49 protein-coding genes and 1 riboswitch (1 of these 50 running past the window's edge) are annotated in these 56,814 nt (G+C 71.8%); of the genes, 21 read left to right on the top strand and 28 right to left on the bottom strand.

The features are described from left to right. The 4 genes from AB0A94_RS00810 to AB0A94_RS00795 all read left to right on the top strand — a co-directional run. Positions 1–1,338, top strand: the 3' portion of a protein-coding gene (locus tag AB0A94_RS00810) for a sensor domain-containing protein (RefSeq protein WP_361736789.1). Its footprint begins 27 nt before the window's first position; the window shows 1,338 of its 1,365 coding nt (coding positions 28–1,365); its start codon lies beyond the left edge, outside the window; its stop codon occupies positions 1,336–1,338. Positions 1,339–1,550: 212 nt separating this feature from the next. Next, positions 1,551–2,210 (top strand): response regulator transcription factor, encoded by a 660-nt coding sequence (locus tag AB0A94_RS00805; protein ID WP_361737528.1) that lies wholly within the window; start codon positions 1,551–1,553, stop codon positions 2,208–2,210. 132 nt (positions 2,211–2,342) lie between these two features. Continuing rightward, entirely contained in the window at positions 2,343–4,271 is a 1,929-nt protein-coding gene (locus AB0A94_RS00800) for a 2-oxoacid:acceptor oxidoreductase subunit alpha (RefSeq protein WP_361736787.1), read from the top strand. Further along, positions 4,264–5,322, top strand: a complete 1,059-nt coding sequence (locus AB0A94_RS00795; protein ID WP_361736784.1) for a 2-oxoacid:ferredoxin oxidoreductase subunit beta — start codon at positions 4,264–4,266, stop codon at positions 5,320–5,322. Before AB0A94_RS00800 ends, AB0A94_RS00795 begins: the two co-directional genes overlap by 8 nt. A gap of 34 nt (positions 5,323–5,356) precedes the next feature. On the opposite strand, the gene AB0A94_RS00790 is transcribed toward AB0A94_RS00795, so the two are convergent. Continuing rightward, positions 5,357–5,737: a helix-turn-helix domain-containing protein gene (locus AB0A94_RS00790; RefSeq protein ID WP_361736781.1), complete on the bottom strand. Its 381-nt coding sequence runs from the start codon at positions 5,735–5,737 to the stop codon at positions 5,357–5,359. A gap of 99 nt (positions 5,738–5,836) precedes the next feature. On the opposite strand from AB0A94_RS00790, the gene AB0A94_RS00785 reads away from it, so the two are divergent. The 3 genes from AB0A94_RS00785 to AB0A94_RS00775 all read left to right on the top strand — a co-directional run bounded on the left by AB0A94_RS00785 (position 5,837) and on the right by AB0A94_RS00775 (position 8,431). After that, complete coding sequence (locus tag AB0A94_RS00785) at positions 5,837–6,691, top strand: SDR family oxidoreductase (protein ID WP_361736779.1); 855 nt, start codon at positions 5,837–5,839, stop codon at positions 6,689–6,691. A gap of 162 nt (positions 6,692–6,853) precedes the next feature. After that, positions 6,854–7,918: an EamA family transporter RarD gene (gene rarD / locus AB0A94_RS00780; protein WP_361736776.1), complete on the top strand. Its 1,065-nt coding sequence runs from the start codon at positions 6,854–6,856 to the stop codon at positions 7,916–7,918. A gap of 39 nt (positions 7,919–7,957) precedes the next feature. After that, positions 7,958–8,431 (top strand): VOC family protein, encoded by a 474-nt coding sequence (locus AB0A94_RS00775; protein WP_361736773.1) that lies wholly within the window; start codon positions 7,958–7,960, stop codon positions 8,429–8,431. A gap of 27 nt (positions 8,432–8,458) precedes the next feature. On the opposite strand, the gene AB0A94_RS00770 is transcribed toward AB0A94_RS00775, so the two are convergent. After that, positions 8,459–9,700 (bottom strand): tetratricopeptide repeat protein, encoded by a 1,242-nt coding sequence (locus tag AB0A94_RS00770; RefSeq protein ID WP_361736770.1) that lies wholly within the window; start codon positions 9,698–9,700, stop codon positions 8,459–8,461. Between the two features lie 180 nt (positions 9,701–9,880). Here AB0A94_RS00770 and AB0A94_RS00765 point away from each other — a divergent pair, with 180 nt between their 5' ends. From AB0A94_RS00765 to AB0A94_RS00755, 3 genes are all read left to right on the top strand, one after another. Continuing rightward, positions 9,881–10,375: a DUF6668 family protein gene (locus AB0A94_RS00765; protein WP_361736768.1), complete on the top strand. Its 495-nt coding sequence runs from the start codon at positions 9,881–9,883 to the stop codon at positions 10,373–10,375. A 95-nt stretch (positions 10,376–10,470) separates the two neighbouring features. Beyond that, positions 10,471–11,583 carry an amidase gene (locus AB0A94_RS00760; RefSeq protein WP_361736765.1) on the top strand — a complete coding sequence of 371 codons (1,113 nt, stop codon included), beginning with the start codon at positions 10,471–10,473 and terminating at the stop codon, positions 11,581–11,583. Between the two features lie 111 nt (positions 11,584–11,694). Further along, complete coding sequence (locus AB0A94_RS00755) at positions 11,695–12,279, top strand: NAD(P)H-dependent oxidoreductase (RefSeq protein ID WP_361737525.1); 585 nt, start codon at positions 11,695–11,697, stop codon at positions 12,277–12,279. Between the two features lie 13 nt (positions 12,280–12,292). Here AB0A94_RS00755 and AB0A94_RS00750 read toward each other — a convergent pair whose 3' ends face one another. The 5 genes from AB0A94_RS00750 to AB0A94_RS00730 form a co-directional block, all read right to left on the bottom strand. Continuing rightward, positions 12,293–12,886, bottom strand: coding sequence for a hypothetical protein (locus AB0A94_RS00750; protein ID WP_361736762.1), 594 nt, complete (start codon positions 12,884–12,886; stop codon positions 12,293–12,295). 45 nt (positions 12,887–12,931) lie between these two features. Further along, on the bottom strand, positions 12,932–13,804 hold the full coding sequence (locus tag AB0A94_RS00745) for an ABC transporter permease (protein ID WP_361736759.1): 873 nt from the start codon (positions 13,802–13,804) through the stop codon (positions 12,932–12,934). After that, positions 13,791–14,771 carry an ABC transporter ATP-binding protein gene (locus AB0A94_RS00740; protein WP_361736756.1) on the bottom strand — a complete coding sequence of 327 codons (981 nt, stop codon included), beginning with the start codon at positions 14,769–14,771 and terminating at the stop codon, positions 13,791–13,793. The genes AB0A94_RS00745 and AB0A94_RS00740 overlap by 14 nt, the downstream gene beginning before the upstream one ends. 49 nt (positions 14,772–14,820) lie before the next feature. Continuing rightward, entirely contained in the window at positions 14,821–16,041 is a 1,221-nt protein-coding gene (locus tag AB0A94_RS00735; protein ID WP_361736753.1) for a DUF2092 domain-containing protein, read from the bottom strand. 242 nt (positions 16,042–16,283) lie between these two features. Then, positions 16,284–17,294, bottom strand: coding sequence for a polyprenyl synthetase family protein (locus tag AB0A94_RS00730; RefSeq protein ID WP_361736750.1), 1,011 nt, complete (start codon positions 17,292–17,294; stop codon positions 16,284–16,286). A 571-nt stretch (positions 17,295–17,865) separates the two neighbouring features. After that, a riboswitch (cyclic di-AMP (ydaO/yuaA leader) is annotated at positions 17,866–18,034 on the top strand. Between the two features lie 5 nt (positions 18,035–18,039). Between AB0A94_RS00730 and AB0A94_RS00725 the strand changes: the two genes are divergently transcribed. Continuing rightward, entirely contained in the window at positions 18,040–18,519 is a 480-nt protein-coding gene (locus AB0A94_RS00725; protein ID WP_361736747.1) for a transglycosylase SLT domain-containing protein, read from the top strand. On the opposite strand, the gene AB0A94_RS00720 is transcribed toward AB0A94_RS00725, so the two are convergent. Further along, on the bottom strand, positions 18,483–19,355 hold the full coding sequence (locus AB0A94_RS00720) for an HAD family hydrolase (protein WP_361736744.1): 873 nt from the start codon (positions 19,353–19,355) through the stop codon (positions 18,483–18,485). The genes AB0A94_RS00725 and AB0A94_RS00720 overlap by 37 nt on opposite strands. A gap of 207 nt (positions 19,356–19,562) precedes the next feature. On the opposite strand from AB0A94_RS00720, the gene AB0A94_RS00715 reads away from it, so the two are divergent. The 6 genes from AB0A94_RS00715 to AB0A94_RS00690 all read left to right on the top strand — a co-directional run bounded on the left by AB0A94_RS00715 (position 19,563) and on the right by AB0A94_RS00690 (position 26,516). Beyond that, positions 19,563–20,648 carry a GNAT family N-acetyltransferase gene (locus AB0A94_RS00715; protein WP_361736741.1) on the top strand — a complete coding sequence of 362 codons (1,086 nt, stop codon included), beginning with the start codon at positions 19,563–19,565 and terminating at the stop codon, positions 20,646–20,648. A 16-nt stretch (positions 20,649–20,664) separates the two neighbouring features. Beyond that, positions 20,665–21,951, top strand: coding sequence for a glycosyltransferase (locus AB0A94_RS00710; RefSeq protein ID WP_361736738.1), 1,287 nt, complete (start codon positions 20,665–20,667; stop codon positions 21,949–21,951). Beyond that, on the top strand, positions 21,948–22,742 hold the full coding sequence (locus tag AB0A94_RS00705; protein WP_361736735.1) for a polysaccharide deacetylase family protein: 795 nt from the start codon (positions 21,948–21,950) through the stop codon (positions 22,740–22,742). The genes AB0A94_RS00710 and AB0A94_RS00705 overlap by 4 nt, the downstream gene beginning before the upstream one ends. Positions 22,743–22,898: 156 nt before the next feature. After that, positions 22,899–24,818: a hypothetical protein gene (locus tag AB0A94_RS00700; RefSeq protein ID WP_361736733.1), complete on the top strand. Its 1,920-nt coding sequence runs from the start codon at positions 22,899–22,901 to the stop codon at positions 24,816–24,818. A gap of 43 nt (positions 24,819–24,861) precedes the next feature. After that, entirely contained in the window at positions 24,862–25,362 is a 501-nt protein-coding gene (locus AB0A94_RS00695; RefSeq protein ID WP_361736730.1) for a hypothetical protein, read from the top strand. Positions 25,363–25,412: 50 nt separating this feature from the next. After that, a complete protein-coding gene (locus tag AB0A94_RS00690; protein WP_361736727.1) occupies positions 25,413–26,516 on the top strand; it encodes a glycosyl hydrolase in 1,104 nt (367 codons plus the stop codon). A gap of 70 nt (positions 26,517–26,586) precedes the next feature. On the opposite strand, the gene AB0A94_RS00685 is transcribed toward AB0A94_RS00690, so the two are convergent. Together AB0A94_RS00685 and AB0A94_RS00680 are read right to left on the bottom strand one after the other, a co-directional pair. Beyond that, complete coding sequence (locus tag AB0A94_RS00685; RefSeq protein WP_361736724.1) at positions 26,587–28,821, bottom strand: lipopolysaccharide biosynthesis protein; 2,235 nt, start codon at positions 28,819–28,821, stop codon at positions 26,587–26,589. After that, a complete protein-coding gene (locus AB0A94_RS00680; RefSeq protein WP_361736721.1) occupies positions 28,814–30,073 on the bottom strand; it encodes a DegT/DnrJ/EryC1/StrS family aminotransferase in 1,260 nt (419 codons plus the stop codon). Before AB0A94_RS00680 ends, AB0A94_RS00685 begins: the two co-directional genes overlap by 8 nt. Before the next feature lie 338 nt (positions 30,074–30,411). Between AB0A94_RS00680 and fahA the strand changes: the two genes are divergently transcribed. Both fahA and AB0A94_RS00670 read left to right on the top strand, forming a co-directional pair. Continuing rightward, a complete protein-coding gene (gene fahA, locus AB0A94_RS00675) occupies positions 30,412–31,626 on the top strand; it encodes a fumarylacetoacetase (protein WP_361736718.1) in 1,215 nt (404 codons plus the stop codon). Between the two features lie 169 nt (positions 31,627–31,795). Further along, the gene (locus AB0A94_RS00670) at positions 31,796–32,734 is read left to right on the top strand and encodes a M56 family metallopeptidase (protein WP_361736715.1); all 939 of its coding nucleotides are present in this window, start codon (positions 31,796–31,798) and stop codon (positions 32,732–32,734) included. 276 nt (positions 32,735–33,010) lie between these two features. Here the strand turns inward: AB0A94_RS00670 and recQ are convergent, their stop codons facing one another. From recQ to AB0A94_RS00590, 16 genes are all read right to left on the bottom strand, one after another. After that, positions 33,011–34,945: a DNA helicase RecQ gene (gene recQ, locus AB0A94_RS00665; RefSeq protein ID WP_361736712.1), complete on the bottom strand. Its 1,935-nt coding sequence runs from the start codon at positions 34,943–34,945 to the stop codon at positions 33,011–33,013. Between the two features lie 172 nt (positions 34,946–35,117). Next, positions 35,118–36,767, bottom strand: a complete 1,650-nt coding sequence (gene nuoN, locus AB0A94_RS00660) for an NADH-quinone oxidoreductase subunit NuoN (protein ID WP_361736709.1) — start codon at positions 36,765–36,767, stop codon at positions 35,118–35,120. Continuing rightward, positions 36,764–38,335, bottom strand: a complete 1,572-nt coding sequence (locus AB0A94_RS00655; protein ID WP_361736706.1) for an NADH-quinone oxidoreductase subunit M — start codon at positions 38,333–38,335, stop codon at positions 36,764–36,766. Before AB0A94_RS00655 ends, nuoN begins: the two co-directional genes overlap by 4 nt. Positions 38,336–38,340: 5 nt before the next feature. Then, the gene (gene nuoL / locus AB0A94_RS00650) at positions 38,341–40,305 is read right to left on the bottom strand and encodes an NADH-quinone oxidoreductase subunit L (protein ID WP_361736703.1); all 1,965 of its coding nucleotides are present in this window, start codon (positions 40,303–40,305) and stop codon (positions 38,341–38,343) included. Between the two features lie 14 nt (positions 40,306–40,319). After that, positions 40,320–40,619, bottom strand: a complete 300-nt coding sequence (gene nuoK / locus AB0A94_RS00645; RefSeq protein WP_004927567.1) for an NADH-quinone oxidoreductase subunit NuoK — start codon at positions 40,617–40,619, stop codon at positions 40,320–40,322. Next, the gene (locus AB0A94_RS00640; RefSeq protein WP_361736700.1) at positions 40,616–41,473 is read right to left on the bottom strand and encodes an NADH-quinone oxidoreductase subunit J; all 858 of its coding nucleotides are present in this window, start codon (positions 41,471–41,473) and stop codon (positions 40,616–40,618) included. The genes nuoK and AB0A94_RS00640 overlap by 4 nt, the downstream gene beginning before the upstream one ends. Next, a complete protein-coding gene (gene nuoI, locus AB0A94_RS00635) occupies positions 41,470–42,111 on the bottom strand; it encodes an NADH-quinone oxidoreductase subunit NuoI (RefSeq protein ID WP_361736697.1) in 642 nt (213 codons plus the stop codon). The genes AB0A94_RS00640 and nuoI overlap by 4 nt, the downstream gene beginning before the upstream one ends. Beyond that, positions 42,104–43,480 (bottom strand): NADH-quinone oxidoreductase subunit NuoH, encoded by a 1,377-nt coding sequence (gene nuoH / locus AB0A94_RS00630; protein WP_361736694.1) that lies wholly within the window; start codon positions 43,478–43,480, stop codon positions 42,104–42,106. Before nuoH ends, nuoI begins: the two co-directional genes overlap by 8 nt. Then, positions 43,477–46,005, bottom strand: coding sequence for an NADH-quinone oxidoreductase subunit G (locus AB0A94_RS00625; protein ID WP_361736691.1), 2,529 nt, complete (start codon positions 46,003–46,005; stop codon positions 43,477–43,479). The genes nuoH and AB0A94_RS00625 overlap by 4 nt, the downstream gene beginning before the upstream one ends. Next, positions 46,002–47,354: an NADH-quinone oxidoreductase subunit NuoF gene (nuoF, locus tag AB0A94_RS00620; RefSeq protein WP_361736688.1), complete on the bottom strand. Its 1,353-nt coding sequence runs from the start codon at positions 47,352–47,354 to the stop codon at positions 46,002–46,004. Before nuoF ends, AB0A94_RS00625 begins: the two co-directional genes overlap by 4 nt. Next, entirely contained in the window at positions 47,351–48,271 is a 921-nt protein-coding gene (gene nuoE / locus AB0A94_RS00615) for an NADH-quinone oxidoreductase subunit NuoE (RefSeq protein WP_361736684.1), read from the bottom strand. Before nuoE ends, nuoF begins: the two co-directional genes overlap by 4 nt. Continuing rightward, the gene (locus AB0A94_RS00610; protein WP_361736681.1) at positions 48,268–49,644 is read right to left on the bottom strand and encodes an NADH-quinone oxidoreductase subunit D; all 1,377 of its coding nucleotides are present in this window, start codon (positions 49,642–49,644) and stop codon (positions 48,268–48,270) included. Before AB0A94_RS00610 ends, nuoE begins: the two co-directional genes overlap by 4 nt. Continuing rightward, the gene (locus AB0A94_RS00605; RefSeq protein WP_361736678.1) at positions 49,641–50,393 is read right to left on the bottom strand and encodes an NADH-quinone oxidoreductase subunit C; all 753 of its coding nucleotides are present in this window, start codon (positions 50,391–50,393) and stop codon (positions 49,641–49,643) included. The genes AB0A94_RS00610 and AB0A94_RS00605 overlap by 4 nt, the downstream gene beginning before the upstream one ends. Then, positions 50,390–50,944, bottom strand: a complete 555-nt coding sequence (locus AB0A94_RS00600) for an NADH-quinone oxidoreductase subunit B (RefSeq protein WP_005313804.1) — start codon at positions 50,942–50,944, stop codon at positions 50,390–50,392. The genes AB0A94_RS00605 and AB0A94_RS00600 overlap by 4 nt, the downstream gene beginning before the upstream one ends. Positions 50,945–50,957: 13 nt before the next feature. Further along, positions 50,958–51,317 (bottom strand): NADH-quinone oxidoreductase subunit A, encoded by a 360-nt coding sequence (locus AB0A94_RS00595; protein WP_003974383.1) that lies wholly within the window; start codon positions 51,315–51,317, stop codon positions 50,958–50,960. Between the two features lie 397 nt (positions 51,318–51,714). After that, positions 51,715–51,981 (bottom strand): hypothetical protein, encoded by a 267-nt coding sequence (locus AB0A94_RS00590; protein ID WP_361736674.1) that lies wholly within the window; start codon positions 51,979–51,981, stop codon positions 51,715–51,717. 203 nt (positions 51,982–52,184) lie between these two features. Here AB0A94_RS00590 and AB0A94_RS00585 point away from each other — a divergent pair, with 203 nt between their 5' ends. Then, positions 52,185–53,027, top strand: a complete 843-nt coding sequence (locus tag AB0A94_RS00585) for a C40 family peptidase (protein ID WP_361736671.1) — start codon at positions 52,185–52,187, stop codon at positions 53,025–53,027. 270 nt (positions 53,028–53,297) lie between these two features. Here the strand turns inward: AB0A94_RS00585 and AB0A94_RS00580 are convergent, their stop codons facing one another. Beyond that, positions 53,298–54,581: a geranylgeranyl reductase family protein gene (locus tag AB0A94_RS00580; RefSeq protein WP_361736668.1), complete on the bottom strand. Its 1,284-nt coding sequence runs from the start codon at positions 54,579–54,581 to the stop codon at positions 53,298–53,300. 97 nt (positions 54,582–54,678) lie between these two features. Here AB0A94_RS00580 and AB0A94_RS00575 point away from each other — a divergent pair, with 97 nt between their 5' ends. Then, positions 54,679–55,185 (top strand): GNAT family N-acetyltransferase, encoded by a 507-nt coding sequence (locus AB0A94_RS00575; protein WP_361736665.1) that lies wholly within the window; start codon positions 54,679–54,681, stop codon positions 55,183–55,185. Between the two features lie 34 nt (positions 55,186–55,219). Here AB0A94_RS00575 and AB0A94_RS00570 read toward each other — a convergent pair whose 3' ends face one another. Then, entirely contained in the window at positions 55,220–56,419 is a 1,200-nt protein-coding gene (locus AB0A94_RS00570) for a transposase (protein WP_361736662.1), read from the bottom strand. Between the last annotated feature and the right edge of the window lie 395 nt (positions 56,420–56,814).

Here is a 56,814-nt window from a genome sequence, read left to right as displayed (position 1 = left end):
GGGCTCCCCGCGGAGCCCGGACATTCCGGATACGCCGGGGGACGGCGGCACCGGCTGCCGGCCGCGCTGCGGGCGCCGGTCGAGGGGCGCACCTGGCGCGAGCTGGGGTACGTGCTGCTGAGCCTGCCGATCAGCATTCTGCTGTTCACCTACGCGATCACGATGGTGTCGCTGGGGGCGGGCCTGCTGGTGACCTTCCTCGGCGTCCCGGTGCTGGCGGCGGCGCTCGCCGGCTGCCGCGGGTTCGGGGCGGTGGAGCGGGCTCGGGCACGGGGGCTGCTGGGCCTGGAGGTGGCCGAGCCGGAGCCGCTGCGGATGAGGCGGCGGGGGTTCATGGCGTGGATCGGGGCCGTGCTCAAGAGCGGCACCTCCTGGCGGGCCCTGCTGTACGCGGTGCTGCAGCTGCCGTGGGCGGTGCTCTCCTTCTCCGTCAGCGCGGTCGTCTGGCCGATGGGCTGGTCGCTGCTGACGTATCCGCTGTGGTTCTGGGCCTTGCCGGCGTACGGCGATCAGCCCGGCATGCAGCTGTACGGCGACGAGCACCACCGGATCTACCTGGACAACCCGTTCGAGATAGCGGTGACCTCGGGAGTGGGTCTGCTGTTCACCCTCGCCACGCCGTGGATCGTGCGGGCGCTGACGATGGTGGACCGGGTGATGGTGCACGGGCTGCTCGGGCCGTCGCGGCTGGCCACGCGGGTGGTGGAGCTGGAGTCGGACCGCGGGGTCGTGGTGGACACGGCGGCGGCGGACCTGCGGCGCATCGAGCGCGATCTGCACGACGGGGCGCAGGCCCGGCTGGTGGCCCTGGCCATGGATCTGGGGCTGGCGAAGGAGAAGCTGCGGGAGGACCCGCAGGTCGCGGCGCGGATGGTGGACGAGGCGCACGGCGAGGTGAAGACGGCCCTGCAGGAGCTGCGGGATCTCGCCCGCGGCATCCATCCGGCGGTGCTGACCGACCGGGGTCTGGACGCGGCGCTGTCCTCGGTCGCCTCGCGCTGCACGGTGCCGGTGCAGGTGGAGGTGGATCTGACGGAGCGGCCCGCGCCGGCCATCGAGGGCATCGCCTACTTCACCGTCTCGGAGCTGCTGCAGAACATCAGCAAGCACTCACGGGCGACCTGGGCGGCCGTGGAGGTGTGGCGGACGGAGAACCGGCTGATGCTCCAGGTCGTGGACAACGGCGTGGGCGGTGCCGATGTGTCCGAGGGTTCCGGGCTGGCCGGGCTGGCGGAGCGGCTGGACGCGGTGGACGGGATCCTGGTGGTGGACTCCCCGGCCGGCGGCCCGACGCGGGTGACCGCCGAGCTGCCGTGGCGGGCGCAGCGGACACGATGAGGGCGGACCGGCTTCACTGACGGAACCGGTGGGTGGGTGCGGGCCACGGCCCCGCCTGCCCGCCTGCCCGCCTGCCCGCCACGACGACACCCCAATCTCGTCGCCCCGCCGCATCCCCCACCGGATGCTGGAATGCTGGACCTGACGACCGGGTCCGCCACGGGGGCGGGCGCGGATCAGGGGCATGGGGGCCGAGGAACGTGGAGGACAGGGTGCGGGTGGTCATCGCCGAGGATTCGGTGCTGCTGCGGGAGGGCCTGACCCGGCTGCTGACCGACCGTGGGCACGAGGTCGTGGCCGGTGTCGGTGACGGTGACGCGCTGATCAAGACCATCACCGAGCTGGACGGGGAGAACCTGCTCCCGGACGTCGTGGTGGCCGACGTACGGATGCCGCCGACGCACACGGACGAGGGGGTGCGGGCCGCGGTGCAGCTGCGGAAGACGCATCCGGGCATCGGCGTGCTGGTGCTGTCGCAGTACGTGGAGGAGCGCTACGCCACGGAGCTGCTCGCCGGTTCCAGCCGTGGCGTCGGTTATCTGCTCAAGGACCGGGTGGCCGAGGTCCGTGAGTTCGTGGACGCGGTGGTGCGGGTGGCCGAGGGCGGTACGGCGCTGGACCCGGAGGTCGTCGCACAGCTGCTGGGGCGCAGCCGTAAGCAGGACGTGCTCGCGGGACTCACCCCGCGTGAGCGGGAGGTCCTGGGGCTGATGGCGGAGGGCCGGACGAACTCGGCGATCGCCAGGCAGCTGGTGGTCAGCGACGGTGCCGTGGAGAAGCACGTCAGCAATATCTTCCTGAAGCTGGGGCTGTCCCCGAGCGACGGCGATCACCGGCGGGTACTGGCCGTTCTCACCTACCTCAACTCCTGAGCGGGGACGTCTCGAAGTCGTGTCCACCATGCGAATGAGCCGAGGAAGGCGACCCTTACGGACGTAGGGTTTATGCGGGGAAGGCCTACGGGAAGGCCGTCCCGGACAGCCGCCTCGAGGAGGTCCAGTTCAGTGACCAGTCAGGTCAGCAGTCCAGCGGAACAGGCCGACGGAGCAGTCGTAGGGGAGCAGCGCACGGCGGCGGGTGCGAAGGGCGTCCGCCGGCTCGACCGGGTGATCATCAGGTTCGCGGGGGACTCGGGTGACGGTATGCAGCTCACCGGTGACCGTTTCACCTCGGAGACCGCGTCGTTCGGCAACGACCTCTCCACGCTGCCGAACTTCCCGGCCGAGATCCGCGCGCCCGCCGGCACGCTGCCCGGTGTGTCGTCCTTCCAGCTCCATTTCGCCGATCACGACATCCTCACCCCCGGTGACGCGCCGAACGTGCTGGTGGCGATGAACCCGGCGGCGCTGAAGGCCAACATCGGGGACCTGCCGCGCGGTGCGGAGATCATCGTCAACACGGACGAGTTCACCAAGCGGGCGATGCAGAAGGTCGGCTACGACAGCAGCCCGCTGGAGGACGGCTCGCTGGACGGCTACAGCCTGCACCCGGTGCCGCTGACCACGCTGACCGTGGAGGCGCTCAAGGAGTTCGACCTCACCCGCAAGGAGGCCGAGCGCAGCAAGAACATGTTCGCGCTCGGGCTGCTGAGCTGGATGTACCACCGGCCCACCGAGGGCACGGAGAAGTTCCTGCGGTCGAAGTTCGCCGGGAAGCCCGACATCGCGGCGGCCAACATCGCGGCCTACCGGGCGGGGTGGAACTTCGGCGAGACGACGGAGGACTTCGCGGTCTCCTACGAGGTGGCCCCGGCGGCGAAGGCGTTCCCGCCCGGCGTCTACCGCAACATCTCCGGGAACCTGGCCCTGTCCTACGGGCTGATCGCCGCGTCCCGCCAGGCGGACCTGCCGCTCTACCTCGGCTCCTACCCGATCACCCCGGCCTCGGACATCCTGCACGAGCTGAGCCGGCACAAGAACTTCGGTGTGCGGACCTTCCAGGCCGAGGACGAGATCGCCGGCATCGGGGCGGCGCTGGGGGCGGCGTTCGGCGGTTCGCTCGCGGTCACCACCACCTCCGGCCCCGGCGTGGCGCTGAAGTCGGAGACCATCGGCCTGGCGGTGTCGCTGGAGCTGCCGCTTTTGGTCGTGGACATCCAGCGCGGCGGCCCGTCCACCGGCCTGCCGACCAAGACCGAGCAGGCGGACCTGCTCCAGGCCATGTACGGCCGCAACGGCGAGGCGCCGGTCCCGGTGGTCGCGCCCCGCACCCCGGCCGACTGCTTCGACGCCGCCCTGGAGGCGGCCCGCATCGCCCTGACCTACCGCACACCCGTCTTCCTGCTCTCCGACGGCTACCTCGCCAACGGCAGCGAGCCCTGGCGGATCCCGGACCTCCAGGAGCTGCCGGACCTGACCGTGCAATTCGCGCAGGGCCCGAACCACGCGCTGGACGACGGCACCGAGGTGTTCTGGCCCTACAAGCGGGACCCGCAGACCCTGGCCCGCCCCTGGGCCGTCCCCGGCACCCCGGGTCTGGAGCACCGCATCGGCGGCATCGAGAAGCAGGACGGCACGGGCAACATCTCCTACGACCCCGCCAACCACGACTTCATGGTCCGCACCCGGCAGGCGAAGATCGACGGCATCGACGTGCCCGACGTCGAGGTCGACGACCCGGACGGAGCGAAGGCCCTGGTGCTGGGCTGGGGGTCGACCTACGGGCCGATCACGGCCGCCGTGCGCCGCATCCGCAAGGAGGGCGGCCGGATCGCGCAGGCCCACCTGCGCCACCTCAACCCCTTCCCGCACAACCTCGGCGCGGTCCTCGAGAGGTACGACAAGGTGGTGGTCCCCGAGATGAACCTCGGGCAGCTCGCCACGCTCATCCGGGCGAAGTACCTCATCGACGCCCGCTCCTACAACCAGGTCAACGGCATGCCGTTCAAGGCGGAGCAGCTCGCCACGGCGCTGAAGGAGGCCATCGATGACTGACACCAACGCCCTTCTCCAGCTGGTGCCCAAGGCCGAGGGCCGGCAGTCCATGAAGGACTTCAAGTCCGACCAGGAGGTGCGCTGGTGCCCCGGCTGCGGCGACTACGCCGTCCTGGCCGCCGTGCAGGGCTTCATGCCCCAGCTCGGCCTGGCGAGGGAGAACATCGTCTTCGTCTCCGGCATCGGCTGCTCCTCCCGCTTCCCGTACTACATGAACACCTACGGGATGCACTCCATCCACGGCCGCGCCCCCGCCATCGCCACCGGCCTGGCCACCTCACGCCGCGACCTGTCCGTCTGGGTGGTCACCGGCGACGGCGACGCCCTCTCCATCGGCGGCAACCACCTCATCCACGCCCTGCGCCGCAACGTCAACCTCAAGATCCTGCTGTTCAACAACCGGATCTACGGCCTGACCAAGGGCCAGTACTCCCCGACCTCCGAGGTCGGCAAGATCACCAAATCGACACCGATGGGATCGCTGGACGCGCCCTTCAACCCGGTGTCGCTGGCCATCGGCGCGGAGGCGTCCTTCGTCGCCCGCACCGTCGACTCCGACCGCAAACACCTCACCGAGGTGCTGCGCCAGGCCGCCGACCACCCCGGCACCGCCCTGGTGGAGATCTACCAGAACTGCAACATCTTCAACGACGGCGCCTTCGAGGTCCTCAAGGACCGGCAGCAGGCCCAGGAAGCGGTGATCCGCCTGGAGCACGGGCAGCCGATCCGCTTCGGCACCGACCACGCCAAGGGCGTCGTGCGCGACCGCACCACCGGCGACCTGGAGGTCGTCACCGTGACACCGGAGAACGAGGCCGACGTCCTCGTCCACGACGCCCACGCCGCCTCACCCACCACGGCGTTCGCGCTGTCCCGGCTCGCGGACCCCAGCACCCTGCACAACACCCCGATCGGCGTCTTCCGCTCCGTCGACCGGCCCGTCTACGACACCCTCATGGCCGACCAGCTCGACACCGCCGTCGAACAGCGGGGCAAGGGCGACCTCGCCACCCTGCTCACCGGCGGCGACACCTGGACGGTCGTGGGCTGACCCCCGCCGACGACCGAACCGGGACCCGGGTGCGCTACGGCACCCGGGTCCCGTCGTACGCCTGCCGGGCGGCGAGGACGTCGGCCATGCGCTTCTCGGTCCACAGCGCCAGGTCGCGCACCTGCTCGGCCGCCTCGCGGCCCAGGCCGGTGAGGGAGTAGTCGACGCGGGGCGGGATGACCGGCTTGGCGTCGCGGTGGACCAGGCCGTCGCGCTCCAGGGTCTGGAGGGTCTGGGTGAGCATCTTCTCGCTGACCCTGCCGATCGCCCGGCGCAGTTCGCTGAAGCGGTACGAGCGCTCCAGCAGCTGGATCAGCACGAGCACGCCCCAGCGGCTGGTCACGTGTTCCAGGACCAGCCGGTGCGGGCACATCGCCTCGCCGTCGTTCCGCCCGGCACCATCGCTTACCGCCATGCCAGTACCTTACTTCAAGGTGGGCACTTTCCAATAGTTAGCGCAGCTCCTAGGGTGAGTGACATACCCGCACACACATCCCCACAGGAGTTCCGCACCATGAGCATCGTCGTCACCGGCGCCACCGGACACCTCGGCCGTCACGTCGTGGAGCAGTTGCTGGAGAAGGTTCCGGCCGAGCAGGTCACCGCCGTCGTCCGCAGCGCGGAGAAGGCGGCGGACCTCGCCGGGCGCGGCGTCCGGATCGCGGTCGCCGACTACAACACCCCCGAGACCTTCGACGGGCTGTTCGCGTCCGGCGACAAGGTCCTGCTGATCTCCGGCAACGAGTTCGACAAGGGCCGGGTGGGCCAGCACCGGATCGTCATCGACGCCGCGAAGGCCGCGGGTGTCGCCCTGCTCGCGTACACCAGCGCCCCCGGCCCCCTGACCGCCGCGCTCGCCGACGACCACCGCGGCACCGAGGAGGCGCTGCTGGACTCGGGCGTGCCGTACGCGCTGCTGCGCAACGGCTGGTACCACGAGAACTACACCGAGAACCTCGCTCCGGTGCTCGCCCACGACGCGGTCGTCGCCGCCGCCGGCCAGGGCCGGATCTCCTCCGCCTCGCGGGCCGACTACGCGGCCGCCGCCGTCGCCGTGCTGACCGGCGAGGGGCACGAGAACAAGACGTACGAGCTGGGCGGCGACGAGGCGTGGAGCTTCGCCGAGTACGCGGCCGAGCTGAGCCGGCAGACCGGCAGGGAGATCGTCTACAACCCGGTCACGCCCGAGACGCTCACCGGCATCCTGGCCGGCGCCGGGGTACCCGAGCCGCTGGCCGCGGTGCTCGCGGGCGTGGACGTCTCGATCGAGAAGGGGGAGCTGGTCGTCGACAGCGGCGACCTGTCCCGGCTGATCGGACGCCCGACCACCCCGCTCGCCGAGGCCGTCGCCGTCGCCCTCAAGGGCTGATCCGGAGGGCCGCCGGGACCGCCACCCCCGCGCGTCATGACCGTATGCCGGTACGGACATGACACGCGGGGGTGTCCGGCGTTACCGTCGTCCGGCGAGCACCGCGCGCGTGGGCGGGCATCGCGGGAGACAGGGCACGCGTCGGACACGGAGGAGTGGCCCATGACCGGGAAGCCGGCCGCAGAGCGGCGCACAGGACTGCTGAACGGCTTCGCGGCGTACGGGATGTGGGGGCTCGTCCCGCTGTTCTGGCCCCTGCTCAAGCCCGCCGGAGCGGTGGAGATCCTGGCCCACCGGATGGTCTGGTCACTGTTCTTCGTGGCCGCCGCCCTGCTCCTCATACGCCGCTGGGCCTGGCTCGGGGAGCTGCTGCGGCAGCCGCGCAAACTGGCGCTGATCACGGTCGCCGCGGCGGTCATCACCGTCAACTGGGGCGTCTACATCTGGGCCGTGAACTCCGGGCACGTCGTCGAGGCCTCCCTCGGCTACTTCATCAACCCGCTGGTCACGATCGCGATGGGCGTGCTGCTGCTGAAGGAGCGCCTGCGACCCGTGCAGTGGGCGGCGGTCGGGGTGGGCGCCGCGGCGGTGCTCGTCCTCACCGTCGGCTACGGCCGGCCGCCGTGGATCTCGCTCTGTCTCGCCTTCTCCTTCGCCACGTACGGACTGGTGAAGAAGAAGGTCAACCTCGGCGGCGTCGAGTCGCTGGCCGCCGAGACCGCGATCCAGTTCCTGCCCGCCCTCGGCTACCTGCTGTGGCTGGGCGCCCGGGGCGATTCCACGTTCGCCGCCGAAGGGGCCGGGCACGCCGCGCTGCTCGCCGCGACCGGCATCGTCACCGCGCTCCCCCTGGTCTGCTTCGGCGCCGCCGCGATCCGCGTGCCGCTGTCCACGCTGGGCCTGCTGCAGTACCTGGCGCCGGTCTTCCAGTTCCTGCTCGGCGTCCTCTACTTCAAGGAGGCCATGCCGCCCGAGCGCTGGGCCGGTTTCGCCCTGGTGTGGCTGGCGCTCGTCCTCCTCACCTGGGACGCCCTGCGCACCGCCCGCCGGGCCGCCCGCGCGCTCGCCGGGGCGACCGGGGCGACCGGGGCGACCGGGGCGACCGGGGCGACCGGGGCGACCGGGGACAGCGTGCCGACCGGGGACAGCGTGCCGGCCGCCAGCACGGTGCGCGCCGGGAGCGTGCCCGCCGCGACCCGGACGGACCGGCTGGAGGCCAGGCCGTAGAGCCGGGCGTTGTCAGAGCGACGCCCTATAACTGGTCGCATGACGCAGACACCGACACCGCCCACGCCCGTGCACTGGAAGGTCGTCATCGACGCGGCCGACCCGCACGCGCAGGCCGACTTCTGGGCCGCCGCCCTGCACTACGTGGTCGAGGACAACAGCGCGCTCATCGGGAGACTGCTGGATGCGGGCGCCGTCCCGGCCGAACTGACCGTCGAGTCCCACGGCCGCCGGGCCTGGCGCGACCTGGCGGCGGTACGGCACCCCGACGACCCGTACGAGGAGGAGAGCGGCACCGGCCGTGGACGGCGGCTGCTCTTCCAGCGCGTACCGGAGGAGAAGACGGTCAAGAACCGGCTCCACCTCGACCTGCACCCCGGTGCGGGGCGCCGCGAGGAGGAGCTCGCCCGGCTGGAGGGGCTCGGCGCGCGGGTGCTGCGGCGGGTGGCGGAGCCTTCCGGAGGGTGGCTGCTGATGGCCGATCCGGAAGGCAACGAGTTCTGCCTGCACTAGGGGAACCCCCGGGTGCGGCGAGGCCGCTCAGGTCTGCCGCGTGCGGGCGCGTTCGGTCAGCCGGCCCATGCGGGCGCGGGCGGACTCCAGTTCCTCGATCTCGTCGGCGGCGGGGCCGTTCTCGGCGGTGAGCTCGGTCCACAGGGCGATCAGCTCGTGCCCGAGTTCCAGTCCGAGCAGCGGGTCACGCACCGCGCGCCATGCGGTCGCCGCGCTGCGGACGTTGCCGTAGGCGGCCTCCGCGTCCCCCGCGCGGCGGCAGATCACGGCCAGGTCGAGGGAGACGCGGAAGGCGCGCAGCGGCTCACCGGCCAGGTAGGCGATGTACGCGGCGAGTTCGCGCAGCCGCAGCACCTCCGGGTGCTCGGGGCCCAGGCTTCCCGAGGCCTCCGTGACGGTCTCCTCGGCCAGCCGGGCCGCCGCGTCGATCCTGCCCTCCCGGACGGCGTCGTTGATCCGGGCCATGGGTTCGGCGAGGTGGCTCTCGCCGACGGCGAGGGGTTCGTCACCGAGCACCGCCTCCGCCACGGCGTCGAAACCCCGGGGCGGGGTGGGCTTGGGATCGGGATCGAGCACGGGCTCGGGCTCGGGGGGCGGTGCGGTCTCGTGCGTCCGGGGCCGGTCCGTCCCGGGGAAGGGGTGCGGCCTCGCGTCCATGGCCGGGGGCGGACCGAACTCGCCCCTCGGGGGTGCGACCGTGCCGGGCGGCGTGATCTCCGCCGACTCGGGCACGGCGCGCAGCCGGAACGTCGGTACGGCGTCCCGGGGAGCCCTCGGCTCGGGGACGGGGCGCAGTGCGAAGGTGGGGGCGGCGTCCCGTACGGGGTCCGGCCGCGCGGCCGTCTCCGCCGGTGCCTGCGCCTGCGCCTGCGGTTGCGCCACGGGGCGCGGGAAGTGCGCCGGCCGTTCCGTACCGGGCTCCCGCATCTGCTCCCGGTCCTGCGCCGGTGCCGTCGGGGCGGGCCGCGCCGTGAAGTGGCTGGAGCCGTCCGGGTCGACCTGGAGCGGAATGACGTAGCCGAGGCGCTCGTCGTGCACGGTGGCGAGGACGGCGTGACCGGAGGCGACGGCGATGCGGTGGAGACGGTTCAGCACCGCCTGCTGGATCTCCTCGCCGGGCCCCGCGATCACCGTCACCCCGCCGACCGACGCCCGGCCCGCGTCCGCCCCGCCCACGGGGACACGGACGTCGATCGGCACTGCCGCAAGGTTCGCCGCACGGGCGGCCTGCTGCTGTTCCCGCTTCTTCTCGCGGCTGAGTCGAGACATCGTTCCCTCATTCGGGTCGTACACCTGTCGTCGAGTCTGTCCGCTCGCCCGCGCTTCTCACGTCACCGCGTTGTCACAGGCTCGTCCCAACGGCCGTCCGCGCCGGCTCCCCGCCCGTCCGGCGGCATGAGGACCGAGGTGGGGAGCAGGAGAATCGAGGCGACGAGCGGGAGAGGGGACATGGAACAGGGACCGGAGATCTGGATCCGAGGACCGGTGGCGATGCCGGAGGCGGCCCCGCCGGAGCCCGCCCCCGCGCGGGCGGCGGCCCGCCGCTTCTCCTGGGTCGGCCTGCACGGCGGCGCGGGCGTCTCCACGCTCGCCGCGGTCTACGGCGGTCATGACAGCGGACGCGCCTGGCCCGGTCCCGCCGGTCCGCCGTCGGTGCTGCTCGTCGCCCGGACCCATGCCGCCGGTCTGGACGCCGTGGTCCCGGCCGTGGACATGGTCCGGCGCGGCGAGGCGCCGCAGGGGCTGCGGCTGGACGCCGTCGTCCTGGTGGCGGACGCGCCGGGACGGTTGCCGCGTCCCCTCGCCCACCGGCTCCGGAGCGTCGAGTCGGTGATCGACGTGTACCGCGTGCCCTGGGTGAACGAGTGGCGCCTGGGCGACCTGAGCGGCCGGCCGCCCCGCGGGACGGAGCCGCTGGCCCGCCTGACGGGCGCGCTGCCCTGAGCGGGGAACCGCGGCCGGTCCCGGGGGTCCGTGCGCCGGACGGCCGGGGACACGGCTCTCGTGCGTCCGCCTCGGTCGAGGAGATCGCCTCCGCGGTGCGCGGGAGGCGGCTGCGGGCCGTGGAGGTGGTCGCGGAGGCGCTGGAGCGGATCGAGCGGGCCGATCCGGTGCTGTGCGCGTTCCTCGAGGTGTGGGGCGAGGAGGCGCTGCGGCGGGCGGCCGAGGTGGACGCGCGGGTCGCCGCCGGGGAGCGGCTGCCGCTGGCCGGGGTGCCGGTCGCGGTCAAGGGGCGGCATGGGCTGCGTGCGGCGGGGCCGCTGCTCGCGGCCGGCGGTGTCGCCGTGGGGGCCACGTCGGTGCCCGGCCCGGGAACGCCCTGGCAGACCTGGGGGCTCGGGGCGCACGGCCGTACCGTCAACCCGTGGCGGGCGGACCGTACGCCGGGCGGCTCCTCGGCCGGGGCGGCCGTGGCGGTGGCGGCCGGGCTGGTGCCCCTGGCGACGGGCAGCGACGGCGCGGGCTCGGTGCGGATCCCGGCGGCGTGGTGCGGGGTGGTCGGGCTGAAGGTCACGGGCGGCCGTCTTCCCTCGGCCGACCGTACGGGCCTCGCCGCGCCCGGAGTCCTCGCCCGCACGGCCTCGGACGCGGCGGCCTGGTGGCGGGTGGTGTCGGGGCGGCCCGCCGCCGACGAGGACCCGACACCCTTTCCCGTCTCCGCCCGCTGGTCCCCCGGCCTCGGCTTCGCCGGCCCCGACGCGGAACCCGTCGCCCTGGCCCGGGCGGCGGTCGGCCGGCTGGTCGACGCCGGTGTCGTACGGCTCGTACGGCCCTCGTCGCCGCCGGAGCTCCTCGACCCCGCCCCGGCCTGGCTCGCCCTGCGCACCCCCGGTGCCGATCTCGCCGACGCCCACCGCGTCCGGGCGGAGAACGACCGGCGCCTGGACCGCCTGTTCGCCGGGGCCGGGCTGCTGCTCACCCCCACGGCGCCCACCGCACCGCACGGCCACGACGGTCCGGGCGAGGTCTACTCGACCGCGCTCACCTGGGCGTTCAACGTCAGCGGGCACCCCGCGCTGAGCCTCCCGGCCGGGTTCGGCGCCGACGGCTGCCCGGCGGGGCTCCAGTTGGTCGCGCCGCGCGGGCGGGAGGACCTGCTGCTCGCGGTGGCGCGGGAGGCGGAACGGCACGGGGCGACCGACACCGGCTGAGCGACCGGCTCCCCCACGCCCGGAACCGCGCCACCCCTTTGACATATAGATGCACACGCATATGATGCAGATGCCTGTAATTGACGTACGCCGAGCATCTGGGGGATGACCATGGCCCGCCGTTTCCTCTTCGTCCTGGGCAGCGCCCGCCCTGACGGAAACACCGAGCTGCTGGCCCGCCGGGCCGCCGAACAACTGCCCCCGGACGTGGAGCAGCGGTGGATCGACCTCACCGCCCACCCCCTGCCCGACTTCGAGGACCTGCGCCACGACAGCGACCACGTCCGCCCCACGGAGGGCGACGTCGCCCTGCTCCTCGACGCCACCCTCGCGGCGACGGACGTGGTGATCGCCTCGCCGCTGTACTGGTACTCGGTGTCCGCGCAGACCAAGCGCTACCTGGACCACTGGTCGGGCTGGCTGCGCACCCCCGGCCTGGACTTCAAGGCGGCCATGGCGGGGCGCACCCTGTGGGGCGTCACCGCGCTCGCGCACGAGGAGCCGGAGGTCGCCGACCCGCTGGTCGGCACGCTGAACAACTCGGCCGCGTACCTGGGGATGCGCTTCGGCGGGGTGCTGCTCGGCAACGGCAGCAAGCCGGGTGACGTGCTGAAGGACGCGGAGGCGCTGGCGCGGGCCAAGACGTTCTTCGCGCAGGACGCGCCCCTCGCCCGCTTCCCGTACGAGGCCGGCTGACACCGGCGCCGCCTCACCAGCCGAGCTGTTCCTCGCCCAGGACCTCGCTGCCGATGTGGGCGGCGAGCTTCTGAGCACGTTCGAGGTCACCGTGCTTGGTCACGTGGACGAAGACGGTGTGGCCCTCGGTCCACTTGTCGCCGTACTGCGCCTCGTCGCCGTGGAACACGATCTGGACCCCGTCGTAGTTCCAGTGCCCGTGGGAGTCGATCTCCGGGTCGTCCGGCCAGCGGCCGTTCCATTCGATGGCCGCCGTGCTCTCGCCCAGAGCGGCCAGGAATCGCTCCTCGACGTCCCCGCGCCCGACGTCCTCCAGAAAGCTCAGCGGCAGATGCTCCCGGAGTCCGGCGTCGTCCAGTTGCGTCACGTCGAGGTCGAAGGAAAGGAAGTCACCGGTCGCCGGATCGGTGCGCGCGTCCACGTAGTCAAAATCGGCCCCGGGGACGATCTCGGCCATCCGGCGCGCTTCCCCGGGCGTCCGCATCTCGGAGAAGAGCCAGACCCTGTCGTCGATGTGCTCCAGCAGCGCGCACAGCCGCCTGGCCTGCCGGTACGCCTCGGCCGCGTCGGTGGTCCGCAGGACGGGGTACGCCCGTGAATTGCCCATGGACCGAACCGTCACACGCCCCGGCCCGCCCGGGCCAGCGCATTTCTACGCGGTGATGTCCTTCGCCGTGAACCGCGCCCACGCCGCCGAGCCGAACACGGCCGCGTAGAGGACCTGGAGGCCGAGGTTCTTCGTCAGGTCGTCCCAGTAGACCGGTTCGCGCATCAGGTCGGCGAAGGACAGCCAGTAGTGGGAGAAGAGATAGGGGTGCAGGGCGTGCAGCTGCGGGATCTGGTCGAGGATCTGGACCGTGATCAGCAGCCCGACCGTGGTCGCCATCGCCGCGATGCCGCTGTTGGTCAGCGTGGAGACGAACAGGCCGAGCGCCGCCACCCCGATCAGTGACACGGCGACGACCAGGGCGATGAGCAGGGCTCTGGCCAGTCCCTCGCCGAAGCCGATCCGGGTGCCCGAAATGGTCGTGAGGTCACCCAGCGGGAACAGCAGCGCGCCGGTGATCAGCGCCGATACGGCGACCACGAGGGTGGCGACCAGGCAGAAGACCATGACCGTCGCGTACTTGGTGAGCAGCAGGCGGCTCCGCCCGGCGGGGGCGACCAGGAGGTAGCGCAGGGTGCCGGCGTTCGCCTCGCCGGCGATCGCGTCGCCCGCGACGACCCCGATCGCCATGGGCAGGAAGAACGGCAGCGTGGCGGCGAGCGCGGTGAAGACCAGGAACAGGCCGTTGTTGGTGATCTGCGAGATGAACGCCGGTCCTCCCCCGCCGCCCCCGCCACCGGCCGACGAGCCGTCACCGGTCTCGATCCGTACGGCGATGCCGACCAGGACCGGTACGGCCGCCAGCACCCCGAGCAGGGCGAGGGTGCGCCAGCGCCGGAAGGTGGTGAGCAGCTCGCTGCGCAGCAGCCCGAGGGTCCACAACGGGCTCACCCTCCGCACCGTTTCAGCCTGCGACATCGAAGCCCTCCCCGGTCAGCGCCACGAACGCGTCCTCCAGCGAGGCCCGCTCGACCCCGAAACCGCGCACCCGGACACCGGCGGCGACAAGTGCGGCGTTCACCTCGGCGAGGTCGCGCCCGGGCGGCTCGCCGGTCACCCGCTCCCCGTCCACGACGACATCGGCGACCCCCTGTTCCTTGAGCACCCTGGCCGCGTCCGCCGGGTCCGGTGTGGTCACCACCAGCCGGCCCCGGGCGCCCGCGGCCAGGTCGGCGACCGGGCCCTGGGTGATCAGCCGGCCCCGGGCCATCACGGCGGCGTGCGTGCACACCTGCTCGATCTCGTCGAGCAGGTGTGAGGAGAGGAAGACGGTGGTGCCGTCCGAGGCCAACTCGCGGACGAGCGTGCGGATCTCCCGCATGCCCTGCGGATCGAGGCCGTTGGTCGGCTCGTCCAGGACGAGCAGCCGGCGCGGCTGGAGCAGGGCGGCCGCGAGGCCGAGGCGCTGCTTCATGCCGAGGGAGTACGCCTTCGCCTTCTTGCCGGCCGCGGCCGTGAGGCCCACCCGGTCCAGGGCGGCGGCGACGCGGGCGCGCCGGGTGCGCGGGTCCGCGGTCGGGTCGGCGGCGTCGTAGCGCAGGAGGTTGTCCCGGCCGGAGAGGAAGCCGTACAGGGCCGGGCCCTCGATGAGGGCGCCGACGTGGGGCAGCACGGCGCGCGCGGAGCGCGGCATGGGGCGCCCCAGGACGTGCGCCGTGCCGGAGGTCGGTTCGATCAGGCCCATCAGCATGCGGATGGTGGTGGTCTTGCCGGAGCCGTTGGGGCCGAGGAAGCCGAAGACGCTGCCCGCCGGGACGGTCAGGTGCAGACCGTCGACGGCGAGCTGTCCGCCGCGGTAGCGCTTGGTGAGCGCGCGGGTGGCGATGACGCCGTCACCCGCATCCGCGCCGTCACCTTCCGGCTTCGTGGCGGACGCCTCGCCCATCGGCTCCCCCGTTCCCTGTCACGTCGTCGCGTCGTAAGGCCCTGGGGCCTTACTTCCCCGCGTCGGCCGCCTTCACGAGCGCGTCCTTGGTGACGGTGCCCACGTAGACCTTGCCGTCCTCGGTGATCAGGGCGTTCACCAGGCGGGTGCTGAACACCGTGCCGGTGCCGAAGTCGCCCTTGACCTGGTCGCCGAGCGAGCCGAGGAAGCCGCCGAGGTCACCGCCGGCCTCGCCGGTGGGCAGGCCGCCCTGGCCGCCGGTGTCGAAGACGGCGACGGAGTTCCAGCCCTCGCCGAGCATCTTCAGCCCGTCGAGTCCCTCGGCCAGGTCCTCCTCCGACTTGGGGGCCCGCTCCGGCTTCCCGGAGTGCTCCCGGCCGTGGTCGAGTTCGCCGTCCTCGGTCACCTCGGCGCCCTTGGGCGGGGTGAACTCGAACGTCGACGCGGCCGGCTTGTCGAAGCTCACCTCGGTGAAGCCGACGTCCACGACGGCCGCGCCGCCGCTCGCCGGGGTGAGCGTGAACTTCAGCGGCATACCGGTCCTGTGGTCGACCGCGATGCTGATCGCGCCGACCGTGGAGCCGGACTGCCTGGGCTTGACGACCAGCCGGTACGCGTCCCGGCCGGCCACCTGGGCGGTGCCGTCGACGGTCACGGACGTGGTGTCGTCGACCGACTTCAGCGCCTCCTCGGCGAAGTCCTTCGGGGTGGCCGGAGGCCGCTGCTCACGCTCCTCGCCGGAGGCGTCGACGGTGCCGTGGTAGACCTCGTTGGACGCGCTGTCGTAGCCCCAGACGTCCTCGCCGTCGTGGATCAGGCTGTACTCTGCGGCGTTCTCCAGGAGCGACACCTTCTGCCGGTCCGGGCCGTCGACCGCGACGCGCAGGGTGTGCGTGCCGGACGCCAGTTCGGTGAGCTTGGCGGACGGGTCGGCCGAGGAGCCGCCGTCCTCGCCCCGCCCCGCGGCGCCCGACGTGAGGCTGCTCTCCAGTCCGCCGAGGTCCGGCAGACCGAGGTCCGTGGTGATCTTCACGGTGCCGGACAGCCGCTCGACGTCCGACTTCGCGATCTTCTCTATCAGCTGCGCTGCGGTGATCTCCGGCAGATCGGGGTCGCCGGAGTCGGCGATCGCGGGGACGAGCCCGATGGTCGCGGCCGCCACTCCCATCACCGTGACCGGGACGACGTACCGCGCGGCCCTGCGCCGTCGCGTGCGCGGCTCGCCGGCCTCCCCCGCGGTCGTCGTGTCGTCGGATTCGTACGGTGCCATGTGTGCCCTACCTCCGTGGTCGGCGGCGGCTTTTCGTCTCGTGTCCTCGCACCAGTCTCACCCTGAGCCGCCATTCTCACCCGAACCGGTGAGAAGTGGTGTTGTCCGTCGTGGTCCATCTGACCAAATCCGGCAGGCGGATTCGTCAGACCCCGGACGCAACTCCACGTACTGCTGGGGTATGACACGGAGGGCGGTTTCCTCCCCCGCCCCGTAGGGGTCGCGGAGGAGTCCGGGCCGGCTCAGCCCGCGCGGTGCACCACCGCGTCGCACAGCTGCACGAGCGCCGCCTTCGCCTCGCACTCCCGCAGCGGGACCAGCGCCGCGCGCGCCTCCTCGGCGTAGCGCACGGTGTCCCGGCGGGCCTGCTCCAGCGCGGGGTGGACGCGCAGCAGCCGCAGCGCCTCGGCGTGCCGGGCGTCGTCGGTGAGGTCGGAGTCGAGCAGTTCGCACAGGGCGACGTCGTCGGCGAGACCCAGCCGGGCCGCCCGTTCGCGCAGCCGCAGCACGGGCAGGGTGGCGATGCCCTCACGCAGGTCGGTGCCGGGGGTCTTGCCGGACTCGTGGGAGTCGGAGGCGATGTCCAGGACGTCGTCGGCGAGCTGGAAGGCGACGCCGAGCCGCTCGCCGTACTGGGTCAGCACGTCCACGACCGCCTCCTCGGCCCCGGACATCATCGCGCCGAACCGGCAGGCGACGGCGACCAGCGAGCCGGTCTTGCCGCCGAGCACGTCGAGGTAGTGGTCGACCGGGTCGCGGCCGTCCTGCGGTCCCGCGGTCTCCAGGATCTGCCCGGTGACCAGCCGCTCGAACGCCTCGGCCTGCACCCGCACGGCCTCAGGACCGAGGTCGGCCAGGATGTGCGAGGCCCGCGCGAAGAGGAAGTCCCCGGTGAGGACCGCGACGGAGTTGCCCCAGCGGGCGTTCGCGCTGTCGACGCCGCGCCGCACCTCGGCCTCGTCCATCACGTCGTCGTGGTACAGCGTGGCCAGGTGGGTGAGCTCCACCACCACGGCCGAGGGCACGACACCGGGCGCGTAGGGGTCGCCGAACTGGGCGGCGAGCATCACCAGCAGCGGACGGAACCTCTTGCCGCCGGCCCGCACCAGGTGCTGGGCGGCTCCCGTGATGAAGGGGACCTCACTCTTGGTGGCCTCGAGCAGCCCTTCCTCGACAGCCGCCATTCCGGCCTGGACATCGGCTTCCAGAGCCTGGTCCCGCACGCTCAGCCCGAACGGCCCGACGACGGTCACGAGGGTCTCCTGTCTGCTGGTGTCCACTGGCGATTACACGGAATGTCGATAGGTCGCTGCCTTCACTCAAGTCAGCGTATCCGGTCACGTTTCGATCACCGTCAGCGCCCGGGGTTACGGGCAGGGCGGTACGGGAGCAGGAGCGGAGTGCTTTTGACCATTCGATAACAACGGACATTCTCCGACTTTCCCGGAGGCGGCGATCCACTCCTCGACCCGGCCCCCGGCCCGCCTCCCGGGCCGCGACCCATCACGCGGACCATCCTGCCCGTCCCGGCGTCCGATTTGCCGCAAATGCTGAGCGAATTCCCCTTGGCGAAAAATGCGCTCACCGGCGACCCCCAGTGAAGTGGGTCACGCGCGACCCGGCACCCCCACCACCGGCCGCCACCCGCCTTCTCCCTTTCCAGGGCACCGAGTTGACCCTTGGCACTCGCAAAGGATCAAGCATCCCAAAACACCCATTGCAAGATCAAACGGCGCCTTGTGTGAGATCCGCACTTGTTCCCGACATGTGCTCTCGCATACGTTCCGGGCCTGCCGGGTGGACGCCTAATCCTGCCGCCGCCCGCATCAACCCACGACGATCACTCAGAACGGCAGGAGCGGGGGACCCAGGTAAGCCGCCGGACCGGACACGCGCCGGAACGGCTAGGGGTGAAGCCATGCCCGCAGGGGCACGGCCGGGCACTCTCCCGCCCGAACCCGACAGCTCACCTCGCAGGCGTAGGAGAGGAACCCAGACATGCCTGCTTTCGGTCAGCACCGCCGCCGCCTCGTCCGCTCCCTCGCCGTCGCCGGCACCGGCGTCGCCGTGGTCGCCCTGCCGCTGTTCGGCGCCACCGGCGCCGCCGCGGCCACCACCGAGCCGACGACGACCGCTGCCGCCCCCGCGACGGCGTACCCGGACAACCTCGACGGCTGGATCCGCGAGTCGCTGGACATCATGGCGCAGCACGGCATCCCCGGCAGCTACGACGCCATCCACCGCAACATCATGCGCGAGTCCTCCGGCAACCCGTACGCCATCAACAACTGGGACTCCAACGCCGCCAAGGGCACCCCCTCGAAGGGCCTGCTGCAGGTCATCGACCCGACCTTCGCGGCCTACCACGTGCCCGGCACCGCCTTCGACCCGTACGACCCGGTCGCGAACATCACGGCGGCCTGCAACTACGCCGCCGACCGCTACGGCTCCATCGACAACGTCTTCGGCGCGTACTGAGCCACCCGCTGACGGGCGAGCGTCCTCGCCCCGCCGAACAGTCGCTCGAGGACGACGGCCACGCCGTCGTCCTCGTTCGACGTGGTGACCTCGTCCGCCACCGCCTTCAGTTCGGGATGCGCGTTGGCCATGGCGACGCCGTGGGCCGCCCAGTCGAACATGGGGATGTCGTTCGGCATGTCGCCGAAGGCGACCGTCCGCGCCGGGCTCAGCCCCAGGTGCTCGGCGGCCAGCGCCAGTCCCGTGGCCTTGGTCACCCCGCACGGCTGGAGCTCCACGGTGCCCGGCCCCGACATGGTGACCGTGGCCAGTGAACCGACCACCGACCGGGCCGCCGCCGCCAACGCGTCGTCGGACAGGTCCGGGTGGCGCAGCAGCACCTTGCTGATCGGCCGGTCCCACAGCTCCCCGCGCCGCTCGATCCGCACCGCGGGCAGGGTCGGGTGCGGCATCAGATAGCCGGGCTCGATCAGCGTCAGCCCGTCGACCCCGTCCTGGTCGACCGCGGCGTACACCTCCCCCACCTCGGCCTCGATCTTGCCGAGCGCGGTCTCCGCCAGTTCCCGGTCCAGCGTCACGGACCACAGCAGCCGGTCCGCGCCGGCGTCGTACACCTGCGCGCCCTGCCCGCACACCGCGAGCCCCGTGCAGCCGAGGTCGTCCAGGAGCGGCCGCACTCTGGGGGCCGGGCGCCCCGTCACCACGAGGTGCCGCGCGCCGGCCCGCTCCGCACGCGCGAGCGCGGCGAGGGACCGGTCGGAGAGGGTGTCGTCGCCGCGCAGCAGCGTCCCGTCCAGGTCGGTGGCGATGAGCGAACAATCGGTGGGTGCGGCCATGATCAGAGAATACGGACAAGCCGACGGTCCGATTCACCGCGCCCGTTTGCGTTCGCTTTCGGTGCGGTTCCCCTTCTCTCGACGCCGGGTAAGGACCGGTTCAGGACTCTTTCCCCGTTTGGCAAGAACATGGTCCGCTATCTACCGTCCGCCCGGTCCCGGGCGGTACCTTCCAGGAGTCCAGGGGGGACTTGATCGGGGGGTCAGGTGAGCAGTGGACGCGTGCGCGTGCTGAGGCCCGAGGAGCTCGGCGAGGGGGAACGGGAGCGCTGGCGGGAACTGCGCGCCGCGACGGACGCACCGCGCAACCCGTTCATGGAACCGGAGTTCAGCATCGCCGCGGCCCGGGTGCGGCCGCGGGCCCGGATCGCCGTGCTGTACGCGGGCGGGCAGCCCGCGGGCTTCCTGCCGTACGAGCGGGGGGTGCTGGGGCAGGGCCGGGCGATCGCGCTCGGGGTGTCGGACTGCCAGGGCGCGGTCCTGGCCCCCGGTGCCGCCCCGGAGACGGGTGAACTGCTGCGGGCCTGCTCGGTGTCGAGCTTCGCCTTCGACAACCTGGAGGCCGGCCAGGAGCTGTTCGTGCCGTACGCGGCCGAGGAGCACGCCACGTACGTCATCGACGTGGAGAAGGGCTACGAGGCGTACGAGTCGGTGCTGCGCGCCCGGTCGCCGAAGTTCCTGAAGACCACGCTGGCCAAGGAGCGCAGGCTGGGCCGCCGGGCCGGAGCCGTGCGGTTCGTCTTCGACGAGCGCGACCCGGCCGTGCTGCGCGCGCTGATGGGGTGGAAGTCGGCGCAGTACCGCAGGACCGGGCGGCGCGACCGGTTCGCGCGGGAGTGGATCGCCCGGCTCGTGGACCGGCTCGCCGGGACCCGGGCCGCCCAGTGCACGGGCACCCTGTCGGTCCTGTACGTCGGGGACCGCCCCGTCGCCGCGCACTTCGGGCTGCGGTCGGCGTCCGTCCTGGCCTGCTGGTTCCCGGCGTACGACCCGGAGTTCGCGAAGTACTCGCCCGGTCTCGTGCTGCATCTGCGGATGGCCGAGGCGGCGGCGGCCGAGGGCATCGGGATGCTCGACCTGGGGCGCGGTCCGGCCGAGTACAAGGACTCGCTGAAGACCGGCGAACTCGCCGTCTACGAGGGGGCGGCGACCCGTCCGGGCGCGGGCGCCGCGCTGCACTGGCTGAGCCGCGAACCCGCGCGGCGCGCGCACGGTTTCGTCCGCGCCCGTCCGCGTCTGGCGGCGCTGGCGGCGCGGACCCTGAAGGGCGCGGCACGGCTGCGCCGGTCGTGAGGAGGGGGGAGGACAGGTGTTCCGAAGAGCGCGTACGCAGGAGGAGATCCGGCGCTTCCTGGCCATCGGCGCGGTGCAGGTCGCCGAACTGGACCTGGACGGCGCCGAGGCCGTGCTGAGACCCGGCCCGGGCAGCCCGCCGGTGACCCACGGAGAGGTGTTCCTGCTGGTCAGACGGGCAGGCCGCCCGGTGGGGACACTGCTGGCACGGGTACCGGAGGGCGCGGACCCGCGGGCGGTGCTGACGGAGGCGGCCACCGGGGTGGTGGTGGAGGCCGTGGCGCCGGGGACCGTGGCGGTGGGGGGCGGCGGGGAGCCGCCGTACGCCTCGGTCGTCGTGGCCACCCGGGAGCGGGCCGGGCAGCTCGCCCGGGCGCTGGACTCGCTGCTCGCGCAGGAGCACCCGCGGTTCGAGGTCGTCGTCGTCGACAACGCGCCCGTGACCGGCGAGACCCGTGAGCTGGTGGAACGCAAGTACGGCGAGCGGGTGCGGTACGTGTGCGAGCCGGTCCCCGGACTCGCCGTCGCGCACAACAGGGGGCTGGCGGTGGCGCGGGGCGAGGTGATCGCGTTCACCGACGACGACGTGGTCGCCGACCCCCGCTGGCTCACCGAACTCACCGCGCCCTTCGCCGCCGACCCCCGGCTCGGCTGCGCCACCGGCCTGATCCTGCCCGCCCGGCTGCGCACCCCGGCCCAGGTCCTGCTGGAGGGCCACGGCGGCTTCGCGAAGGGCTTCACGCCGACGACGTACGACCCCCAGGACCCGCCCCGCGACGAGCCGCTGTTCCCCTTCACCGCGGGCCGCTTCGGCTCCGGCGCGAACATGGCCTTCCGCACGGACGTGCTGCGTGCCGTCGGCGGCTTCGACCCGGCCACCGGCGCCGGGACGCCCGCCCGGGGCGGCGACGACCTGTACGGGTTCGTCCGCGTCCTCGCCCAGGGGCACCGGCTCCACTACACGCCGCAGGCGCTGGTGTGGCACCACCACCGGGAGACCTGGGCCGACCTGGAGACCCAGGCGTACGGCTACGGCGCCGGCCTCACCGCCTACCTCACCGCGATCCTGGTCAACCGGCCCGCGCTGCTGCCGGCGTTCCTCGCCCGGCTGCCGCGCGGCCTCGCGCACGCCCGCGCGCTGACCGAGGTGCGCGACACGGACGGCGGCGGCGCTCCGGGCGCGCACGACACCCGCACCCACCCCTGGCCGCGCCGGCTGTCGCGGCTGCAGCGCAGGGGAATGCTGTACGGGCCGCTCGGATATCTGCGGGCGCGGCGGGCACCGGGGAGGGGGAGGGGATGACCGCGGCCATACCCGTCTTCCTCTACCACGCCGTCATGGACGATCCGCCGGACTGGATCGCCGAGTTCACCGTCACGCCCAAGGAGTTCGCGGCCCACCTCGACGCCGTCGTGGACAGCGGCCGCACGCCCGTCACCATCAGCGCCCTCGCCGGGCACCTCACCGGCCGGGCCCCGCTGCCGCCCCGGCCGGTGCTGCTCACCTTCGACGACGGCTTCGCCGACCTGCCCGGCCCCACCGCCGACGCCCTGGCCGAACGCGCGCTGCCCGCCACCGCGTACCTCACCACCGGCGCCATCGCCCCGGGCGGCCGCAGTCTGCTGCCGCCCGCCCCGATGATGACCCTGGACCGGGCGGTGGAGCTGGAACGTTCCGGCATGGAGATCGGCAGCCACACGGTCACCCATGCCCAGCTCGACACCCTGACCACCGGGCGGCTGCGCGCCGAACTGCTCGACTCCAAGGCCGTGCTGGAGGACGCCCTCGGCCACCCCGTCCCCCACCTCGCCTATCCGCACGGCTACAACAGCCCCCGGGTGCGCGCCATGGCCTCCCGCGCCGGTTACGAGACGGCGACCGCCGTGCGGCACGCGTTCAGCTCGGACCGGGACGAGCGCTACCGCATCGCCCGGCTGATCGTCCGCCGCGGCCACACCGTCGCCGACGTGGCGGCCTGGCTGGCGGGCGACGGCGCGCGGACCGCCCCCTACCGGGACGGGCCGCAGACCGTCGGCTGGCGGTGGTACCGCCGGGCCCGCGCCGTCCTGCGCGGCCCCTCCTTCGCCGGCTGACCGGGGGACGGGCCGGAATGCGCGCGGGACGGGCCGGGACGGGCCGGGCCGCACACGAGCTGTCGGGCGGCTGCCGGTCCGCGGGCGGGTTCGACGTTTTTGGTGTGAAAAACAGAGGTAATTCCTATACTCGGTCCGGGGGAGGGGAGTCTCGGCGTGCAACAACATGTGCCCGTACCGACCGCTGAGAGCAGCGCGCTGCCCGCTGCCGGCCCGGTCACCGGCCCCGCGGATCCGGGACGGACCTCCGGCGGTGGCCGCAGGTCCTGGCCGGTCCCGCGCCGCTTCCCCGACGCCGGCCTGCTGACGTTGCTGCTCGCCGCCGGGCTGTGGTGCTACGCACTGCCCCGCATCGGCTTCCGGGAGATGGGCGACTACGGCCTGCTGGACCGCCTGCCGGCCGCCTACCACCTCTCGCTGCTGGTCCTCACCGCCGGCTTCGTCCTCAGCCTGCGGCGCGCGGGCACCGCGCCGTGGTGGCCGGCCGCGCACTGTGCCGCGCTGCTGTTCGCGCTCAAGGCACCACCGGCGGTGCTGTACGACGCCGTGCGCTACCCGTGGGCCTCCAAGCACGACGCCGTCGTCGACACGATGCTCGCCAACGGTGAGCTGCGGCCGGGCGCGGCGCTGTCGGGCAACATGTCCGCGTACGACCAGTGGCCGGGCTTCTTCACGCTCGGCGCCGGGCTGGTGCGCGCCTTCGGCGTGGAGAGCGCCGCCGCGTACGCCAACTGGGCGCCGATCGTCCTCGGTCTGCTGATGATGCCCGTGCTGGTCCTGATGTACCGCACCTTCTGCCAGGACTGGCGGCTGGTGTGGACCGCCGTGTGGATCTTCCAGCTCGCCAACTGGGTGGGCCAGGACTACTTCGCCCCGCAAGGGCTCGCGTACCTGCTGCACCTGACGGTCATCGCCGTGGTGCTGCGGCACTTCGTGCGCCCCGGCTCCGCCGGACGGCTGCGCGACCGCTCCTTCCTCGACCCGGCCGCCGCCCCCGTGCCGCCGCCCACGGGGAACCGGCAGCGCGCGGTCTGCGTGGTGATCCTCGCCCCGCTGATCGCCGCCGTCAACGCCACGCACCAGCTCACCCCGGTGATGCTCTGCATCTGCCTGCTCGCGCTCAACCTCACGCGCCGCTACCGCAATTACGGGCTGCTGGCCGTCACCGCGCTGCTGATGCTCACCTGGGACCTGACCATGGGGCGGCCGCTGTTCACCGAGACGCTGTCCACCCTCAAGGAGTCGATCGGTGAGCTGACGCAGAACTCCCGCGCCGGTTACGCGGGGCAGTTGACCGGCCCCGGACCCGAACTCGCCGGGACCGCGAACGTGCTGATGGTGCTCGCGGTCGCCGCGCTCGCCGGGGCGGCCCTCGTGCTGCGGCGCCGGCTGGTCCGCAGCGCGCTGCCGCTGCTGCTGGTCTCCGCCGCCCCGGTCCCGCTCTTCGCCGTCAACGACTACGGCGGCGAAATGCTGTTCCGCGTCTACCTGTTCGGCCTGCCCGGAGCGGCTTTCTTCGCCGCCGCCGCGCTCGTGCCCGCCGTCGCGGGCACCCACCGCAGCCGGATGAGGGCGGTGCGGCGCAGGGTCGCGGCCGTCGCCCTGCCGGCCGTTCTGCTGGTGCTGCTGGCCGGCTTCCTGCCGTCGTACTACGGCAAGGAGAAGATGTACTACACGCCGCCCGAGGAGACCGCACTGGTCACCCGCGCCCTCGACAACGCTCCCGACGGCTCGCTGATCCTCGCCACCAGCGGTTCCTTCCCGCAGGCGCTGCACCGGTACGACCGCCTCGAGCACTGGTTCTTCGCCGAGCAGGAACTGCCCGAGAACGAGAGGATGCTGAAGGACCCGGCCGGTTACCTCGCCGCCGGGATCCCGCCGGGAACCAGGACGTACGTCGTCCTCACCCGCACCCAGGACGTCTACACCGCCGGCGAGGGCCTGTTGCCGCCCGGCGGCTTCGAGACGCTGCGCACGAAGCTCTCCGCCTCACCGCTCTTCCGGACCGTCGAAAGCCACTCCTACGGCGTCGTCCTGGAGTACCGCCCGGCCGCCCGAGCAACGACCACAAGGTGATCGAAGTGACGATGAAGGCCATTCCGTCCCGTCGGGCCGGCGCATGAACGCCACCGGCTCCGCGAACTCCACCGAACCCCCGGACTCCGCAGGTGCCGGGAACGCCGCCGGAACCGGTGACCCCCGCGGCACGAGGGGCGTCCGCAGCACCGGGACGCGCCTCAGGGTCCTCGTCGGGGCCTCGGGCTGGCTCGCGCTGGCCGCCACCGCCGTACCCGGCCCCTCACCGCTGCGCTGGATCCCGGTCCTGCTCTTCACCCTGTTCGGCCCGGGCGGCGCGGCACTGTATCCGCAGCCGGGCGGGCTGGCCCCCGGCGCCAGGCTGGAGGCCGTCGCGCTCGCCGCACCGGTCAGCCTGTCGCTCGGCGTGCTCACCGCCACCTCGCTGTTCCTGGTGGAGGGCTTCTCGATGACCGCCTTCCTCGTCTCGCTCGCCGTCTTCACCACGGTCGCCGCGGCCCTGCCGGGGCTTCCGCTGCCCGCCGCCCGGCGCGGCGCCGCGGAGCGCGCCGGGCGCGGGCCCTCCGACGGCGGTGCCGCATGACGGGACCGCACCGGCTGCGCAAGCGGGCCAAGTGGCGTGGGGTGAGGGACATGGGGCGCGCGAGGCGCGGTTGCACGGCGGTCGTCCTGGTGACGGTCGCCGCGTTGCTCACCGGGCTCGGGTTCTGGGCCGGCGGTTCCGACGACGCGGACCCCTCCGGCGGGACCACACCCGGCAACGCGGCCTCCGGCGAGCTGCCCACCGGCCCCTGCGCCCCCACCGACACGCTGGTTCCGCCCTGCGGCGCCTGGTGGGGCGCCTATGTGCCGTACGCCGCGAACGGCTCGCTCAAGGACGCCGTGCTCGGCTTCGAGAAGAGGATCGGCCGCAAGCTCGACCTCGTGTACAACTACCACGACATGTCGGGCACCGAACTCGACGGGCAGCTGCTCACCCCCGACGAGCAGGAGCTCGGCAGGGACAGGCTGCTCATGCTGGCCTGGGAGTCCACCGTCTGGACCGAGCCGCACCACGAGAACTGGTCGGAGACCCAGCTCGGCTGGAAGAACATCGCCGCGGGGAAGTACGACGAGGAGATCCTCGACCCGCAGATCCGGCGCATCAAGGCCTACGGCAAACGTGTCTTCTTCTCCTTCGACCAGGAGACCGACGCCCGCATCAAGGAGGGCGCGGGCACCCCGGCGGAGTTCGTCGCGGCGTACCGCCACCTCCACGACCGGTTCCGTGAACTGGGTGCCGACAACGTCGTGTGGGTGTGGACCGTCTCCGGCTACCTCGGCAGCGCGAAGGAGATGAAGGCCCTCTACCCCGGGGACGAGTACGTCGACTGGATCGCCATGGACCAGTACAACTACTACGGCTGCCACGACACCACCGACTGGAAGGACTTCCTGCGCAGCCAGCGGCCCAGCTACGAATGGCTGCGGGCGAACGTCTCCGACACCAAACCGGTGATGCTCGCGGAGTTCGCCACCGCACCCGACGCCGACGACCCGTCGCGCCAGCGCGACTGGTACGCCCGGATCCCCACCGACGTGAAGAAGCTCCCGGAGGTGAAGGCCCTGGTCCACTGGAACCGGCCGACCTCCGAGAAGGCCGAGTGCGATCTGACCGTCAACGACGGCCCGGGGCTCGAGGGTTACCGGGAGGCCGGGAAGAACGGGTACTTCCACCAGCCCGTGCCGCCCCGCTGAACGACGCCGGGCGCCGGGCGCACGGGCCGTTCAGTGGGCGCACGGGTCGCTCAGTGGACGGGCGGGCCGTTCAGTGGACGGGCGGGCCGTTCCGTCCGCCGCGGTCCGCGCGCCACGGCGCCGGAACCGCCCGGCCGAGCAGCACGAGCCCGAGGAGCGCGGCCAGCAGCGACGGCGCGACCGGTGCGAGCGCCTCCCGGAACACCCAGCCGGCCACCGCGGCGAGGTACAGGACGCCCCAGCGGCCCGGCCGCGTCAGCCACCGGCCCGCGTGTGCCAGCAGCAGCCACAGCGGTACGAGGCACAGCAGCTGGAACGCCGAAGGGGCCCACCGCAGCAAGAGACCGGGGCCGTCGAGCCCCACCGCCTCCGCGAGGAAACGGGCCGCGCCGGCGTACGGGGCCCCGTCCACCGGCTCCGGCCGCCACCCCAGGGCGGCGGGCGCGGTGTGCAGGGCGACCAGGGCGGAGCCCAGCGCGGTGCCGGGGAGCCAGGGGGCCGGTCGCCCGTACAACGTCACCGAGGCGACGAAGACGAGGAGCAGGAGTCCTCCCGCGGCCAGCGCGGGCGGCGGCAGGCCGTCCAGCAGTTGACGTCCCGTGGGCTCGCCTCCGCCGGCCCCGTCGGACCACGGGAGTCCGCGCACCGAGAACCAGTGGACGAAGGTCGCGAGGCCGAGCAGGGTCCAGAGGATCCACCCGGCCCGACGGCCGGGATCGCCGCCGGAGTCCGCCTCCCGCTCGTCCGGGGCCCGCGGCCGCACGACGAACGCCACCGTGTCCGCCTGGAGCGCCTCCCGTTCGTAGCCGGGGCGGCCGATGAACAGCGTGACGGTGTCCTCGTCGTCCTCGTCGTCCCCGTGGTCCTCTCCCGGGCCCCTGTGCTCGTACGCCGCCCGGCGCGCCCAGTTCGTGCCGTACCCGGCGGTGGCGTTCAGCCGGGCCCAGCGGGTGCCGTAGTCGGGGACGGCGGCGGGCCGTCCCCCGCTCCCGCCGGTCCTGTCGCGCAGCGCCGCACGCAGCCCGAACACCGAGACGACCGCGATCAGCGTCATGCTGATCAGCACCGCCCATCCCGCCCCCGCGATCCCCGCCGGAGTGAACAGCACCGCCGCGCTGCCCAGTACCAGCGCGCACATCGCGCCCTGCAGAACGGCGAGCACACCGGTGCGCCCCTGTACCCGCAGTACGCCGATGTACAGCTCCACGACCACCCGGGGCAGTGCCCCGAGTGCGAGCAGCCGCAGCACGGTCGAGCCGTGCTCGGCGTAGTCCGCGTCGAACGGCGTGAGGATCTGGGGCGCGAAGACGACCAGCACCGCGACCACCGGCACCAGCAGCAGCGTCATCCGGCGCAGCGCCCCGCGCACGCCGTCGGCGAGCTGACGCGGGTCGTGCGAGGCGTGGGCGGTGAGCGACGAGGCCATGTTGATGGCCATGAACTCCATCGTGCCGCCGACGGTGTACGCCACGTAGAAGTAGCCGTTCTCCGCCGCGCTGAAGCGGACCGCGACCATCACCGGCAGCAGATTGATCATCGCCAGGCTGAACAGCGCGCCGAGCGAGTCGCCGGCCAGGAAGCGGCCCATGGACCGCAGGCCGGGCGGTTCCACGTCGCGGTCCGCGGCGGCCTGGCGCGGGATGAGCCGGCGGAAGATCAGCCAGCCGAGCGGCAGTGTGGAGAACGCGATGGCCACGGCCCAGGACACGAAGATGCCCAGCACCGGCAGCGCGCTCGCGAAGACGGCCAGCAGGACCAGTTTCCCGACGGAGAACACGGCGTTCCCGGCCGGCACCCACTCGGCCTTGCGCAGCCCCGTGAGCACGCCGTCCTGGAGGGTGAGCAGCGCCCACGCCACGCACGCCGCGACGAACAGCGCCCCGGCCACCGGTGTGCCGAGGGGCGCGTAGGAGGCGCCCCACTGGTCGAGCGTGAGCAGGAAGACGCCCGCGGCCAGGGCCACGACCACCGAACTCGCCAGGTACACGCCCCACACCAGGCGTCCGGTCTCGCGGCCGGCCCGCGGTACGAAGCGGACCACGGCACCGATCATCGTGGTCGCGGTGATGCTGGCGAGCAGCCGCATCGCGGCGATCGCGGCGGAGCCCTGGCCGACGGCGTCCTCGGAGTAGTAGCGGGCGGCCACCAGCCAGAACCCCAGGCCGAGGACGGCGGACACGCCCGTGCTGAGCATCAGGAAGTAGGCGTTCTTGAACAGGGAGTCGGAGCCGGGCGGGTTCCCGGCGGGCCGGGGCCCGCCGCCGTCGCGCACCGCGGCGGGCTCGTGCACCCGGGTGTCAGTCACGGGCCGGCCCCGGCCCGTCGGCCGGTGCTCCCGGCCGCGTCAGGTCCTCCGGCGGTCCGGCCGGCCGCGCACCGGAACGCTCCAGCACGTCGACGGCTTCCTCCGCCCGCAGCGGGTCCACCGGCAGCGCGTGCCGCGCGAACCAGCGGGCCGCCGCGGGTGCGGGCGACGGGTCGGTGAACTCCTTCCCCGCGTAGTCGTCGAGGGGCGGGTCGTAGAGGTAGCCGACGACGATCCCGCGCCGGGCCAGTGCCGCGATCGCCGCGTCCCGGTCCGCCACCAGCAACGGCACCCGGAACAACGGCTGCACCCCGCTTCCCTCCCCGGGCCGGGCCCACCGGGTCGACAGCAGCAGTTCCGTGCCGTCGCGGTACGCCCGCAGCACCTCGTCCAGCCGTCCCAGCCTGCGCCGGACGCGCCGCAGCCGCAGCGGTCCGGACTCCAGGCGGTAGGTGTGCAGGTCGACGCGGACCCAGGGGTCGTGCGCGGCCAGGTCCGGGGCCGCGGCGACGGCCCGGGTCAGTTCCTCCGGACGCAGCGGCATCCTGATCCCGTCGCGCTCCGTCAGCCCCAGCAGCCCCGACGCGGCCCGGGCAGCCCGCCGCAGCCCCAGCCCCCGTACGGCGGCCTCGGCGTACGGCCGTAGGAAATAGACGAGTTCGGACACCGGCCGGGGCGGGGCGAGCAGCTCGTCGCAGGTGGCCCGCACCTCCTCGGCCAGGCTCGGGTCGGTGAGCGAGAGGATGCCGCCCGCCTGGGCACCGGCATGCTTGGACAGGCTGAAGACGGAGGCCTCGCCCCAGGCCCCGACCGGCCGCCCGCCGACCGCGCTGCCGATGGCGTGCGCCCCGTCCTCGAGCAGCGGGATGCCCGACGCGTCGCAGCGCGCCCGCAGTTCCGGCGCCGGATCCGGGTTGCCGTACAGGTTCGTCGTCAACACGGCGGACAGTGAGCCCCACGTCTCCTCGGGCACGGCGTCGACGTCGATGGACCCGTCGAACGGGTTCAACGGCGCCTGCACCGGCCGCAGTCCCGCCGCCAGCACCACGAAGAAGATGACGTCGTCGTTGACCGGCGACATCAGTACCCGGCCGCCCGGCGGGCACCAGTGGCGCAACGCCACGAACAGCCCGAATCTGCAGGACGGCACGTACACGCATTCCCGGCCGAGCCGGCCGCGCATGATCTCTTCCAGCCGTTCCGGCCGCGATCCCGAGCGCGCCGAGCGCGAGCCGGCCTCCCCCACGGTCATCCGCCCCCCAGTGTGCCTTCGGAACGCCCCCTCCCCGAGACCTTCCGGCACGTGCCCAGAGTCGCCCCGTTCGCACCGCTCCGTCAAGATTGCGTCGTGTCCTGTGGATGACTTCCGGTACGCAGGCGGAGGCGGCACGCGGTGTCCCCGGGTCCGTGCACCCCGTCCCCACCGACCCCACCGGCCCCACGAGCCCCACCGGCCCCACCGGCCCTGCCGGCCGCGGATGCCGGGCGCCACCACATCGGCTCTGCCCAAGACCGCCGTCCCACCCGTAACGTGTGGCACGGCCACGGACACGTGGAGCACCTGCGCACACGAAAGCGAGGCAGCACCCGATGCCCCCCTTCGATGTACCCGAGGGCGATCCCTTCGGCCCGCACAACCTGCCGTACGGCGTCTTCTCGCCTCCCGGTTCGTCGGAGCGGACCGTGGGCGTCCGGCTCGGCGACCACGTCCTCGACGCCGGCGCGGCGGCGCACGCCCTGGGCTCGCCGTACGCCTCCCTGCTCGCCCGGCCGACCCTCAACCCGCTGCTGGCGGCGGGCCGCACGGCCTGGTCGGACGTGCGGCGGGCGCTCACGGCGTGGGTGACCGTCCCGGCGCACCGCGAGACCGTCGAGCCGCTGTTCCACCCGCTGTCCGAGGTGATCCTGCACCTCCCCTTCGAGGTCGCGGACTACGTCGACTTCTACGCCTCCGAGAACCACGCCCGGAACGTCGGCAGGATGTTCCGCCCCGACGCCGCCGACTCCCTGACGCCGAACTGGAAGCACCTGCCGATCGGCTACCACGGCCGCTCCGGGACGGTCGTGGTGTCCGGCACCGACGTCGTACGCCCCTCCGGCCAGCGCAAGGCGCCCACCGACGCCGCCCCCGTCTTCGGGCCGTCCGTCCGGCTGGACATCGAGGCCGAGGTCGGCTTCGTGGTCGGTGTGCCGTCCGAGCTGGGCCGGCCGGTGCCGCTCGGCGGCTTCCGCGACCACGTCTTCGGCCTCTGCCTCCTCAACGACTGGTCCGCCCGCGACGTCCAGGCCTGGGAGTACGTCCCCCTCGGCCCGTTCCTCGGCAAGTCCTTCGCCACTTCGGTGTCGGCCTGGATCACCCCGTTGGACGCCCTGGAGGAGGCCCGCGTCGCGCCGCCGGAGCGCACGCACGAGCTGCTGCCGTACCTGGACGACGCGGACGAGGAACCCGGCGGCTACGACCTGCGGATCACCGTCACCGTCAACGGCCACGTCGTCTCCGAACCCCCCTTCTCCACCATGTACTGGACGGCCGCCCAGCAGCTCGCCCACATGACCGTCAACGGCGCCTCCCTGCGCACCGGCGACCTGTACGGCTCCGGCACGGTGAGCGGCCCCGCCGAACGGGAACGCGGGTCGCTCCTCGAACTGACCTGGAACGGCCGCGACGCCCTCGAACTCCCGGACGGCAAGCGGACGTTCCTGGAGGACGGCGACGTGGTGACGCTGTCGGCCTGGGCACCGGGCCCGGACGGCGTCCGCGTGGGCCTCGGCGAGGTCACGGGACGGGTGGTCCCCACGGTCTGACCCGTCCGGCCCTCACCGATCCCCGACGACCCCTGCCTCACACCGCCCTTCGCCGTCATACTTGGCGTCGGGCGGTGTGCGCGTTCATGCCGCGCTCCCCCCGCACTTCCCGCACGCCCCCAGCACGACCCGAAGCCGCCCTCTTCCGACAGGATCCGGAGCCCGTGGCATGACCGTCTGCCTGCTCCTGCTGAGCGTTGTCGCCGTGACGGCCGCCGTGCCCGTCCCCCGGGCGCTGACCCGGGCGAAGTGGCCGGAACGGGAACCGGTGGTCGCCCTGTGGGTGTGGCAGTGCCTGGTCGCCACCGTCCTGCTGTGCTGCGTCACGGCTCTCGCCCTGGGCGCCGCCGCCGTCTTCGGCACCGTCCGCGCCCAGCTCTTCGCCCCGGCCCCGCCCGCGGTCACCGCGGCGTACGACCTGTCCGCCGCCTCGCCCTGGGCGACCGTCCTCACCCTGCTGCTGGCCTGCGGGGCGGCCTGGACGACGGCCATGCTCGGGCGGGAGCTGGTCGAGGCCCGCCGCCGGCGCTCCCGGGCCCGGGAGCATCTGCGCGAACGCGCCCCCGACCTGCCCGCCGGTCTGCCCGCGGCCCGGGGCCCGCTGCTGGTGCTGGAGGACGAGTACCCCGACGCCTGGTGGATGCCCGGCAGCCCGCCCCAGCTGATCGTCACCACCGGGGCCCTGCAACGGCTCACCGACCACCAGCTCGACGCCGTCCTCACCCACGAGCGCGGCCACGCCCGCGCCCGCCACGACTGGCTGCTGCACCTCTCCACCGCCCTCGCCACCGGTTTCCCCCACGTCCCGCTGTTCGCGCACTTCTGCGACCAGACCCACCGCCTGGTCGAACTGTCCGCCGACGACACGGCCTCCCGCCGCTGCGGCCACCTGACCACGGCCCTGGCGCTGATCGAGCTCAACCAGCACCGCGGCGTGCTGTCCTGCGCCTCCAGCCACCGTCTGCTCGGCGAACGCGTCGACCGCCTCCTGGAACCCCCGCCCCGCCTCGGCCGCCACCACCGCGCCCTGACGACGGCCGCGGCAGCCCTGGTCCCCTTCGTCCCCCTCCTGATCACCTTCGCCCCGGGCCTGACGGCCCTGCCGTAGCCCAGACGCCCACTGCGGGCAGTCGTGCCTCCCCCAGTGCCTCAAGGGCCTGGGAAGTACCCCCAGGGCGATGGGGGTCCCCCCGCCCGAGCGCAGCCGAGGGTGGGGGAGGGTGGGCGATGGGGGTACCTCCCGCTCATAGGGGTCCCTCCCGCTCATGGGGGTCCCTCCCGCTCGAGCGAAGCCGAGAGTGGGGGAGAAGCCGAGAGCGGGGGAGGCACCCCGCAAGCGCCGGGCTGCGCAGCTCCCCCCGCCCAGCCCGACTCGCGCGGCCGCCTACTCCCAGCCGTCGGGCTCCGGCTCCTCCTCGGGCCAGTCGTCCGGGCCGCCGGGGTGGTCGGATCCGGCACCGGCACCCCCCGGCGCCGTCAACCCCGCCAACACCCCCACCACGCCTTCCCCGTACGTCGCCAGCTTCTTCTCCCCCACCCCGCTGATCCCGCCCAGCTCACCCACCGACGTGGGCCACACCGTGGCGATCTCCCGCAGCGTGGCGTCGTGGAAGATGACGTACGCCGGAACCCCCTGCTCGCGGGCCTGCTCGGCCCGCCAGGCACGCAGCGCCTCGAACGCGGGCTGGAGCTCTCCGGGCAGTTCGGCCGCGGCGGCCTTGGCCTTGCGCTCGCCCCGGCCGCTCGTGCCCCGGGCCGCCGTCGCCGGCTTCTTCGGCTCCTTGCGCAGCGGCACCTCCCGCTCCCGCCGCAGCACCGCCCCGCTCGCCTCGGTCAGCACCAGCGTGCCGTACTCCCCCTCCACGGCGAGCAGTCCCTGCGCCAGCAGCTGACGCACCACACCCCGCCATTCCGCCTCGGTGAGCTCCTCGCCGATGCCGAACACGGAGAGCTGGTCGTGGTCGAACTGGATGACCTTGGCCGTGCGCCGCCCCAGCAGGATGTCCACGATCTGCACCGCGCCGAACTTCTGCCCGCGCTCCCGCTGCAGCCGCACCACCGTGGACAGCACCTTCTGCGCCGCGACGGTCCCGTCCCAGGTCTCCGGCGGGGTGAGGCAGGTGTCGCAGTTGCCGCAGCCCGCCGGGTCGGGGTCCTGCCCGAAGTAGGCGAGGAGCTGGCCGCGCCGGCACTGCGCGGTCTCGCACAGGGAGAGCATCGCGTCCAGATGCTGGTTGGCACGCCGCCGGAAGGACTCGTCGCCCTCACCGGACTGGATCAGCTTGCGCTGCTGTATGACGTCGTTGAGCCCGTACGCCATCCAGGCCGTGGACGGCAGCCCGTCGCGCCCCGCGCGGCCCGTCTCCTGGTAGTAGCCCTCGACGGACTTGGGCAGGTCGAGGTGGGCGACGAACCGGACGTCCGGCTTGTCGATGCCCATGCCGAACGCGATGGTCGCCACCACCACCAGGCCCTCCTCCCGCAGGAACCGCGCCTGGTGCGCGGCGCGCGTCCCCGCGTCGAGGCCCGCGTGGTACGGCACCGCCTCGACGCCGTTGCGGCTGAGGAACTCGGCGGTCTTCTCCACCGAGTTGCGCGACAGGCAGTAGACGATGCCCGCGTCCCCGGCGTGCTCCCCGCGCAGGAAGCTCAGCAGCTGCTTCTTGGGGTCGGCCTTGGGCACGATCCGGTACTGGATGTTGGGCCGGTCGAAGCTCGCCACGAAGTGCCGGGCGTCCAGCATGCCGAGACGCTCGGTGATCTCCCGGTGCGTGGCGTGCGTGGCCGTCGCCGTGAGCGCGATGCGGGGCACGTCCGGCCACCGCTCGCCGAGCAGCGACAGCGTGAGGTAGTCCGGCCGGAAGTCGTGCCCCCACTGGGACACACAGTGCGCCTCGTCGATCGCGAAGACGGAGATCTTGCCGCGCGAGAGCAGGTTCAGGGTGCTGTCCAGCCGCAGCCGCTCCGGGGCGAGGTACAGCAGGTCCAGCTCGCCGGCGAGGAACTCCGCCTCGACGACGCGCCGCTCGTCGAAGTCCTGCGTGCTGTTCATGAACCCGGCCCGCACGCCCAGCGCCCGCAGCGCGTCCACCTGGTCCTGCATCAGCGCGATGAGCGGGGAGACGACGATTCCCGTACCCGGTCTGACCAGGGCCGGAATCTGGTAGCAGAGCGACTTTCCGCCACCGGTCGGCATGAGCACGACGGCGTCGCCGCCCGTGACCACGTGCTCGATGACCGCTTCCTGCTCACCTCGGAAGGCGTCGTACCCGAACACCCGGTGCAGCGTGGCCAGCGCCTCGCTCTCCGTCACTGCCATCCCGTCACTACCGCCCGTCACCGTGCCCCCGTGAGCCGTCCCTCGACCACTGCCCCCACGATAGGGGTCCGCACCGACAGCCCCGGAGTTGTCCACAGGTCCGCCCCGACGACTTCGGCCCGGCACCCCCGAGGGGTGCCGGGCCGCCGCCGACGTGCCGGTGAGTGCCGCGTCAGCGCACGAACACCCCCGCGTCCCCCGCCAGCTCCAGGAAGTACTGGGGTGCGACGCCCAGGACCACCGTGACGGCCACGCCGACCGCGATCGCCGTCATCGTCAGCGGTGACGGCACCGCGACGGTCGGGCCCTCGGGGCGCGGCTCGCTGAAGAACATCAGGACGATCACGCGGATGTAGAAGAACGCCGCGATGGCCGACGAGATCACACCGACCACGACCAGCGGGGCCGCCCCGCCCTCCGCCGCCGCCTTGAACACGGCGAACTTCCCGGAGAAGCCGGAGGTCAGCGGGATGCCCGCGAAGGCCAGCAGGAACACCGCGAACACCGCCGCCACCAGCGGGGAGCGGCGGCCGAGGCCCGCCCACTTCGACAGGTGCGTCGCCTCGCCGCCGGCGTCCCTCACCAGCGTGACCACCGCGAACGCGCCGATCGTCACGAACGAGTACGCCGCCAGGTAGAAGAGGACGGACGAGACGCCCGACGGCGTGGTCGCGATGACACCCGCGAGGATGAAGCCCGCGTGCGCGATCGACGAGTACGCCAGCAGCCGCTTGATGTCGGTCTGGGTGATCGCCACGATCGCACCGGCCAGCATGGTGACGATGGCGACGGCCCACATGACCGGCCGCCAGTCCCAGCGCAGGCCCGGCAGCACGACGTACAGGATCCGCAGCAGCGCGCCGAACGCCGCCACCTTGGTCGCCGCCGCCATGAAGCCCGTCACCGGCGTGGGGGCGCCCTGGTACACGTCGGGCGTCCACATGTGGAAGGGCACGGCGCCGACCTTGAACAGCAGGCCCATGACCAGCAGCGCGGTGCCGACCAGCAGCAGCGCGTCGTTGCCCATGGTGTCGGCGAGCGCCGGGGTGACGTCCTGGACCGTGCCGTCGACGACCTGCGCGATCGTGGCGTACGACATCGAGCCCGAGTAGCCGTACAGCAGCGCGATGCCGAACAGCGTGAACGCGGAGGCGAACGCGCCGAGCAGGAAGTACTTGACCGCCGCCTCCTGCGACATCAGCCGCTTGCGGCGGGCCAGCGCGCACAGCAGGTACAGCGGGAGGGAGAGGACCTCGAGCGCCACGAACAGCGTCAGCAGGTCGTTGGCCGCCGGGAAGACCAGCATGCCGGCGACCGCGAAGAGCAGCAGCGGGAACACCTCGGTGGTGGTGAACCCGGCCTTGACCGCCTTCTTCTCGCTGTCGCTGCCCGGTACGGACGCGGCCTGCGCGGCGAACGAGTCGACCCGGTTGCCGTGCGCCTCCGGGTCGAGCCGGCGCTCGGCGAAGGTGAACAGGCCGACCAGGGCCGTCAGCAGGATCGTGCCCTGCAGGAACAGGGCCGGACCGTCGACGGCGACGGCGCCCATCGCCGCGATGCCCGCCTTGGTCGTGCCGTAGCCGTCCGCGGCGAGCGCCACGACCGCGGCGAACGCGGCGACGAGCGCGACCACGGCGACGAACACCTGCGCGTAGTAGCGGGACTTGCGCGGTACGAACGCCTCGACCAGCACCCCGAGGACCGCCGCGCCGACGACGATCAGGGTGGGCGCGAGCTGCCCGTACTCGATCTTCGGCGCGTCGATCTTCGAGATCGGGTCGGCCGCCGTTGTCCACAGGTTGTGGACGGCTGTTGCGCTCACTTGGCCGCCTCCACCTCGGGCCGGGGGTCCTTCTTCTCAACATCGGACATGGTGTGCTTCACCGCCGGGTTCACGACGTCCGTGACGGGCTTCGGGTAGACGCCCAGGAAGACCAGCAGCACGACCAGCGGCGCCACCACCGCGATCTCCCGCACCCGCAGGTCGGGCATGGCGACGACCTCGGGCTTCACCGGGCCGGTCATCGTCCGCTGGTACAGGACGAGGGTGTAGAGCGCGGCGAGGACGATGCCGAGGGTGGCGATGATGCCGATCACCGGGTAGCGGGTGAACGTGCCGACCAGGACCAGGAACTCACTGACGAAGGGGGCGAGACCCGGCAGGGAGAGGGTCGCGAGCCCGCCGATCAGGAAGGTGCCGGCGAGCACCGGGGCGACCTTCTGCACACCGCCGTAGTCGGCGATGAGCCGGGAGCCGCGCCGGGAGATCAGGAATCCGGCGATCAGCATCAGCACGGCGGTCGAGATGCCGTGGTTGACCATGTAGAGCGTCGCCCCGGACTGGCCCTGGCTGGTCATCGCGAAGATGCCCATGATGATGAAGCCGAAGTGCGAGATCGACGCGTACGCGATCAGCCGCTTGATGTCGCGCTGGCCGACCGCGAGCAGCGCCCCGTAGATGATGCTGACGACCGCCAGGACGAGGATCACCGGCGTCGCCCACTTGCTGGCCTCCGGGAACAGCCCGAGGCAGAAGCGGAGCATCGCGAAGGTGCCCACCTTGTCGACGACCGCCGTGATCAGCACGGCCACCGGGGCGGTGGACTCCTGCATGGCGTTGGGCAGCCAGGTGTGCAGCGGCCACAGCGGCGCCTTCACCGCGAAGGCGAAGAAGAAGCCGAGGAACAGCCAGCGCTCGGTGCTGGTCGCCATGTCCAGCGAGCCGTCGGCCCGCGCCGCGGCGATCTCGGTGAGCGAGAAGTTCCCGGCGACCACGTACAACCCGATCACCGCGGCCAGCATGATCAGACCGCCGGCCAGGTTGTAGAGCAGGAACTTCACCGCCGCGTACGACCGCTGGGTCGCCGCCTTCTCCTCGCCGTGCTCGTGGGCACGGTCCCCGAAGCCGCCGATGAGGAAGTACATCGGGATGAGCATGGCTTCGAAGAAGATGTAGAAGAGGAAGACGTCGGTGGCCTCGAAGGAGATGATCACCATCGCCTCGACGGCCAGGATCAGGGCGAAGAAGCCCTGCGTCGGCCGCCACCGCTTGCTGCCGGTCTCCAGGGGGTCGGCGTCGTGCCAGCCCGCGAGGACGATGAACGGGATCAGCAGGGCGGTCAGCGCGATCAGCGCCACCGCGATGCCGTCCACGCCCAGCTCGTACCGCACCCCGAAGTCCGCGATCCAGGCGTGGGACTCGGTGAGCTGGTAGCGGTCGCCGTCCGGGTCGAACCGCACCAGGACGGTGATCGCCAGGACGAGCGTGGCGAGCGAGAACAGCAGGGCCAGCCACTTGGCGGCCGTGCGCCTCGCGGCCGGTACGGCGGCCGTGGCGATCGCCCCGATGGCCGGGAGCGCCGCCGTCGCTGTCAGCAGAGGAAAGGACATCGGTATCAGACCGCCCTCATCAGCAGGGTCGCGGCGACCAGGACCGCCGCGCCGCCGAACATGGAGACCGCGTAGGACCGCGCGAAGCCGTTCTGCAGCCTGCGCATCCGTCCGGACAGGCCGCCCATGGAGGCCGCCGTGCCGTTGACGACCCCGTCGACCAGGGTGTGGTCGACGTACACCAGGGAGCGGGTGAGGTGCTCACCGCCGCGGACCAGGACCACGTGGTTGAAGTCGTCCTGGAGCAGGTCGCGCCGGGCGGCCCGGGTGAGCAGCGACCCGCGCGGGGCGACGGCCGGCACCGGACGGCGCCCGTACTGGGCCCAGGCGACCGCCACGCCGATGACCATCACGGCCACCGTGGCGGCGGTCACCGTCAGGGCGCTGATCGGCGCGTGCCCGTGGTCGTGCCCGGTGACGGGCTCCAGCCAGTGCATGAAGCGGTCGCCGATGCTGAAGAAGGCACCGCCCGCGACCGACCCGACGGCCAGCACGATCATCGGGATCGTCATGACCTTCGGGGACTCGTGCGGGTGCGGCGGCTCGTACTCACCGCGCGTCCGGGCGGCGGGCTCCACGTCCGGCTGGGCCGGGGACGGCGTCGGCGCGTTGCGCCAGCGCTCCTCGCCGAAGAACGTCATCAGCATCACGCGCGTCATGTAGTACGCGGTGATGGCCGCGCCCAGCAGGGCGCAGGCGCCGAGGATCCAGCCCTCGGTGCCGCCCTTGGCGAACGCCGACTCGATGATCTTGTCCTTGGAGAAGAAGCCGGACAGGCCCGGGAAGCCGATGATGGCGAGGTAGCCGAGGCCGAAGGTGACGAACGTGACCGGCATGTACTTACGGAGGCCGCCGTAGCGGCGCATGTCGACCTCGTCGTTCATGCCGTGCATGACCGAACCCGCGCCGAGGAACAGCCCGGCCTTGAAGAAGCCGTGCGTCACCAGGTGCATGATCGCGAAGACGTAGCCGATGGGGCCGAGGCCCGCGGCGAGGACCATGTAGCCGATCTGCGACATGGTCGAGCCGGCCAGCGCCTTCTTGATGTCGTCCTTCGCGCAACCGACGATCGCACCGAACAGCAGCGTGACCGCGCCGACGATGGTGACGACCAGCTGGGCGTCCGGGGCGCCGTTGAAGACGGCGGCGGAGCGGACGATCAGGTAGACGCCCGCCGTCACCATGGTCGCGGCGTGGATCAGGGCCGAGACGGGGGTCGGGCCCTCCATCGCGTCCCCGAGCCAGGACTGCAGCGGCACCTGGGCGGACTTGCCGCAGGCGGCGAGCAGCAGCATCAGCGCGATCGCGGTGAGCTTGCCCTCGCCGGCCTGCCCGGCGAGACCGGGCTCCTCCAGGGTGCCGAGCACCGGCCCGAAGGCGAAGGTGCCGAACCACAGGAACATCAGCATGATCGCGATGGACAGGCCCATGTCGCCGACGCGGTTGACCAGGAAGGCCTTCTTCGCCGCCGTCGCCGCGCTGGGCTTGTGCTGCCAGAAGCCGATCAGCAGGTAGGAGGCGAGACCGACGCCCTCCCAGCCGACGTACAGCAGCAGGTAGTTGTCGGCGAGGACGAGGATCAGCATCGCCGCGAGGAACAGGTTCAGGTAGCCGAAGAAGCGGCGGCGCCGCTCGTCGTGCTCCATGTACCCGACGGAGTACAGGTGGATCAGCGAGCCGACGCCGGTGATCAGCAGGACGAACGTCATCGACAGCTGGTCGAGCCGGAAGGCGACGTCGGCCTGGAAGCCCTCCACCGGGATCCAGCTGAACAGGTGCTGCGTGACGGTGCGTTCCTCGGCGCCCTTGCCCAGCAGGTCGGTGAACAGCACCAGGCCGAGCACGAAGGAGACGGCCGCGAGCAGCGTGCCGATCCAGTGGCCGACGGCGTCCAGCCGGCGTCCGCCGCACAGCAGGACCACCGCTCCGAGCAGGGGCGCCGCCACCAGCAGCGCAATCAGGTTCTCCACGATTCAGCAGCCCCTCACAGCTTCATCAGGCTGGCGTCGTCGACCGAGGCCGAGTGGCGGGAACGGAACAGGGACACGATGATCGCCAGCCCGACCACGACCTCCGCGGCGGCGACGACCATCGTGAAGAACGCGATGATCTGGCCGTCGAGGTTGCCGTGCATCCGGGAGAAGGCGACGAACGCGAGGTTGCAGGCGTTGAGCATGAGCTCGACGCACATGAACACGACGATCGCGTTGCGCCTGATCAGTACGCCGGTGGCGCCGATCGTGAACAGCAGCGCGGCCAGGTACAGGTAGTTGACGGGGTTCACTTCGACGCCTCCTCGGCCCGCTTGAAGGTCGGCGCGTCGATCGCGGTGCGCTCCAGGCGCTCCTGAGCGCGCTGCTCCATCACCCGCAGGTCGTTGATCGCCTCCTGCGACACGTCACGGATCTGGCCGCGCTCCCGCAGCGTCTTGCTGACGGTGAGGTCCGACGGGGTGCCGTCGGGCAGCAGGCCCGCGATGTCCACGGCGTTGTGCCGGGCGTACACGCCCGGTGCCGGCAGCGGCGGCAGGTACTTGCCGTCGCGGACGCGCTGCTCGGCCAGCTCCCGCTGCGTCTTCGGGCGCTCGGTGCGCTCGCGGTGGGTGAGCACCATGGCGCCGACGGCGGCCGTGATGAGCAGGGCGCCGGTGATCTCGAAGGCGAAGACGTACTTGGTGAACAGGAGGGCCGCCAGGCCCTCCACATTGCCGCCCGCGTTCGCCTCGCCGATGCCGTTGAACTCGCTGAGCGAGGCGTTCCCGATCCCGCCGACCAGCAGGATGCCGAAGCCGAGACCGCACAGCAGGGCCAGCCAGCGCTGGCCCTTGATGGTCTCCTTCAGGGAGTCCGCCGCGGTGACGCCGACGAGCATCACCACGAACAGGAACAGCATCATGATCGCGCCGGTGTAGACGACGATCTGGACGACGCCCAGGAAGTAGGCGCCGTTGGCGAGGTAGAACACCGCCAGGACGATCATGGTGCCGGCGAGGCAGAGCGCGCTGTGCACGGCCCGCTTCATGAAGACGGTGCACAGGGCGCCGATCACGGCGACCGTGCCGAGGACCCAGAACTGGAAGGCCTCTCCGGTGGAGGTGCCGGCAGAGAGAGTCGCCGCGGCGGCGAGCTGCCCGGTCATCGCTCGATCACCTCCTCCGACGCCGGTTCCTCCGGGCCGAAGGTCGAGGCGGCCTCCTGCACGACCTCCCCCTTGGAGTGGGCGACCTGCTGCTCCGTACCGGGCGCGGCCTCGGTCACCAGGCCCCGGTAGTAGTCCTGTTCGTCGGTGCCCGGGTACATGGCGTGCGGGGAGTCGACCATGCCCTCCTCCAGACCGGCGAGCAGCTGCTCCTTGGTGTAGATGAGGTTGGCGCGGCTGGAGTCCGCCAGCTCGAACTCGTTGGTCATCGTCAGCGCGCGCGTGGGGCACGCCTCGATGCACAGCCCGCACAGGATGCAGCGGGCGTAGTTGATCTGGTAGACGCGGCCGTACCGCTCGCCGGGCGAGTAGCGCTCCTCGTCGGTGTTGTCCGCGCCCTCGACGTAGATCGCGTCGGCGGGGCAGGCCCAGGCGCACAGCTCGCAGCCGACGCACTTCTCCAGGCCGTCCGGATGGCGGTTGAGCTGGTGCCGTCCGTGGAAACGCGGAGCGGTGGTCTTCTGCTGCTCCGGGTACTGCTCGGTCAGCCGCTTCTTGAACATGGCCTTGAAGGTCACGCCGAAGCCGGCCACGGGGTTCAGGAAACCGGGCTCGGTCCCCTTGGGCTCCTCAGCCATCGGACGCCTCCTTTCCATCCGTGGATCCGACCGGAGATCCGTCACTCTGAGTATCGGGGGCACCACTGACAATCAGCTCCCGCTCCCGGCGCGGACGGCGTCGCGGCACCGGCGGCAGCTCCTGTCCCGGCAGCGGCGGTACGGGGAATCCGCCGCCCATGGGGTCGAAGGCGGGCGGGCCCTCGACGGGCCGTCCCTCCTCCTTCCCCTTGCCGCGGAACAGGTCGGCGACGAAGGACAGCAGCAGGAGGGCGAGGACGCCCGCGGCGATGTAGAGGGCGATGTCGGCGAAGTCGTAGCCCTCGTTCCGCAGCGCCCGCACGGTGGCGACGAGCATCAGCCACACCAGGGAGACCGGGATGAGGACCTTCCAGCCGAGCTTCATCAGCTGGTCGTAGCGCACGCGCGGGAGCGTGCCGCGCAGCCAGACGAAGCCGAACAGCAGGGTCAGCAGCTTGCCGGTGAACCAGAGCATCGGCCACCAGCCGTGGTTCGCGCCCTCCCAGAAGGTGCTGACGGGCCACGGGGCCCGCCAGCCGCCCAGGAAGAGGGTCACGGCGACGGCCGAGACGGTCACCATGTTGACGTACTCGGCGAGCATGAACATCGCGAACTTGATCGACGAGTACTCGGTGTTGAAGCCGCCGACCAGGTCGCCCTCGGACTCCGGCATGTCGAACGGGGCGCGGTTGGTCTCGCCGACCATCGTCACGATGTAGATGAGGAAGGAGACCGGCAGCAGCAGGACGTACCAGCGGTCGGCCTGCGCCTCGACGATCGTCGACGTCGACATCGACCCCGAGTACAGGAACACGGAGGCGAACGCGGCGCCCATGGCGATCTCGTACGAGATCATCTGCGCGCAGGAGCGCAGACCGCCGAGGAGCGGGTAGGTGGAGCCGGAGCTCCAGCCCGCCAGGACGATGCCGTAGATGCCGACCGAGGCGACCGCGAGGATGTACAGCATCGCGATCGGCAGGTCGGTCAGCTGCATGGTGGTGCGGTGGCCGAAGACCGAGACCTCGTTGCCGGCCGGGCCGAAGGGGATCACCGCGAACGCCATGAAGGCCGGAATGGCCGCCACGATCGGCGCGAGGACGTACACCGCCTTGTCCGCGCGTTTGACGACGACGTCCTCCTTGAGCATCAGCTTCACGCCGTCGGCGAGCGACTGGAGCATGCCCCAGGGGCCGTGCCGGTTGGGGCCGATGCGCAGCTGCATCCAGGCGACGACCTTGCGCTCCATGACGATGGAGATCAGCACGGTCACCATCAGGAAGGCGAAGCAGAACACCGCCTTGAGGACGATCAGCCACCAGGGATCGCGGCCGAACATCGAGAGGTCTTCAGCGGCGAGGTACGGGCTCATGCCTCCACCTCCTCGGGGGCCTCGTCGGCGAGGGTCGCCGGGCCGATACGGACGAGTGAGCCGGGCAGGGCCCCGGTGCCGGAGGCGACGCCGCCGCCGACGGAGTTCAGCGGGAGCCACACCACGCGGTCGGGCATCTCGGTGACGGCCAGGGGCAGCTCGACCGTTCCCTCGGTGCCGGTCACCGCGAGCAGGTCGCCGTCCTTGACGCCGGCCTCGGCGGCCGTGGCGGCCGACACGCGCGCGCGGGCGGCGTGCCGGGTGCCGGCGAGCGCCTCGTCGCCCCGCTGCAGGACGCCCTCGTCGAGCAGCAGCCGGTGCCCGGCGAGCACGGCCTCCCCGGCGGCCGGCCGGGGCAGTGCGCCCGCGGTCTCCAGCGGGTCGGTGGCCCGGGGGCCGTCCCAGGTGCCGAGCCGGTCGAGCTCCGCGCGGATGGTGCGCAGGTCCGGCAGTCCCAGGTGGACGTCCATGGCGTCGGCCAGCATCTGCAGCACGCGCGCGTCGGTGGGCGCGGTCCGCCGGGTCATCTGGTCGGGCTTGAGTGCCGCCTCGAACATGCGGACCCGGCCTTCCCAGTTGAGGAAGGTGCCGGCCTTCTCCGCGACCGCGGCGACCGGCAGGACGACGTCGGCGAGCGCGGTGACCTCGCTGGGCCGCAGCTCCAGCGACACCACGAACCCGGCCTCGGCGAGCGCGGCACGCGCGCGTGCCGGGTCGGGCAGGTCGGTGACCTCCACGCCCGCGACCAACAGCGCCTGGAGCTCACCGCGTGCCGCCGCCTCGACGATCTGTCCGGTGTCGCGGCCGTAGCGGTGCGGCAGTTCCGCCACGCCCCAGAGGGCGGCGACCTCCTCACGCGCGCGCGGGTCGGTCGACGGGCGGCCGCCGGGCAGCAGCGCCGGCAGCGCGCCCGCCTCCACGGCGCCGCGCTCCCCGGCCCGGCGCGGGATCCACACCAGCCGCGCGCCGGTGGCGGCGGCGAACCGGACGGCCGCGGTCAGGCCGCCCCGTACGGCCGCCAGCCGCTCGCCGACGACGATGACCGCGCCCTCGCCCCGCAGCGCCTCGGCGGCCCTGGCCCCGTCGCCCTCCAGGCCGACGCCGCCGGCCAGGGCGTCCAGCCACTCGGTCTCGGTCCCGGGAGCCGCCGGCAGCAGCGTGCCGCCGGCCTTCTCGAGCCCGCGCGTGGCGTACGTGGCCAGGGCGAAGGTCTTCTGTCCGTGCTTCCGCCAGGCCTTGCGCAGCCGCAGGAAGACGCCGGGCGCCTCCTCCTCGGACTCGAACCCGACCAGCAGGACCGCGGGCGCCTTCTCCAGGTGCGTGTACGTGACGCCCGTACCGTCGAGATCGCGGCCGCGGCCCGCGACCCGCGCGGCGAGGAAGTCGGCCTCCTCGGCGCTGTGCACGCGCGCGCGGAAGTCGATGTCGTTGGTGGCGAGCGCCACCCGCGCGAACTTGCTGTACGCGTAGGCGTCCTCGACGGTGAGCCGGCCGCCGGTCAGGACACCGGTGCGGCCGCGCGAGGCCAGCAGGCCCTGCGCCGCGATCCGCAGCGCGTCCGGCCAGGACGCCGGCTCCAGCTCGCCCTCCGGGTTGCGCACCAGCGGCGTGTCGAGGCGGTCCCGCAGTTGCGCGTACCGGAACGCGAAGCGTCCCTTGTCGCACATCCACTCCTCGTTGACCTCGGGGTCGTGTGCGGCGAGCCGCCGCATGACCTTGCCGCGCCGGTGGTCGGTGCGGGTGGCGCAGCCGCCGGAGCAGTGCTCGCACACCGACGGCGACGAGATCAGGTCGAAGGGGCGGGAGCGGAACCGGTACGCCGCCGAGGTGAGCGCGCCGACCGGGCAGATCTGGATGGTGTTGCCGGAGAAGTACGACTCGAAGGGGTCGCCCTCGCCGGTGCCGACCTGCTGGAGCGCGCCCCGCTCGATCAGCTCGATCATCGGGTCGCCCGCGACCTGGTTGGAGAACCGGGTGCAGCGTGCGCACAGCACGCACCGCTCACGGTCGAGCAGCACCTGCGTGGAGATCGGGACGGGCTTCTCGTAGGTGCGCTTCCTGCCCTCGAAGCGGGACTCGGCGTTGCCGTGCGACATCGCCTGGTTCTGCAGCGGGCACTCGCCGCCCTTGTCGCAGACCGGGCAGTCCAGCGGGTGGTTGATGAGCAGCAGCTCCATCACACCCTTCTGGGCCTTCTCCGCGACCGGCGAGGAGAGCTGGGTCTTCACCACCATCCCGTCGGTGCAGGTGATGGTGCAGGACGCCATGGGCTTGCGCTGGCCCTCGACCTCGACGATGCACTGGCGGCAGGCGCCCGCCGGGTCGAGGAGCGGGTGGTCGCAGAACCGGGGGATCTCGATGCCGAGCTGCTCGGCGGCCCGGATGACCAGGGTGCCCTTGGGCACGCTGATCTCGGCGCCGTCGATGGTCAGCGTCACGAGGTCCTCGGGCGGGACCGCCGCCTCTCCGCCTCCGGAGGAGCGCTCGCCCGCGGCGGAGCCGCTTGTGGACTGCTGAACGGTCATGCGTTCACCTCCGTACGGTGGTCGGCCCAGGCCGTCGACCTGGCCGGGTCGAAGGGGCAGCCCCGGCCCGTGATGTGCTGCTCGTACTCCTCGCGGAAGTACTTGAGCGAGGAGAAGATCGGCGAGGCGGCGCCGTCGCCGAGGGCGCAGAAGGACTTGCCGTTGATGTTGTCGGCGATGTCGTTCAGCTTGTCGAGGTCGGCCGTCCGTCCCTTGCCGGCCTCGATGTCGCGCAGCAGCTGGACCAGCCAGTACGTGCCCTCGCGGCAGGGTGTGCACTTGCCGCAGGACTCGTGGGCGTAGAACTCGGTCCAGCGGGTGACGGCGCGGACGACACAGGTCGTCTCGTCGAAGCACTGCAGGGCCTTCGTGCCGAGCATGGAACCCGCGGCGCCCACTCCTTCGTAGTCGAGAGGGACGTCGAGGTGCTCGTCGGTGAACATCGGCGTCGAGGAGCCGCCGGGCGTCCAGAACTTCAGCCGGTGGCCCGGCCGCATCCCGCCGCTCATCTCCAGCAGCTGGCGCAGCGTGATGCCGAGGGGCGCCTCGTACTGTCCGGGGTTCGCGACGTGGCCGCTGAGGGAATAGAGCGTGAAGCCGGGCGACTTCTCGCTGCCCATCGAGCGGAACCATTCCTTGCCCCGGTTCATGATGGCGGGAACCGACGCGATCGACTCGACGTTGTTCACCACAGTCGGGCACGCGTAGAGGCCCGCGACGGCAGGGAAGGGGGGACGGAGCCGCGGTTGACCCCGGCGGCCTTCGAGCGAGTCGAGCAGTGCGGTCTCCTCACCGCAGATGTACGCGCCCGCGCCCGCGTGCACGGTGAGTTCGAGGTCGAGTCCGCTGCCCAGGATGTTCTCGCCGAGGAAGCCGGCCGCGTAGGCCTCGCGCACGGCCTCGTGCAACCGCCGCAGAACGGGGACGACTTCACCACGCAGATAGATGAAGGCGTGAGACGACCTGATGGCATGGCAGGCGATGACGATGCCCTCGATGAGGCTGTGCGGGTTCGCGAAGAGGAGCGGAATGTCCTTGCACGTTCCGGGCTCCGACTCGTCGGCGTTGACCACCAGGTAGTGGGGTTTTCCGTCCCCCTGGGGAATGAACTGCCACTTCATCCCCGTCGGGAAGCCGGCGCCGCCGCGCCCGCGCAGACCGGACTCCTTGACGTACGCGATGACGTCGTCCGGTGACATGGCGAGCGCCTTGCGGAGCCCCTCGTACCCCTCGTGCCTCTTGTAGACGTCCAGCGTCCAGGACTCGTCCTCGTCCCAGAAGGCCGACAGCACGGGTGCGAGCAGCTTCTCCGGGCTCATGTCCTTGAGTTCGGGTGCCAAGGTCATCACTCCCCCTCCTCGGCGACGGGACCCTCCGAACCGGAGGGGCGGGGCGAAGCCTCTCCTTCACGGGTGGTGGTGGGTGACGGGTGGGCCGGGTCGGAGGCCGACGTGGCCTGCGGCGCGTCGTGCGAGCTGAGGTGCTCCGTCGGTGACGGCTCGTGCGGCGGGGTGTCCCGGGGCGCCTCACCGCGCGGGTGCACCACACGCGCGGGTGCGGCCTCCCCCTTGGCCAGCTTCAGACCGATCAGGGAGGCGGGGCCCGCGCTCCCGGTGGCCTCGACCGCTCCCTCGCGCTCGTCGGGGAAGCCGGCCAGGATGCGGGCGGTCTCCTTGAACGTGCACAGGGGCGCCCCGCGGGTGGGCGCGACCGGGCGGCCGGCGCGCAGGTCGTCGACCATGCGCTTGGCGCTCTCGGGTGTCTGGTTGTCGAAGAACTCCCAGTTCACCATCACCACGGGCGCGAAGTCGCAGGCCGCGTTGCACTCGATGTGCTCCAGGGTCACCTTGCCGTCGTCGGTGGTCTCACCGTTGCCGACGCCCAGGTGCTCCTGGAGCTCCTCGAAGATCGCGTCGCCGCCCATGACGGCGCACAGGGTGTTGGTGCACACCCCGACCTGGTAGTCACCGCTCGGCTTGCGCCGGTACATGGTGTAGAAGGTGGCGACCGCGGTCACCTCCGCGGTGGTCAGGCCGAGCACGTCCGCGCAGAACCGCATCCCGGTGCGCGTGACGTGGCCCTCCTCCGACTGCACCAGGTGCAGCAGCGGCAGGAGGGCGGACCGGGAGTCCGGGTAGCGGGCGATGACCTCGCGCGCGTCGGCCTCCAGCCGGGCCCGGACGTCGTCCGGGTAGGCGGGCGCGGGCAGTTCGGGCATGCCCAGGCTGACGCCCCGCTCGGACCGCTCCGAAGAAGAGGTGGTCACCGGTCGACGCCTCCCATCACGGGGTCGATGGACGCGACGGCGACGATGACGTCGGCGACCTGGCCGCCCTCGCACATCGCCGCCATGGCCTGCAGGTTGGTGAAGGACGGGTCGCGGAAGTGGACCCGGTAGGGGCGGGTGCCGCCGTCGGAGACGACGTGCGCCCCGAGCTCGCCCTTGGGTGACTCGACCGCCGCGTACGCCTGTCCCGGCGGGACGCGGAAGCCCTCGGTGACCAGCTTGAAGTGGTGGATCAGGGCCTCCATGGAGGTGCCCATGATCTTCTTGATGTGGTCGAGGGAGTTGCCCAGTCCGTCCGGTCCCAGGGCGAGCTGGGCGGGCCAGGCGATCTTCTTGTCGGCGACCATGACCGGTCCGGGCTGGAGCCGGTCCAGGCACTGCTCGACGATGCGCAGCGACTGGCGCATCTCCTCCAGCCGGATCAGGAAGCGGCCGTAGGAGTCGCAGGTGTCGGCGGTCGGGACCTCGAAGTCGTAGGTCTCGTATCCGCAGTACGGCTGCGCCTTGCGCAGGTCGTGCGGCAGGCCGGTGGAGCGCAGGATCGGGCCGGTGGCGCCGAGGGCCATGCAGCCGGCCAGGTCCAGGTAGCCGACGTCCTGCATGCGGGCCTTGAAGATGGGGTTCCCGGTGGCGAGCTTGTCGTACTCCGGGAGGTTCTTCCTCATCGTCCTCACGAACTCGCGGATCCGGTCCACCGCGCCGGGCGGCAGGTCCTGGGCGAGTCCGCCGGGGCGGATGTACGCGTGGTTCATGCGGAGCCCGGTGATGAGCTCGTAGAGGTCGAGAATGAGTTCACGATCACGGAATCCGTAGATCATGATCGTGGTGGCGCCGAGCTCCATGCCGCCGGTGGCGATGCACACCAGGTGGGAGGAGAGCCGGTTCAGCTCCATCAGGAGCACCCTGATGACCGAGGCCCGGTCGGGCACCTGGTCCTCGATGCCGAGGAGCTTCTCGACCGCGAGGCAGTACGCCGTCTCGTTGAAGAACGACGTCAGGTAGTCCATGCGCGTCACGAACGTGGTGCCCTGGGTCCACGTGCGGTACTCGAGGTTCTTCTCGATGCCGGTGTGGAGGTAGCCGATGCCGCAGCGGGCCTCGGTGACCGTCTCGCCGTCGATCTCCAGGATCAGACGGAGCACTCCGTGGGTGGACGGGTGCTGCGGCCCCATGTTGACGACGATGCGCTCGTCGTCGGCGCGGGCCGCGGTCTCGACGACCTCGTCCCAGTCTCCGCCGGTGACCGTGTATACGGTGCCCTCGGTGGTCTCCCGGGGGGAGGCCACCGAAGAGGTGGTCCCGAAGGGACTCGATGAGGGGTGGTGGCCGGGCGACGGGTTGGGAGTGCTCATGAGTACGACCTCCGCTGGTCCGGAGCCGGGATCTGGGCGCCCTTGTACTCGACGGGGATGCCGCCGAGGGGATAGTCCTTGCGCTGCGGATGGCCCTGCCAGTCGTCCGGCATCATGATCCGCGTCAGGGCCGGGTGACCGTCGAAGACGATGCCGAAGAAGTCGTACGTCTCGCGCTCGTGCCAGTCGTTCGTCGGATAGACCGAGAACAGCGACGGGATGTGCGGGTCGCTGTCGGGGGCGCTGACCTCCAGGCGGATCAGCCGGTTGTGGGTGATCGAGCGCAGGTGGTAGACGGCGTGCAGCTCGCGGCCCTTGTCGTTCGGGTAGTGCACGCCGCTGACTCCGGTGCACAGCTCGAAGCGCAGGGCGGGGTCGTCGCGCAGGGTGCGGGCGACCCGGACCAGGTGCTCGCGCTCGATGTGGAAGGTGAGCTCGCCGCGGTCGACGACCGTCTTCTCGATGGCGTTCTCCGGGAGCAGGCCCTGCTCCTCCAGGGCTCCCTCCAGCTCGTCGGCGACCTCGTCGAACCAGCCGCCGTAGGGGCGGGACGCCGGTCCCGGGAGCCGGACCGAGCGGACCAGTCCGCCGTAGCCGGAGGTGTCGCCGCCGCCCGCGGCGCCGAACATGCCGCGCTGGACGCGGATCTCCTCGCCGCCCTGTCCGCGCTGGCCGGGGAGGTTCTCGGCGGACAGGTCCTTCTCGGGGTTGACCCCGTCCGACCCGTTCGCGCCGTTCGCGTCGCTCATCGCAGCAGCCCCTTCATCTCGATCGTGGGCAGGGCCTTGAGCGCCGCCTCCTCCGCCTCGCGGGCCGCCTCCTCGGCGTTCACGCCGAGCTTGGAGCCCTGGATCTTCTGGTGGAGCTTGAGGATGGCGTCCATCAGCATCTCGGGGCGGGGCGGGCAGCCGGGGAGGTAGATGTCGACCGGGACGATGTGGTCGACGCCCTGCACGATCGCGTAGTTGTTGAACATGCCGCCCGAGGAGGCGCAGACCCCCATGGAGATCACCCACTTGGGGTTCGGCATCTGGTCGTAGACCTGCCGCAGCACCGGCGCCATCTTCTGGCTGACCCGCCCGGCGACGATCATGAGGTCCGCCTGCCGCGGTGAGCCGCGGAAGACCTCCATGCCGAAGCGCGCCAGGTCGTAGCGGCCGGCGCCGGTGGTCATCATCTCGATGGCGCAGCAGGCGAGGCCGAACGTGGCGGGGAAGACGGACGACTTGCGCACCCAGCCCGCGGCCTGCTCGACGGTGGTCAGCAGGAATCCGCTCGGCAGCTTTTCTTCGAGTCCCATGGCTAAAGGCCCCTCAGTCCCATTCCAGGCCGCCGCGCCGCCATACGTACGCGTACGCGACGAAGACGGTGAGCACGAAGAGCAGCATCTCCACGAGCCCGAAAATCCCCAGGGCGTCGAAGGTGACGGCCCAGGGGTAGAGGAAGACGATCTCGATATCGAAAATGATGAAGAGCATCGCCGTCAGGTAGTACTTGATGGGGAAGCGCCCGCCGCCGGCCGGCGTGGGGGTCGGTTCGATACCGCACTCGTAGGCCTCGAGCTTGGCGCGGTTGTACCGCTTCGGACCGATCAGCGTGGCCATGACCACGGAGAAGATCGCAAAGCCTGCCCCGAGGGCTCCCAGTACGAGGATGGGCGCATACGCGTTCACCGCTCCTCGCTCCTCTCAGTCGGCACTGACTGTGGCGGTTGTGCGTCGGGCCGATCCGGCCTCAACAGCCCCACGAACCACGCCCGCCCCGGCGAAGATCGAGAACATGTGAAGCAGGTCACAAGCCCAACCGCTCCGCATCTTATGCCCGTGGGTCTGTGATCTGCGACACGGGGTATTGCACAAGCTTTGTGATCTCCACCACCTGACGAACGATCATGAAGTCGGATGAGCAGTGATCTTCACACGCCAAGCATCCACCCGATCACCAAAGGTGACATTTTGCCTCGTCAGCGCAGCTCAAACGGGCCGTCTCCATATCAAGAAGCTTCCCGCGCATGCAAATTGGTGCTGGACTCGATCTCTTGATAGAGGAACGTTCACACGTCAGAGGGGGTCAGGAACGGGATGTGGACGTGTGCACGCGTTCACGAAGTCCCGACGCCGCGATCCGGCCACCGCCCCGACTGCCGCCCCGGCCGTCGATCCAGCCATTGATCCAGTCGTCGATCCAGCCACCGCTCCAGCCGTTGATCGAGTCGTCGATCCAGCCATTGATCCAGTCGTCGGCCCCCGCGTCGATCCCGCCGGCCGGCCGGAGTGCGACCGGAGCTCCCGGACGCGACGGCGCGGGCAACCGTTCCGTGACCTCCGCCACATTCATGAGAGGCGCATGAGAGGAGGGATTGGCCAACCAGTCCAACCAGTGGTAAGCGCGGGGCAATTCGGACGTAACGATGAAAGTACGTGATCACGGGCTGATCACGGGCGCCCGCAATGTCCGTTAGGGCGTCAATAAAAAGCGACACGCCCGGGATTCTGAGCCCCGGTTGAACAACTGTGGCGCAGCACACGTTTCTTGAAGATATGAAGCAGCGCCTGGTACCGGTTGTTCCCATGTCCCACACCGCTCACATACGCAGCCACCGGAAACCCCGCCGTACCGCGTCGTCCGCGATCGCGATGCGGGCCGGCGTTGCCGGTGGCGTCCTCAGCACCCTGGCAGTGGCCGGGGCGTCGGGTTCGGCGAACGCTGCCGAGCCGGTGACGCAGACCCTCGAACTGCCCACCCTGACGGCTGACCTGGCCGCCCAGGTCGCCCAGTCCGCGGACGCCACCCAGCAGGCCGCCGCGAACTACCAGCTGCAGGCCGAGCGTGACGCGGCCGCGGAGAAGGCCGCCAAGGAGGCCAAGGCCGACCTCGCCGTGGCCAAGAAGAAGGCCGAGGCGAAGAAGAAGGCCGCCGAGGAGGCCCGCAAGGCCGCCGCCGAGCGCGCCGCCCGTGACGCCGAGCGCACCACCCTCACCACCACCACCGCCGCCGCCACCACCACGACCGCCTCCGCGCCCGCCAGCGGCAGCGTCGCCACGGTCATCGCCTTCCTCAAGGCGCAGGTGGGCGACGCCTACGTCATGGGCGCCTCGGGCCCCAACGCCTGGGACTGCTCCAGCCTGGTCCAGGCCGCGTTCAAGCAGGTCGGCGTCGACCTGCCGCGCGTCTCGCAGGACCAGTCGATGGCCGGCACCGACGTCTCGCTGTCCAACCTCCAGGTCGGCGACATCCTCTACTGGGGCGGCAAGGGTTCCGCGTACCACGTGGGTGTCTACATCGGAGGCGGCCAGTACCTGGACGCCGCCAACCCCTCCAAGGGCGTCGTCATCCAGGACCTTTCCGGCTACCCCGCGTCGGGTGCCGTGCGCGTGCTCTGAGCCGCGTCCCGTCATGGGCCGGAGGGCCGCTGCCGCTCGGGGGCAGCGGCCCTCCGGTGTGCCCGCACATCGGGTTGAGATCGCCCGATTGCCCGAATCGTCCCGCCGCTCGGGCGGGTTGACGGTCCCGGTACGCACCGGCCGAACACCGTGCAGCCCCGTGACGGCCCCTCACGGCGCCCCGGCGCGTACGCCGACGGCCGGGGTCCGTCCTCCGGGCCCCGGCCGTCCACGGCGCCGCTCACGGCTTCACGCCGCGCGGGCGCTCACTCACGCCTTCGGCGCCACCTTGCTCAGACCGTTGATGATGCGGTCCATCGCGTCGCCGCCCGTCGGGTCCGTCAGGTTGGCGAGCAGCTTCAGGGTGAACCTCATCAGCATCGGGTGCGTCAGTCCGCGCTGGGCGGCGATCTGCATGACCTTCGGGTTGCCGATGAGCTTCACGAAGGCCCGGCCGAGCGTGTAGTAACCGCCGTAGGTGTCCTTCAGCACCCGCGGATAGCGCTGGAGCGCGATCTCCCGCTGGGCCGGGGTGGCCCGCGCGTGGGCCTGGACGATCACGTCGGCGGCGATCTGCCCGGACTCCATGGCGTAGGCGATGCCCTCGCCGTTGAAGGGGTTCACCAGACCGCCCGCGTCGCCGACCAGCAGCAGGCCGCGCGTGTAGTGCGGCTGGCGGTTGAAGGCCATGGGGAGCGCGGCGCCGCGGATCGGGCCGGTCATGTTGTCCGGGGTGTAGCCCCAGTCCTCCGGCATGGACGCGCACCAGGCCTTGAGGACCTCGCGCCAGTCCAGCTCCTTGAAGGAGTCCGAGGTGTTGAGCACGCCGAGGCCGACGTTGCTCGTCCCGTCGCCCATGCCGAAGATCCAGCCGTAGCCGGGCAGCAGCCGGTCCTGCGGACCGCGGCGGTCCCACAGCTCCAGCCAGGACTCCAGGTAGTCGTCGTCGTGGCGGGGCGAGGTGAAGTACGTGCGGACCGCGACGCCCATCGGGCGGTCCTCGCGGCGGTGCAGGCCCATCGCCAGGGACAGCCGGGTGGAGTTGCCGTCGGCGGCCACGACCAGCGGGGCGTGGAAGGTGACCTCCTGCTTGTCCTCGCCGAGCCTGGCCTTCACACCGGTGATGCGCCCGGTGCGGTCGTCGACGATCGGCGCGCTCACGTTGCAGCGCTCGTACAGCCGGGCGCCCGCCTTCTGGGCCTGCCGGGCGAGCTGCTCGTCGAAGTCGTCGCGCTTGCGGACCAGTCCGTAGTCGGGGAAGGAGGCGAGATCCGGCCAGTCCAGCTGGAGGCGGACACCGCCGCCGATGATGCGCAGGCCCTTGTTGCGCAGCCAGCCGGCCTCCTCGGAGATGTCGATGCCCATCGACACCAGCTGCTTCACGGCGCGCGGGGTGAGGCCGTCGCCGCAGACCTTCTCCCGCGGGAACTCGGTCTTCTCCAGCAGGAGCACGTCGAGTCCGGACCGGGCCAGGTGGTAGGCGGTGGTGGAGCCGGCTGGCCCCGCGCCCACGACGATCACATCGGCGGTGTTGTCGGAGAGGGGCTCGGTCACGGCGGGATCTCCCCAAGTTCGAAATCTGCGTGCCGACCGGCACTGGACACGGGCAGTCTATTCAGCACGATTGATCACCCGGCTGAAGGGCTGCCCCGTGAACCGAGCTCTCCCCGCTGTACGGTTGCGCGTCCCCACCCACGAGGACGCCTTCGCCTGGCACCGGATCTTCGACGACCCGGACGTCATGGAGTTCCACGGCGGCGCGTCGGCGGAGCTGTCGGTCTACGAGGAGCTCACCGCCCGCCAGCGCCGCCACGACGCCCAGCTCGGCTTCTGCCTGTGGAGCATGCTCGACGAGTCCGGCCGGGTCATCGGCTTCACCGGCGCCCAGCCGTGGGAGCGCGACTGGGGACCCACGGGCGAGATCGAGATCGGCTGGCGGCTCGCGCGGGAGCACTGGGGCAAGGGGTACGTCACCGCGGCGGCCCGGCAGACGCTGGAGCGGGTGACGGCGGCGGGCCTGAAGGGCGTGGTGGCGATGGTGGACGCCCGTAACTCCCGTTCCATAGCGGTCACCCGGCGGCTCGGGATGCGCCTCGCCGAGACGTTCACGCTCGCGTCCGGCCCGCGGGAGGCCCACTGCTACCGGCTGGACCTTTGACTGCTCTCCTCCCTGACGGGAGGGGATTCCTGGCTCAGGCCGCCTCCCGGAGCGGCGCTCCGGGAGGTCTTGCGCCCTCGACACCAGCCGGGTCCAGACCTGCCCGGAGAAGCATCACGCGGGCGGAGTTCTTGTCCCTCGGGGAGACGGCTCCGCACGCGGTGCAGGTGTAGGTGCGTTCCGACAGCGGCAGGGCGTGCTTGGCTCTCGCTCCGCACCGCGCGCAGTCCATGGTGGTGTGCGCGGGATGTACCAGCCGTACGTCCCGGGCGTGTTTGCGACCCATCTCGACCAGGGCCTGTTGGGTGGCGCCGATTGCGGCGTCGGCGGCCTTACGGGCCATCGAGGTGCGGGCGAGGAACTTCGGCCGGAAGTCCTCCACCGCGATCACATCGTGGTCCCGCACAACCTTCTTCGCCCACTTGCGGGCGGTGTCCTGCCGCTGTCGGGCGATCTTCGCGTACGTCTTCGCCCGCCACCGCTTCGCCTCCCGGTACCCCTTCGACCCCGCCTGCCCCTTCTTCGTTGGTTTGCGGCGGGCCATCATCCGGTCATAGCGGGACAGCTTCTGCTGTGTCTTGAGGCCGTGGCAGGGGTGGGGCAGGTCGTGGGCGTCGGAGGTGGTGGTGGCCGTCTCCTTCACGCCCCAGTCGACGCCGATCACCTCACCGGTCGGCGGCAGCGGCTCAATCGGGGCGGGGACGACGAACGAGGCGTACCAGTGCCCGAGACCATCGCGGTAGACCCGCACGCTCGACGGCTCGGCCAGGAGAGGACGCGACCACACCACGGTCAGGACGATCCCACCCGCCAAGTGCAGGCGCCCGTCCCTGAGGCGGAAACCACGCCGCGTGTAGTTCAGCGACGGGTCACTCCCGCGCCGCTTCTTGTGCCGGGGCATCCCGGCCCGCCGCTTCACCGGTAGCCGGTTCCTGATGTCCTTCAATGCCTTCGCGCGGGAGACGGCGAAGTCACGAATGACCTGCTGCTGCGGCACCGAGGCACCCTCGGACAGCCACGGCGTCACCCCACGGGCCCGCGTCAGCATCCCGTCCAGCCGGGCCGGACCGCATACCTCCCCCTCGGCGTAGGCCTTCCTGGAACGGGCCACACACTCGTTCCACAGCCACCGACACCGCCCCCACTCCCCCTCCAACCCCGCACGGGCAGTGGCCGACACCCGCAACCGGTAGGTGTACCGAGCACGCCCAACCGCCTCCCCCACAGCCCGCACCCCCTGCCTCTGTTCCGATCAGCCGACTCCCGACCCACTGACCGTACGTACGAGCCCCGCACTCCCGCACATATCTCCCGCCACAATCACCCCGCCCATCGACCAACGGAACGCGCGTTCGCATTCACCCGGCTCCGCTGCGCGCGGTATGCGGCCCTCTCCCGCAAGCCAGGGGTGCCCCCACTCCAGCGTGAATGCCGGGCCTCATCGCAAAAGGCCAGGTGAGCCCAACAACCGAAAGTCACCCAAAGTAATCAATTGTCACGGAAAGCCACGTAAAGCTTCCGGCGGGCACGGCACGGGTCTACTCTGCCGGTACCGCTTGGGGGGTGACGTCCGTGCGCAGGACACCCGGGACACCGACACCCGAAGTGCGCGTGCCGCGCCTGGTCGGG

Source organism: Streptomyces sp. NPDC044984, from assembly GCF_040646935.1.
Taxonomy (GTDB): Bacteria; Actinomycetota; Actinomycetes; order Streptomycetales; family Streptomycetaceae; genus Streptomyces.
The sequence above is the reverse complement of the archived record's forward strand: the minus strand, read 5'-3'. Positions and strand labels throughout refer to the sequence as shown.

What these genes read in the sequence shown, in the direction of transcription:
- AB0A94_RS00690 (WP_361736727.1), top strand. Translation starts at nt 25,413, where the DNA reads ATGGGGCGCGCGAGGCGCGGTTGCACGGCGGTCGTCCTGGTGACGGTC.
- AB0A94_RS00775 (WP_361736773.1), top strand. Translation starts at nt 7,958, where the DNA reads ATGACGCAGACACCGACACCGCCCACGCCCGTGCACTGGAAGGTCGTC.
- AB0A94_RS00640 (WP_361736700.1), bottom strand. Translation starts at nt 41,473, where the DNA reads ATGACCGGGCAGCTCGCCGCCGCGGCGACTCTCTCTGCCGGCACCTCC.
- recQ (WP_361736712.1), bottom strand. Translation starts at nt 34,945, where the DNA reads ATGGCAGTGACGGAGAGCGAGGCGCTGGCCACGCTGCACCGGGTGTTC.
- AB0A94_RS00695 (WP_361736730.1), top strand. Translation starts at nt 24,862, where the DNA reads ATGAACGCCACCGGCTCCGCGAACTCCACCGAACCCCCGGACTCCGCA.
- fahA (WP_361736718.1), top strand. Translation starts at nt 30,412, where the DNA reads ATGCCCCCCTTCGATGTACCCGAGGGCGATCCCTTCGGCCCGCACAAC.
- AB0A94_RS00585 (WP_361736671.1), top strand. Translation starts at nt 52,185, where the DNA reads ATGAAGCAGCGCCTGGTACCGGTTGTTCCCATGTCCCACACCGCTCAC.
- nuoI (WP_361736697.1), bottom strand. Translation starts at nt 42,111, where the DNA reads ATGGCTGAGGAGCCCAAGGGGACCGAGCCCGGTTTCCTGAACCCCGTG.
- AB0A94_RS00735 (WP_361736753.1), bottom strand. Translation starts at nt 16,041, where the DNA reads ATGGCACCGTACGAATCCGACGACACGACGACCGCGGGGGAGGCCGGC.
- nuoH (WP_361736694.1), bottom strand. Translation starts at nt 43,480, where the DNA reads ATGAGCCCGTACCTCGCCGCTGAAGACCTCTCGATGTTCGGCCGCGAT.
- AB0A94_RS00740 (WP_361736756.1), bottom strand. Translation starts at nt 14,771, where the DNA reads ATGGGCGAGGCGTCCGCCACGAAGCCGGAAGGTGACGGCGCGGATGCG.
- AB0A94_RS00750 (WP_361736762.1), bottom strand. Translation starts at nt 12,886, where the DNA reads ATGGGCAATTCACGGGCGTACCCCGTCCTGCGGACCACCGACGCGGCC.
- AB0A94_RS00680 (WP_361736721.1), bottom strand. Translation starts at nt 30,073, where the DNA reads ATGACCGTGGGGGAGGCCGGCTCGCGCTCGGCGCGCTCGGGATCGCGG.
- AB0A94_RS00720 (WP_361736744.1), bottom strand. Translation starts at nt 19,355, where the DNA reads ATGGCCGCACCCACCGATTGTTCGCTCATCGCCACCGACCTGGACGGG.
- AB0A94_RS00725 (WP_361736747.1), top strand. Translation starts at nt 18,040, where the DNA reads ATGCCTGCTTTCGGTCAGCACCGCCGCCGCCTCGTCCGCTCCCTCGCC.
- AB0A94_RS00765 (WP_361736768.1), top strand. Translation starts at nt 9,881, where the DNA reads ATGGAACAGGGACCGGAGATCTGGATCCGAGGACCGGTGGCGATGCCG.
- AB0A94_RS00670 (WP_361736715.1), top strand. Translation starts at nt 31,796, where the DNA reads ATGACCGTCTGCCTGCTCCTGCTGAGCGTTGTCGCCGTGACGGCCGCC.
- AB0A94_RS00625 (WP_361736691.1), bottom strand. Translation starts at nt 46,005, where the DNA reads ATGACCGTTCAGCAGTCCACAAGCGGCTCCGCCGCGGGCGAGCGCTCC.
- rarD (WP_361736776.1), top strand. Translation starts at nt 6,854, where the DNA reads ATGACCGGGAAGCCGGCCGCAGAGCGGCGCACAGGACTGCTGAACGGC.
- AB0A94_RS00605 (WP_361736678.1), bottom strand. Translation starts at nt 50,393, where the DNA reads ATGAGCGACGCGAACGGCGCGAACGGGTCGGACGGGGTCAACCCCGAG.
- AB0A94_RS00755 (WP_361737525.1), top strand. Translation starts at nt 11,695, where the DNA reads ATGGCCCGCCGTTTCCTCTTCGTCCTGGGCAGCGCCCGCCCTGACGGA.
- AB0A94_RS00655 (WP_361736706.1), bottom strand. Translation starts at nt 38,335, where the DNA reads ATGTCCTTTCCTCTGCTGACAGCGACGGCGGCGCTCCCGGCCATCGGG.
- AB0A94_RS00705 (WP_361736735.1), top strand. Translation starts at nt 21,948, where the DNA reads ATGACCGCGGCCATACCCGTCTTCCTCTACCACGCCGTCATGGACGAT.
- AB0A94_RS00600 (WP_005313804.1), bottom strand. Translation starts at nt 50,944, where the DNA reads ATGGGACTCGAAGAAAAGCTGCCGAGCGGATTCCTGCTGACCACCGTC.
- AB0A94_RS00770 (WP_361736770.1), bottom strand. Translation starts at nt 9,700, where the DNA reads ATGTCTCGACTCAGCCGCGAGAAGAAGCGGGAACAGCAGCAGGCCGCC.
- AB0A94_RS00610 (WP_361736681.1), bottom strand. Translation starts at nt 49,644, where the DNA reads ATGAGCACTCCCAACCCGTCGCCCGGCCACCACCCCTCATCGAGTCCC.
- AB0A94_RS00790 (WP_361736781.1), bottom strand. Translation starts at nt 5,737, where the DNA reads ATGGCGGTAAGCGATGGTGCCGGGCGGAACGACGGCGAGGCGATGTGC.
- AB0A94_RS00590 (WP_361736674.1), bottom strand. Translation starts at nt 51,981, where the DNA reads ATGAATGTGGCGGAGGTCACGGAACGGTTGCCCGCGCCGTCGCGTCCG.
- AB0A94_RS00785 (WP_361736779.1), top strand. Translation starts at nt 5,837, where the DNA reads ATGAGCATCGTCGTCACCGGCGCCACCGGACACCTCGGCCGTCACGTC.
- AB0A94_RS00795 (WP_361736784.1), top strand. Translation starts at nt 4,264, where the DNA reads ATGACTGACACCAACGCCCTTCTCCAGCTGGTGCCCAAGGCCGAGGGC.
- AB0A94_RS00745 (WP_361736759.1), bottom strand. Translation starts at nt 13,804, where the DNA reads ATGTCGCAGGCTGAAACGGTGCGGAGGGTGAGCCCGTTGTGGACCCTC.